Origin of the sequence: Achromobacter sp. NPDC008082 (assembly GCF_042957345.1) — a bacterium.
In the GTDB taxonomy this organism is placed as follows: domain Bacteria; phylum Pseudomonadota; class Gammaproteobacteria; order Burkholderiales; family Burkholderiaceae_B; genus Achromobacter; species Achromobacter kerstersii_A.
Window position 1 is genome coordinate 510,401 of record NZ_JBIBIB010000006.1, and the last position, 55,074, is coordinate 565,474.

The 55,074-nt window shown below is 65.0% G+C and carries 55 protein-coding genes (2 of these 55 only partly in view); 27 read left to right on the forward strand and 28 right to left on the reverse strand.

Annotated features, from left to right (window positions below; genetic code table 11):
- The 7 genes from ACFZAI_RS25905 to ACFZAI_RS25935 form a co-directional block, all read left to right on the forward strand.
- On the forward strand, positions 1-465 hold the final stretch of the coding sequence (locus ACFZAI_RS25905) for a Bug family tripartite tricarboxylate transporter substrate binding protein (RefSeq protein WP_391569626.1). It extends 504 nt beyond the left edge of the window; only the last 465 of its 969 coding nucleotides appear in the window; its start codon lies off the left edge, out of view; it ends in the stop codon at positions 463-465.
- 25 nt (positions 466-490) lie between these two features.
- On the forward strand, positions 491-1,174 hold the full coding sequence (locus ACFZAI_RS25910; RefSeq protein WP_391569627.1) for an RraA family protein: 684 nt from the start codon (positions 491-493) through the stop codon (positions 1,172-1,174).
- The gene (locus ACFZAI_RS25915; protein WP_391569628.1) at positions 1,171-2,118 is read left to right on the forward strand and encodes an NAD(P)-dependent oxidoreductase; all 948 of its coding nucleotides are present in this window, start codon (positions 1,171-1,173) and stop codon (positions 2,116-2,118) included. Before ACFZAI_RS25910 ends, ACFZAI_RS25915 begins: the two co-directional genes overlap by 4 nt.
- Before the next feature lie 10 nt (positions 2,119-2,128).
- Positions 2,129-3,199, forward strand: a complete 1,071-nt coding sequence (locus ACFZAI_RS25920) for a cyclase family protein (RefSeq protein WP_391569629.1) — start codon at positions 2,129-2,131, stop codon at positions 3,197-3,199.
- Positions 3,200-3,319: 120 nt separating this feature from the next.
- Complete coding sequence (locus ACFZAI_RS25925; RefSeq protein WP_391569726.1) at positions 3,320-4,258, forward strand: Bug family tripartite tricarboxylate transporter substrate binding protein; 939 nt, start codon at positions 3,320-3,322, stop codon at positions 4,256-4,258.
- Between the two features lie 33 nt (positions 4,259-4,291).
- On the forward strand, positions 4,292-5,290 hold the full coding sequence (locus tag ACFZAI_RS25930) for a Bug family tripartite tricarboxylate transporter substrate binding protein (protein ID WP_391569631.1): 999 nt from the start codon (positions 4,292-4,294) through the stop codon (positions 5,288-5,290).
- Between the two features lie 33 nt (positions 5,291-5,323).
- Positions 5,324-6,238, forward strand: a complete 915-nt coding sequence (locus tag ACFZAI_RS25935) for an SMP-30/gluconolactonase/LRE family protein (RefSeq protein WP_391569632.1) — start codon at positions 5,324-5,326, stop codon at positions 6,236-6,238.
- Between the two features lie 55 nt (positions 6,239-6,293).
- On the opposite strand, the gene ACFZAI_RS25940 is transcribed toward ACFZAI_RS25935, so the two are convergent.
- Positions 6,294-6,758, reverse strand: a complete 465-nt coding sequence (locus ACFZAI_RS25940) for a hypothetical protein (protein ID WP_391569633.1) — start codon at positions 6,756-6,758, stop codon at positions 6,294-6,296.
- Positions 6,759-6,929: 171 nt separating this feature from the next.
- Here ACFZAI_RS25940 and ACFZAI_RS25945 point away from each other — a divergent pair, with 171 nt between their 5' ends.
- Positions 6,930-7,586: a hypothetical protein gene (locus ACFZAI_RS25945; RefSeq protein WP_391569634.1), complete on the forward strand. Its 657-nt coding sequence runs from the start codon at positions 6,930-6,932 to the stop codon at positions 7,584-7,586.
- A gap of 27 nt (positions 7,587-7,613) precedes the next feature.
- On the opposite strand, the gene ACFZAI_RS25950 is transcribed toward ACFZAI_RS25945, so the two are convergent.
- Together ACFZAI_RS25950 and ACFZAI_RS25955 are read right to left on the reverse strand one after the other, a co-directional pair.
- Positions 7,614-8,333 carry a hypothetical protein gene (locus ACFZAI_RS25950; protein WP_391569635.1) on the reverse strand — a complete coding sequence of 240 codons (720 nt, stop codon included), beginning with the start codon at positions 8,331-8,333 and terminating at the stop codon, positions 7,614-7,616.
- A gap of 20 nt (positions 8,334-8,353) precedes the next feature.
- Positions 8,354-8,653 carry a hypothetical protein gene (locus tag ACFZAI_RS25955; protein ID WP_391569636.1) on the reverse strand — a complete coding sequence of 100 codons (300 nt, stop codon included), beginning with the start codon at positions 8,651-8,653 and terminating at the stop codon, positions 8,354-8,356.
- Between the two features lie 280 nt (positions 8,654-8,933).
- Here ACFZAI_RS25955 and ACFZAI_RS25960 point away from each other — a divergent pair, with 280 nt between their 5' ends.
- Complete coding sequence (locus tag ACFZAI_RS25960; RefSeq protein ID WP_391569637.1) at positions 8,934-9,833, forward strand: AraC family transcriptional regulator; 900 nt, start codon at positions 8,934-8,936, stop codon at positions 9,831-9,833.
- On the opposite strand, the gene ACFZAI_RS25965 is transcribed toward ACFZAI_RS25960, so the two are convergent.
- Complete coding sequence (locus tag ACFZAI_RS25965; protein WP_391569638.1) at positions 9,824-10,456, reverse strand: class I SAM-dependent methyltransferase; 633 nt, start codon at positions 10,454-10,456, stop codon at positions 9,824-9,826. The genes ACFZAI_RS25960 and ACFZAI_RS25965 overlap by 10 nt on opposite strands.
- A gap of 217 nt (positions 10,457-10,673) precedes the next feature.
- Here ACFZAI_RS25965 and ACFZAI_RS25970 point away from each other — a divergent pair, with 217 nt between their 5' ends.
- The 3 genes from ACFZAI_RS25970 (at position 10,674) to ACFZAI_RS25980 (ending at position 13,553) form a co-directional block, all read left to right on the forward strand.
- Positions 10,674-11,552: a LysR substrate-binding domain-containing protein gene (locus tag ACFZAI_RS25970; RefSeq protein ID WP_391569639.1), complete on the forward strand. Its 879-nt coding sequence runs from the start codon at positions 10,674-10,676 to the stop codon at positions 11,550-11,552.
- A gap of 197 nt (positions 11,553-11,749) precedes the next feature.
- A complete protein-coding gene (locus ACFZAI_RS25975) occupies positions 11,750-12,442 on the forward strand; it encodes an RraA family protein (RefSeq protein WP_391569640.1) in 693 nt (230 codons plus the stop codon).
- Positions 12,443-12,554: 112 nt separating this feature from the next.
- The gene (locus ACFZAI_RS25980) at positions 12,555-13,553 is read left to right on the forward strand and encodes a Bug family tripartite tricarboxylate transporter substrate binding protein (RefSeq protein ID WP_391569641.1); all 999 of its coding nucleotides are present in this window, start codon (positions 12,555-12,557) and stop codon (positions 13,551-13,553) included.
- Positions 13,554-13,680: 127 nt separating this feature from the next.
- Here ACFZAI_RS25980 and ACFZAI_RS25985 read toward each other — a convergent pair whose 3' ends face one another.
- From ACFZAI_RS25985 to ACFZAI_RS26005, 5 genes are read right to left on the reverse strand one after another with little or no spacing between them, the layout of a single operon-like run.
- Positions 13,681-14,970, reverse strand: coding sequence for a TRAP transporter large permease (locus ACFZAI_RS25985; protein ID WP_391569642.1), 1,290 nt, complete (start codon positions 14,968-14,970; stop codon positions 13,681-13,683).
- A 9-nt stretch (positions 14,971-14,979) separates the two neighbouring features.
- The gene (locus ACFZAI_RS25990; protein WP_391569643.1) at positions 14,980-15,624 is read right to left on the reverse strand and encodes a TRAP transporter small permease subunit; all 645 of its coding nucleotides are present in this window, start codon (positions 15,622-15,624) and stop codon (positions 14,980-14,982) included.
- Between the two features lie 23 nt (positions 15,625-15,647).
- Positions 15,648-16,712, reverse strand: coding sequence for a TRAP transporter substrate-binding protein (locus tag ACFZAI_RS25995; RefSeq protein ID WP_391569644.1), 1,065 nt, complete (start codon positions 16,710-16,712; stop codon positions 15,648-15,650).
- 37 nt (positions 16,713-16,749) lie between these two features.
- Positions 16,750-18,132: an amidase gene (locus ACFZAI_RS26000; RefSeq protein WP_391569646.1), complete on the reverse strand. Its 1,383-nt coding sequence runs from the start codon at positions 18,130-18,132 to the stop codon at positions 16,750-16,752.
- Positions 18,129-18,836 carry an RraA family protein gene (locus ACFZAI_RS26005; RefSeq protein WP_391569647.1) on the reverse strand — a complete coding sequence of 236 codons (708 nt, stop codon included), beginning with the start codon at positions 18,834-18,836 and terminating at the stop codon, positions 18,129-18,131. Before ACFZAI_RS26005 ends, ACFZAI_RS26000 begins: the two co-directional genes overlap by 4 nt.
- Positions 18,837-18,950: 114 nt before the next feature.
- On the opposite strand from ACFZAI_RS26005, the gene ACFZAI_RS26010 reads away from it, so the two are divergent.
- A complete protein-coding gene (locus tag ACFZAI_RS26010; RefSeq protein ID WP_391569648.1) occupies positions 18,951-19,871 on the forward strand; it encodes a LysR family transcriptional regulator in 921 nt (306 codons plus the stop codon).
- 62 nt (positions 19,872-19,933) lie between these two features.
- Here the strand turns inward: ACFZAI_RS26010 and ACFZAI_RS26015 are convergent, their stop codons facing one another.
- From ACFZAI_RS26015 to ACFZAI_RS26030, 4 genes are all read right to left on the reverse strand, one after another.
- Positions 19,934-20,962 carry a Bug family tripartite tricarboxylate transporter substrate binding protein gene (locus tag ACFZAI_RS26015; RefSeq protein ID WP_391569649.1) on the reverse strand — a complete coding sequence of 343 codons (1,029 nt, stop codon included), beginning with the start codon at positions 20,960-20,962 and terminating at the stop codon, positions 19,934-19,936.
- A 114-nt stretch (positions 20,963-21,076) separates the two neighbouring features.
- Positions 21,077-21,601, reverse strand: coding sequence for a DsbA family protein (locus ACFZAI_RS26020; RefSeq protein ID WP_391569650.1), 525 nt, complete (start codon positions 21,599-21,601; stop codon positions 21,077-21,079).
- Between the two features lie 2 nt (positions 21,602-21,603).
- The gene (locus tag ACFZAI_RS26025) at positions 21,604-22,098 is read right to left on the reverse strand and encodes a redoxin domain-containing protein (protein WP_391569651.1); all 495 of its coding nucleotides are present in this window, start codon (positions 22,096-22,098) and stop codon (positions 21,604-21,606) included.
- 42 nt (positions 22,099-22,140) lie between these two features.
- Positions 22,141-22,659, reverse strand: coding sequence for a Dps family protein (locus ACFZAI_RS26030; protein WP_391569652.1), 519 nt, complete (start codon positions 22,657-22,659; stop codon positions 22,141-22,143).
- A gap of 229 nt (positions 22,660-22,888) precedes the next feature.
- On the opposite strand from ACFZAI_RS26030, the gene ACFZAI_RS26035 reads away from it, so the two are divergent.
- From ACFZAI_RS26035 to ACFZAI_RS26065, 7 genes are all read left to right on the forward strand, one after another.
- Entirely contained in the window at positions 22,889-24,388 is a 1,500-nt protein-coding gene (locus ACFZAI_RS26035; protein ID WP_391569653.1) for a sensor histidine kinase, read from the forward strand.
- Between the two features lie 100 nt (positions 24,389-24,488).
- On the forward strand, positions 24,489-25,130 hold the full coding sequence (locus ACFZAI_RS26040; RefSeq protein ID WP_391569654.1) for a response regulator transcription factor: 642 nt from the start codon (positions 24,489-24,491) through the stop codon (positions 25,128-25,130).
- Between the two features lie 115 nt (positions 25,131-25,245).
- Positions 25,246-25,629, forward strand: coding sequence for a response regulator transcription factor (locus tag ACFZAI_RS26045; RefSeq protein WP_391569655.1), 384 nt, complete (start codon positions 25,246-25,248; stop codon positions 25,627-25,629).
- 186 nt (positions 25,630-25,815) lie between these two features.
- On the forward strand, positions 25,816-26,652 hold the full coding sequence (locus ACFZAI_RS26050) for an alpha/beta fold hydrolase (RefSeq protein ID WP_391569656.1): 837 nt from the start codon (positions 25,816-25,818) through the stop codon (positions 26,650-26,652).
- A 371-nt stretch (positions 26,653-27,023) separates the two neighbouring features.
- Positions 27,024-27,446 carry a GreA/GreB family elongation factor gene (locus ACFZAI_RS26055; RefSeq protein ID WP_391569657.1) on the forward strand — a complete coding sequence of 141 codons (423 nt, stop codon included), beginning with the start codon at positions 27,024-27,026 and terminating at the stop codon, positions 27,444-27,446.
- A gap of 354 nt (positions 27,447-27,800) precedes the next feature.
- Entirely contained in the window at positions 27,801-28,670 is an 870-nt protein-coding gene (locus ACFZAI_RS26060) for an RNA ligase family protein (protein WP_391569658.1), read from the forward strand.
- A gap of 9 nt (positions 28,671-28,679) precedes the next feature.
- Entirely contained in the window at positions 28,680-29,816 is a 1,137-nt protein-coding gene (locus ACFZAI_RS26065) for an AAA family ATPase (RefSeq protein WP_391569659.1), read from the forward strand.
- A gap of 113 nt (positions 29,817-29,929) precedes the next feature.
- Here the strand turns inward: ACFZAI_RS26065 and ACFZAI_RS26070 are convergent, their stop codons facing one another.
- The 10 genes from ACFZAI_RS26070 to ACFZAI_RS26115 all read right to left on the reverse strand — a co-directional run bounded on the left by ACFZAI_RS26070 (position 29,930) and on the right by ACFZAI_RS26115 (position 41,364).
- Positions 29,930-31,348, reverse strand: coding sequence for an MFS transporter (locus ACFZAI_RS26070; protein WP_391569660.1), 1,419 nt, complete (start codon positions 31,346-31,348; stop codon positions 29,930-29,932).
- Between the two features lie 87 nt (positions 31,349-31,435).
- Positions 31,436-32,626: a 4-hydroxybenzoate 3-monooxygenase gene (locus tag ACFZAI_RS26075; RefSeq protein WP_391569661.1), complete on the reverse strand. Its 1,191-nt coding sequence runs from the start codon at positions 32,624-32,626 to the stop codon at positions 31,436-31,438.
- A gap of 151 nt (positions 32,627-32,777) precedes the next feature.
- Positions 32,778-34,475, reverse strand: coding sequence for a long-chain-fatty-acid--CoA ligase (locus ACFZAI_RS26080; RefSeq protein ID WP_391569662.1), 1,698 nt, complete (start codon positions 34,473-34,475; stop codon positions 32,778-32,780).
- 36 nt (positions 34,476-34,511) lie between these two features.
- Positions 34,512-35,666 carry an acyl-CoA dehydrogenase family protein gene (locus ACFZAI_RS26085; protein ID WP_391569727.1) on the reverse strand — a complete coding sequence of 385 codons (1,155 nt, stop codon included), beginning with the start codon at positions 35,664-35,666 and terminating at the stop codon, positions 34,512-34,514.
- Positions 35,667-35,683: 17 nt separating this feature from the next.
- The gene (locus ACFZAI_RS26090) at positions 35,684-36,508 is read right to left on the reverse strand and encodes an SDR family NAD(P)-dependent oxidoreductase (protein ID WP_391569663.1); all 825 of its coding nucleotides are present in this window, start codon (positions 36,506-36,508) and stop codon (positions 35,684-35,686) included.
- A gap of 21 nt (positions 36,509-36,529) precedes the next feature.
- A complete protein-coding gene (locus ACFZAI_RS26095; protein ID WP_391569664.1) occupies positions 36,530-36,934 on the reverse strand; it encodes a MaoC family dehydratase in 405 nt (134 codons plus the stop codon).
- Positions 36,927-37,370, reverse strand: coding sequence for a MaoC family dehydratase N-terminal domain-containing protein (locus ACFZAI_RS26100; RefSeq protein WP_391569665.1), 444 nt, complete (start codon positions 37,368-37,370; stop codon positions 36,927-36,929). The genes ACFZAI_RS26095 and ACFZAI_RS26100 overlap by 8 nt, the downstream gene beginning before the upstream one ends.
- Before the next feature lie 110 nt (positions 37,371-37,480).
- A complete protein-coding gene (locus ACFZAI_RS26105; RefSeq protein WP_391569666.1) occupies positions 37,481-38,665 on the reverse strand; it encodes a lipid-transfer protein in 1,185 nt (394 codons plus the stop codon).
- Positions 38,662-40,194 carry a long-chain fatty acid--CoA ligase gene (locus ACFZAI_RS26110; RefSeq protein ID WP_391569667.1) on the reverse strand — a complete coding sequence of 511 codons (1,533 nt, stop codon included), beginning with the start codon at positions 40,192-40,194 and terminating at the stop codon, positions 38,662-38,664. Before ACFZAI_RS26110 ends, ACFZAI_RS26105 begins: the two co-directional genes overlap by 4 nt.
- Positions 40,195-40,320: 126 nt before the next feature.
- On the reverse strand, positions 40,321-41,364 hold the full coding sequence (locus ACFZAI_RS26115; protein ID WP_391569668.1) for an AraC family transcriptional regulator: 1,044 nt from the start codon (positions 41,362-41,364) through the stop codon (positions 40,321-40,323).
- 191 nt (positions 41,365-41,555) lie between these two features.
- On the opposite strand from ACFZAI_RS26115, the gene ACFZAI_RS26120 reads away from it, so the two are divergent.
- A complete protein-coding gene (locus ACFZAI_RS26120) occupies positions 41,556-42,725 on the forward strand; it encodes a CaiB/BaiF CoA transferase family protein (protein WP_391569669.1) in 1,170 nt (389 codons plus the stop codon).
- 86 nt (positions 42,726-42,811) lie between these two features.
- The gene (locus tag ACFZAI_RS26125; protein WP_391569670.1) at positions 42,812-43,807 is read left to right on the forward strand and encodes a tripartite tricarboxylate transporter substrate binding protein; all 996 of its coding nucleotides are present in this window, start codon (positions 42,812-42,814) and stop codon (positions 43,805-43,807) included.
- A gap of 21 nt (positions 43,808-43,828) precedes the next feature.
- Here the strand turns inward: ACFZAI_RS26125 and ACFZAI_RS26130 are convergent, their stop codons facing one another.
- From ACFZAI_RS26130 to ACFZAI_RS26150, 5 genes are all read right to left on the reverse strand, one after another.
- Complete coding sequence (locus ACFZAI_RS26130; protein ID WP_054427127.1) at positions 43,829-44,203, reverse strand: tautomerase family protein; 375 nt, start codon at positions 44,201-44,203, stop codon at positions 43,829-43,831.
- 205 nt (positions 44,204-44,408) lie between these two features.
- Positions 44,409-45,662 (reverse strand): glycine betaine/L-proline ABC transporter ATP-binding protein, encoded by a 1,254-nt coding sequence (locus tag ACFZAI_RS26135; RefSeq protein WP_391569671.1) that lies wholly within the window; start codon positions 45,660-45,662, stop codon positions 44,409-44,411.
- Positions 45,659-46,516: an ABC transporter permease gene (locus ACFZAI_RS26140; RefSeq protein WP_391569672.1), complete on the reverse strand. Its 858-nt coding sequence runs from the start codon at positions 46,514-46,516 to the stop codon at positions 45,659-45,661. Before ACFZAI_RS26140 ends, ACFZAI_RS26135 begins: the two co-directional genes overlap by 4 nt.
- A gap of 382 nt (positions 46,517-46,898) precedes the next feature.
- Positions 46,899-47,900: an ABC transporter substrate-binding protein gene (locus ACFZAI_RS26145; RefSeq protein WP_391569674.1), complete on the reverse strand. Its 1,002-nt coding sequence runs from the start codon at positions 47,898-47,900 to the stop codon at positions 46,899-46,901.
- A gap of 747 nt (positions 47,901-48,647) precedes the next feature.
- Positions 48,648-49,910, reverse strand: a complete 1,263-nt coding sequence (locus ACFZAI_RS26150; protein WP_391569675.1) for a class I SAM-dependent methyltransferase — start codon at positions 49,908-49,910, stop codon at positions 48,648-48,650.
- Positions 49,911-50,153: 243 nt separating this feature from the next.
- Between ACFZAI_RS26150 and ACFZAI_RS26155 the strand changes: the two genes are divergently transcribed.
- The 5 genes from ACFZAI_RS26155 to ACFZAI_RS26175 all read left to right on the forward strand — a co-directional run.
- A complete protein-coding gene (locus ACFZAI_RS26155; protein ID WP_391569676.1) occupies positions 50,154-51,302 on the forward strand; it encodes a Bcr/CflA family multidrug efflux MFS transporter in 1,149 nt (382 codons plus the stop codon).
- Positions 51,303-51,634: 332 nt separating this feature from the next.
- Positions 51,635-51,871, forward strand: coding sequence for a 50S ribosomal protein L28 (gene rpmB, locus ACFZAI_RS26160; protein WP_054427120.1), 237 nt, complete (start codon positions 51,635-51,637; stop codon positions 51,869-51,871).
- 34 nt (positions 51,872-51,905) lie between these two features.
- Entirely contained in the window at positions 51,906-52,073 is a 168-nt protein-coding gene (gene rpmG, locus ACFZAI_RS26165; protein WP_003810296.1) for a 50S ribosomal protein L33, read from the forward strand.
- A 127-nt stretch (positions 52,074-52,200) separates the two neighbouring features.
- Positions 52,201-53,430 (forward strand): ABC transporter substrate-binding protein, encoded by a 1,230-nt coding sequence (locus tag ACFZAI_RS26170; RefSeq protein ID WP_391569677.1) that lies wholly within the window; start codon positions 52,201-52,203, stop codon positions 53,428-53,430.
- On the forward strand, positions 53,430-55,074 hold the 5' portion of the coding sequence (locus ACFZAI_RS26175) for an ABC transporter permease (RefSeq protein WP_391569678.1). It continues 233 nt past the right edge of the window; the window shows 1,645 of its 1,878 coding nt (coding positions 1-1,645); its start codon is at positions 53,430-53,432; its stop codon lies off the right edge, out of view. The genes ACFZAI_RS26170 and ACFZAI_RS26175 overlap by 1 nt, the downstream gene beginning before the upstream one ends.

Sequence of the window (55,074 nt, forward strand, 5' to 3'; positions counted from 1 at the left end):
CAGTTGCAGAACGCAGCCGGCATCCAGCTCACGCACATCCCCTACAAAGGGGCCGCGCAGGCCTCCAATGACCTGATCGGCGGACAGATCGACATGTACCTGTCGTCCGTTCCCACGCTGATCGGCCACGTGCGCAACGGCAAGATGCGCGCGCTGGCGGTCACGTCCGCCCAACGCGTGCCCGATCTGCCCGACGTGCCCACCATCGCCGAACGCGGCTATCCGGGATTTGAAGCGGTGACCTGGTTCGGTCTGGCCGCCCCCAAGGGCGTGCCGAAAGACATCGTGGACCGCCTGAACGCCGAGTTCAACAAGGCGCTGCAATCCAAAGAGCTAGGCGTGAAGTACCAGGAGCAAGGTGCGCGCGTGCTGACGGGCACCCCTGAAGACTTCGCCAAACTGATCCGCGACGACCGCGCCCGCTGGGGAAAGATCGTCAAGGACTCGGGCGCCCGCGTCGAATGACTTTTGCCTTCTCATAGGAACCTTCATGGCAAACCACGACATCATCAAAGACTTTCCCCGCGTAGACGCCGCCATCGTGCGCCGCGCGGCTGAACTGCAACCCGCGATTCTGGCCGACGTGGCTGGCCGCCGTGGCGCGCTCAGTGGCCGCATCCGGCCCTTGCACCCCGGTATGAAAGTCGCAGGCACGGCGCTCACCGTTGAAGTGCGGCCGGGCGACAACCTGATGATTCACGCCGCCATCTCGCTGGCCAAGCCGGGCGATGTGCTGGTCATCGACGGCAAGGGCGATCTGAGCTCGGCGCTGATGGGCACCATCATGATGAACGCCTGCCGCAAGCTGGGCATCGCGGGCGTGGTGATGGATGGCGCGGCGCGCGACACCGTCGAAATCATCGAGATGGATTACCCCGTCTTCGCCGCAGGCACCAACCCCAACGGCCCGACCAAGAATGTGCCCGGCCGCATCGGCCACCCCGTGTCGGTGGGCGGCGTGACCGTCAACGCGGGCGACTTCATCATCGGCGACGCCGACGGCGTGGTGGTGGTCGAACGCGAAAAAATTGAAGGCCTGCTTCCCGCCGCCGAAAAGAAAGTGCGCGACGAAGCTGCCCGCATCGCCGCCATCCAGGCCGGCGACACCGAAGCCAAGTGGCTGACGGCGGCGCTGCGCGCGGCGGGTGTGTTGAAGGAAGGGGAATCGCTATGAAGGCTTCCCCTTCCGACAAACCCGCCATCCTCGTCACGGCCGCCGACCTGGCGCCCGAAGCGCTGGCGCTGCTGGGCGACTTCAACGTGGTCTACGCGGGCAAGACGCCGTCTGAAGACGACGTCGTGGCGCTGTGCCGCACGCACAACCCCATTGCCATCATTGTGCGCTACAGCAAGGTGGGCGCGGCCGCGATGGATGCGGCGCCGGCGCTGCGCGTGATCTCCAAGCACGGCAGCGGCACCGACACCATCGACAAGGCCGCCGCTGCGCAGCGCGGCATCGACGTCGTGGCAGCCGTGGGCGTGAACGCGGCGGCGGTCGCCGAGCAGGCGCTGGCGCTCTTGATGAGCTGCGCCAAATCCGTGGTGGCGCTGGATGCGCGCATGCGCGGCGGCCACTGGGACAAGTCCACGCACAAGAGCGTGGAACTGGCCGGCAAGACGATCGGCCTGATCGGCCTGGGCGCCATCGGCCAGCGCATGGCGGCGATGGCGCACGGGATGGACATGCGCGTGATCGGCTTTGATCCTTACGCGCAGAACCTGCCCGCGTATGTCGAGCGTGTGCCGTTGGAGCGCATCTGGAAGGACGCCGATGCAATCTCGCTGCATTGCCCGCTGACCGACGACAACCGGGGCATGGTCAATGCCGCCACGCTGGCGCAATGCCGGTCAGGCGTGATTCTCGTCAACACCGCGCGCGGCGGGTTGGTGGACGAAGACGCGCTGCTGGCGGCGGTGCGATCCGGCCAGGTGATGGCGGCGGGCCTGGACAGCTTCGCCACCGAACCGATGGCGGCCGGCCACCCCTTTCAGCAAGAGCCGCGCATCATCCTCAGCCCGCATATTGGCGGGGTCACCAGCGCCGCCTACGTGAACATGGGCATGGCCGCGGCCCGCAACATCCTGACGGTGCTGGCGCGCGCTTCCGCGTCCGCCTGAGGAGCCGCCGATGCCGCAACGTTGGAAACACGCGCCGCCGGGAAGCCACTGGGGCGAATTTGGCCCCGACGATCAGCTCGGCCGAATGAATCTGGTCACGCCCGCCAAAGTGCGAGCGGGCATCGCCGAAGCGCGCGAAGGGCTTACGTTTTGCCTGTCGCTCCCGTTGGACGTGCCTGGCGGCATGGCGCTCAACCCCCGCCGCTTGCCGCCGCAGCGCTATGCCACGCTGCGTGACGGCAAGAGCGCTGGGGCGCAAGGGTATTGCTGGTCCTATGCATCGGAAGACCCGCTACTGACAGACGTCGTGTGCGACGACGTGCTGCTGATGAACACGCAGTACTCGACCCAATGGGACAGCCTGGCGCACATGGGCAGCCTTTTCGATGCCGATGGCGATGGCGAGCCTGAAGCCGTCTTCTACAACGGCTTTCGGGCCGGCCGGGAAATCGTCGCCGCGCACGAAGACGCCGACGCCGCCGCCGAGTGGGCGCGCTTTCCCGGCCCCCGCGCCGGCGCGCTAGGCATCGAACATCTGGCCGAGCACGGCGTGCAAGGCCGGGGAGTGCTGATCGACCTGGAAGCCCATGTAGGCCGCACGCGAACCGCCGTCGGATACGACATGCTCATGCGCATCATGGAGGCCGATGGCGTCACCGTGGAACCCGGCGACATGGTGTGCCTGCACACGGGGTTTGGCGACATGCTCATGGCCATGAACCGGCAACCCGATGTGGCGCATTTGCACGCAACCGGCAGCGGGCTCGACGGCCACGACAGCCGTCTGCTGCAATGGATCGATACGTCGCGGCTGGCCTGCCTGATTGCCGACAACCCCGCCGTCGAACTGGTGCAGACGGTGAACCTGAGCGCGCCTGCCCCCGCCTTGCGGCGCCCGCGCCTGCCCTTGCACGAACATTGCCTGTTCAAGAACGGCATCCATCTGGGCGAGCTTTGGTGGCTGACGCCGCTTGCGCGGTGGCTGCGCGCCCATCGCCGCCATCGCTTCCTGCTGACCGCGCCGCCGCTGCGCCTGCCCGGCGCCGTGGGTTCGCCTGCTACGCCCATCGCTACCGTCTGACCGCGCCCTACCCGGCAACCACGCGTTACACCCGCCACTGACTGGCGCAGCGTCCGAAACAGGCCGCACGCCCACACCCCACAGAGGAGACATCCTGTGAATCTTTTCCGCCCCCTTACGATGGCGGCCCTGGCTCTTTGCGCCAGCGCCGCCCATGCCGCCTACCCCGATCACCCCGTGCGTGTCGTCGTCGGCTTCTCACCGGGCGGCCCGACTGATGTGGTCGCTCGCGCATTCGCGTCTTATGCGTCGCAGGCCACGGGGCAGACATTCGTGGTCGAGAACAAGCCCGGCGCCAATACCATCCTGGCCGCGGAAGCCGTCGCCAAGGCAGCGCCTGACGGCTACACCTTGCTGGTGGGGGCCACCAACCACACCATGATTCCGGCGCTCTACAGCAACCGCGTAAAGTTCGACGCGCTGCAATCGTTCACGCCCGTGTGCGCCGTGGCCGTCAGCCCGACCGTGCTGGTTGTCGGGCCCGCTCTGAAAGTGAACACCCTTGGGGCATTCCTGGCGAAGGTCCGCGCCGAGCCTGGCCGCGTCACCTACGCCACGCCCGGCACGGGCAGCTCGGGGCATTTCGCCACCGCCGAGTTCCTGCGCCTGACCCATACGTCGATGAACCACATTCCCTACAAGGGCGCGGCTCAGGTGATCTCCGACCTGATGGGCGGCCAGATCGACAGCTCGTTTGCGACATTAGGGTCGGTGCTGCCGCAGGTGACATCCGGCAAATTGACCGCGCTGGCGGTCGCCGCGCCCAAGCGCCTGCCGCAATTGCCGCAAGTGCCCACGTTCGATGAGGCCGGCGTGCAGGGTTACACCGCCGATGCCTGGTATGGCGTGCTGGCGCCGGCTGGCCTGCCGCAAGACGTGCGCGCCAAGCTCGAGCAGATCGCGCGGGATTTCGCCCAGGCGCCCGCTACCGCCAAGAGCCTGGATGCGTTGGGCTTGCAACACCGCGAGACCTGCGGCGATGCGTTCCATGCGCAACTCTCCGGAGAAATCGACTCCTATCGCAAGCTGGCCGACGAGCTTGGCCTGAAGGCCGACTAAGCCCCCACCACCCGAACAAAGAGCGAGGAAGACATGGCCCTGCACAACCCCTCCCTGGTCCGCTTGAAGGCCGCCGCCCTGATCACCGCCTGCGCCTTGCCGCTGCTGGCATCTGCCGCGCCCCAAGCCGCGGACGCCTGGCCCAGCCGCCCTGTGCGCATCGTGGTGCCTTATGGCCCAGGCGGCGCGGTGGATGTCGCCACCCGCAAGATGGCGCAAATGCTGTCCACTCAGACGGGGCAGAGCTTCATTGTGGAAAACAAGCCCGGCGCCACAGGCACCATCGGCGTCAGCCAGGTGGCGCGCGCCGCGCCCGATGGCTACACGCTGGTCGCCAACGACACCACCTATTCCCTGTTGCCGCACATCTTCAAGAAACTGCCGTTCGACCCGGCGCAAGATCTGCAACCCGTGTCGGCCTTTGTCTTCGCCCCGATGGCGCTGGCCGTATCTGCCGACAGTCCTTTCCACACGTTGGGCGACCTGACGGCAGCCGCCCGCGCCAAGCCCAACCAGATCACCTATGGTTCGGGAGGCCCCGGCACGACCCCGCACTTCGCGGCCGAAGGGCTGTCGCTGGCCACAGGCGCCGCATTCATGCACGTGCCCTTCAAGGGCGCCGCCGAAGCCACGCAAGCGGTAATGGGCAAGGTCATCGATTTCCAATTCGCGTCAACGACAGGCGTGATGGGGCCGGTGCAAGGCGGCCAGCTGCGGCTGCTGGCCGTCAGCGGTGACAAGCGGCTGGAAGTCTTGCCCAACGTGCCTACGTTCGCGGAGGCCGGCGTGAAGGACTTTGGCGTGGTCAATTGGACGGGGTTGTGGGTGCCCAAAGGCACGCCCCCCGAGGTCTCGGCGCGCCTGCAACGCGAAGTGGCCACCGCAATGGCATCGGAAGAAATGAAGACCTTTGCGCTCAAGATGGGCGCCGAACCGCGCGCGGCCGACGCCAAGGAGTTTGGGCGCATTCTGGCGGACAGCGGGGTAATGTGGGGCAACGTCGCGCGTAACATCGGATTCGACGCCAAATAAATTCGACGCCAAATAAGCGCGCAAGGAAACACCATGTTCATTCTCCAAGCTCCCGAAGTGATCGAGTTCGATGTGTGGACGACGATGCCCGACGCTTACCGCCGTCCGCAACGCAGCGACTGGGCCGATGCGAATCGTGGCGGGGTAGCCGTAGACTCCTTTCTGGAAGGCCCTGTCTTCGACACGCAAGGCAATCTGTACGTGACCGATATCCCGTGGGGCCGCGTGTTCCGCGTGTCGCCTGACCGGCAGTGGTCGCAGGTAGCCGAATACGATGGCGAACCCAACGGCATGAAATTCCTGGATGACGGCCGCCTGCTGATCACGGATTACAAGAACGGGCTGATGATGCTGGATATCGCCAGCGGCCGAGTCACCCCGTTCCTGGCCCGCCGCAACAGCGAGCGCTTCAAAGGCGTCAACGACCTGATCTTCGATGCGCACGGCAACCTGTACTTCACGGACCAGGGTCAAAGCGGCTTGCACGACCCCAGCGGGCGCCTGTATCGGCTGCGCCCTGATGGCCAGCTGGATCAGCTGCTAAACAACGTTCCCAGCCCCAACGGCGTGGCGTTATCGCCTGATGGCCGCGTGCTGTACCTGGCGGTGACACGCGGCAATTGTGTGTGGCGCGTGCCGCTGCTGCCCGATGGCAGCGTCAGCAAGGTCAGCCAGTTTTTCACGTCGTATGGACCAAGCGGCCCGGACGGATTGGCCGTGGACGTCGATGGCAATGTGCTGGTGTGCAACCCCGGCTTGGGTTACGTCTGGCAGCTGAACCATCGCGCTGAGCCGGTAACGGTCTGGCGCAGCCCGCGGGGCGCGTCCACGACGAATCTTGCCTTTGGCGGCTCGGACCGGCGCACCCTGTTCTGCACGGAATCCACCACGGGTTCCATCCTGACCGCCCAGGCGCCAAAGCCTGGGCTGCCGCTTGAGCGGCCTTGACGGCATGACGGCATGACGGTGCGCCTGCGCGGCTAGCCACGCAGGCGGCCTTGCCTTAACGTTGTAGGCAAGCCGACACGTCTGCCTTCAGACGCGCCATTTCCGCGTCGACGCCCAAGTCCGCGCAGTACGCGCCCGCGCCCCGCAAGGTCAGGGCCAGCGACGACGGCGTCTGCTTAGACAGCTCGGCCTTCAGGCGAAAGCCGGATACGTTCGACGCGTTGTACTGGTCCGTCTCGTAGACGCCGGTAGCCAGGTCTCGCACGGCCTGGCCCTTGCCAGCATATTCAGGGCGATCACCCTTGCCGCTGGTCGCCTCGTCCAGGCAGGCAAACACCTTCTGGGCGGAAGCGCCTGGCGGTACGGCCATCGATGCGCGTTGGCTCGGGCCGAAGCTGTCGCACAGCCCTGACGACGTTGAACACCCGCTCAATAGCCCGGCAAGCATCAGCGCCGCGGCAAGTTTGCCCGTCCACGGCCCCCGCGCCAACACCCGATTCCCGTCTACGATCGATCGCATTCGCGCATCCTTTACAGAGGTCATGGAATCGCGAAAATATAGCAGCCCGATACCCCGTTCACCATTTTTGACATGGAGGCGTGCGGCGCTTTGTGGCAGCATGCCGGAGCATCCCGCCCCGCTGACCCCACGCGCGGCGCACGACCCCACACACGACGGAGTGTTTTCTCTATGAAATTCAAGGCCTTGACTCTGGGTATCCCCCTGGGCATCCTCCTCGCCGCCGCGGGCGCGACGCAGGCCGCAACGGTGAAGGAAGTCTTCCACGGCAGCATGCTGGGCACGACGCAGCGCTACTTCGAATCGATTGCCGGGGTGCCGCGCGAATCCTTCAAGAATGACTACGTTTTCGTGGTGCAGGAATGCCGCATCACGGCCACGATCACCCACGACAAGGTCTCGGCCCTGCGCATGGACCTGGCCGACAACTGCAAGCCCGACCTGTCGAGCTTCATCGGCGAAGACGCCCCCAAGGCCGGTCAGCCCCTCACCCCCGGCGCGTTCGGCCGTGGCCAACGCTACACGGCAAGCTGCCTGACGGACTGCGGCAACGCCGTGGACCCCTCGGCCTATGCCCTGTGGGTGGCCCCGCGTTCGTCGGGCGGCATGGAAGTCTTGATGGAAATGGTGCTGGCGGGCGGCAAGGCGCTGGATGCGGCCGACCAATGGGAAGCCGACATCAAAAAGGCCGCCGGCCAGGACTACGTGCTGAACCGGAAATTCAATTGCGAGACCCGCTTTGACACCGCCGCCGAAGCCGCCTTCAAGGACGTGCCGGTCAACGCCATCACGGTCGGCTACGGGTTGCCGACGGAACGCTGCAACTGAAACTGAAGTCGCGGTCGGGCGGAACGGCTACAGCGCGCCGTCGCGCGCCTTCTCCCGCGACGCCATCAGCGCGGCTTCGGCGGCCTTTATCTTGCCGCCGAAGTCCCGCACATAGTTCCGCCATATCTGCTTCATCTCCGCCTGCCGGTCGTTCCCACCGCCCATCTTGCGTAACTCACCCTGGATATTGGCGCCCACTTGCCAAAAATCCTCAAAAGTATCCCTAGCGTCTGGCAGCAGGTCCAATAGGCGTGAATGCGCCTGCCGCATCGACATTTCAGCCGCCTGAGCATCACGCTCGTCGTAGGCACCGTACTCCAAGGTGGCGAACGCATAGTAGTAGTTCGACAGTGCAGCACTAACCACTTCGCTCGCCCTGGCGACTTGCCCCATAGAGAAATCGACCAGCTTCAAACCTTTGCTTATCTCGCCCTTAAGCAATTCAAGTTCACGGTTCACGCTCCTACTGATCTCGCCCTTCAACACTTCAAGTTCACTGTTCACGCTCTTACTGATGTCGCCCTTCAACTTTTCAAGCTCGCGATTCGCATCTCTTTGACCGGACAACACAATGAACGACACCGCCGCGCCGAGCCCTGACGTCAGCGCCGCGACCCATACCGCAAATAGCTCGGCGAATCCCTTCTCAGGCCCCGTGAATTTCCACGACCAAACGGCCGCCACCAATAGCAGCACGCCATACACCGCGAACAGTCCGAGACTCACACTTCGGTTCTTGTCCATCATGCCCCCAAGGCAAACCGCTTTCAGCCGCAGGTATTCGTATCGGGATCACACAGGCAACCCCGTCGAATGCAGCGGTCCACGCACGCAACCGGCACACAGCTTGTATTCTCCAAATCCGGATAGCTCATGATCTGCTCGGGTACCCATCGGCAAGCGATCACTGCGGGGTCATTCGCATATTCTTCGTAGTCCACATACGATCTCACGCGAATCAACATCTTGCGCTTGCTGCCGTCAGGTTCTCGCCGCAAATAAACGCCAGTTCCCCTGTCTTCCACGCCGGTAATCGCGGCGCTGTCTTGATCAGTTTGATCTTTCATCGCAGTATCCCGTCCTTGGCTTCGCCGTTAGACAACGCGACTATCATGCGCCGCGCACATAGCCGCGGCAACGAGGCCACGCCGGATTCAATCGTCCGCGTGCGGCGCTCGTGCTTTCGTGCTGCCTAAAGTGATGAGGGCGATAAGAACGTGGCGTTCCGCATGAAAATCGCCAGTGCGAAACTACCGGTATCCGTGCATGACGCGGCAGCCGCCAGCCGTCAGCCTCCACCGGCTAAAATTCCCGCTTCACTGTTCTGAACGATGCAAGCGGCTTTCCATGGATCAAAGCGCGACGACGTGGGAATACTCCGCACACATGCATGCCGAGGTGACGCAGACCATCGTCAGCAATGCGTTGCAAGCCTCTCCCATCGGCATTTCCCGCGTTCAAAGCGCGCGGCGCGACAACGGGCTGACCGAACCCTATCAGCTGGAAGCCGCCTACCTGGTGGTGTTGCAGCTGAAGCCGTTTTCCGACCAGGATTTATGGGTGGACGGCAAGCCCGCACCGCATCGCCCTTCCAGCGCAGGCACGTTGATCATCTACGACCTGGACCGCCACTGGGTGTCGAACTTGCGCGGCAGCTACGACTGCCTGCAATTCTATGTGCCGCAATCCGCGCTGGATGAAACCGCTGAAGACATCGGCGGCCGCCGGGCCGGGCGGCTGTTTCACCCGCCGCATCTGGCAACCATCGACCCCACGGTTCATCAACTTGGGCTAGCGCTGCTGCCTGCCCTGGCGCATCCCGAATGCGCCTCGCGCCTGTTCGTGGACCATATGGCGCTGGCGTTGCACGCGCATTTGTCCAAGACCTATGGCAGCTTGGCTGCGCCCCGCCTGCGCGGCGGGCTGGCGCCCTGGCAGGAGCGCCGCGCCAAAGAGATGATGCTGGCGCACATGGATGGGGATCTGCCGCTGGCAGACCTTGCGCAGGCTTGCGGGCTGTCGCGCAGCCATTTTGCGCGCGCGTTTCGTGAAACCACCGGCCTGCCGCCGCACCGCTGGCTGATGCAGGCGCGGCTGGACCGCGCCAAAGACTATCTGCGCACATCCCAGCTGCTGCTGGGCCAGATTGCGCATTTGTGCGGGTATGCCGACCAGAGCCATTTCACCCGCACCTTTTCTCGCGCCATGGGATGCAGCCCCGTGGCGTGGCGCAGGCTTCAGGCGTAGCGCGACAGGCTGTAGACGGACGCGGGCGGCAGATTCAGCGGCACAAAGCGGGACCGCCGGGCCTTCAAACCAAAGTCGTCCAGCACGCTGGCGGATATCGGGCAGCGCACGCCATAGGTGAACAAGTGCATGGCCCCGCCCGGACACATCGCCTCGAACACCGCCGCCAACAAACGGCTATGCAGCGCCGAACTCATGTTGCGCAAAGGCAGCCCGCAGATGGTGGCGCCGATGCCGTCCAGCGCTGGATGCGTATCGCGCGACAAGTCTTCGGCCGACGCCTGAAGCACGGTCGCATTCGGAAACTGTTGGCGCAGCCGGGAGCTCATTGCCCAGTCCTGTTCGACCAGCACCAGGTTTGACGGGTCCACGCCCTTGCGCACCATCTCGCGGGTGAAGACGCCCGTGCCGCAGCCCAGCTCCAGCACTTTGCCCTCAGCGGCGTGCACGGGCGCGGTAATCGCCGCCGCCAGCGCTGCGCTGGACGGCGCGATGGCGCCAATGGCGGCGGGGTTCGCCAGCATCGCCTTGATGAACTGGCTGCGCTCTTGCACCCAGTGCATCGAACGATGCGACAAGGGGTTAAGCCGCGCAGCGGTCTTGAGTGACTGCCTGAAATGCATAGTGCGTCTGACTCCAAACGAGACACGCCAGCGTGTCTGCCATCGCAGACCTTAACCGAGGCGTACCGCCCGAGTCGTCAACCGGATGTAAGCACTCCTGCCAAGTTGACACGAGGGCGATGCGGCGATGGCGCGCTGCGCAGCAGACACGGCTGGGGCGCCGCGCGAATAGAATCAGCGAAAAAACTGTCATCCATGCCAGCCAGGGGAGGCTTACTTGAACATCAGACACATCCGCTTTTTCACCGTGCTGGCCGAGGAGCTTAATTTCACTCGCGCGGCGGCGCGGCTGCATGTGGCGCAACCTGCGCTGAGCCAGCAGATCAAGATCCTTGAAGCAAACATGGGCACGCTGCTCTTTGAGCGGTCGGCAAGGCCGCTGCGTCTGACAGACGCCGGCGCGTACTTCTTCGTACAAGCCCGGGAAATTCTGGCGCAATACGAACAGGCCACGCTGGGCGTGCGCGAGATTGGGCGCGGCCGCGCGGGCTGGCTGGGAATTGGATTTACCCGGTCAGCCATTTACAGCGTGTTGCCGCCCGCGCTCAAGGCGTACAACCGGCAACATCCCGACGTCGAGCTCAAGCTTTTCGAGATGGTGACCGAAGAACACGAACGCGCGCTACAGGAGCATCGCATCCACGTTGCGATTGGCCGGCAGGCCCTGCCGCTGCCCGGCTTTGAGACGCGCGAGCTGCTGCGCGAGCGATTGATGGCGGTGCTGCCGCCGGATCACCGCCTGGCCAGGCGCAAGCGGATTCGCATGGCGGACCTGGAAGGCGATGCATTCGTGCTGTATCCGCGCCACCCGGGCGCGCAATATCCCCGGCTGATCCAGAACCTGTGCCAGGACGCGGGCTTCAAACCCCGGGTGGCGCATCAGGCTTACGAAATCCAGACGGCGATTGCGCTGGTGGCAGCGGGCTTGGGCGTGACGCTGGTGGGGGAATCGGTGGCGGGCAATGGGCGCCGCGACGTGCTGTATCTGCCGCTGGAAGGCGGTGGCGCGGCGTCCATGACGACGCTTACCTGCACGTACCGCGCCGGCGACGTGTCGCCCGCGCTGCATGATTTCGTCGCCATCCTGGCGCCTTAGATGCTCGTCATCCTGGCGCTTGGATGCTCGCCATCCTGGCGCTTCGATGCTCGCCACCCAGGCGTTTTAGGGGCTCCCCATCCGGCCCGTTTTTGCACCATAAGCGTTGCTTATAAAAGCATCAGTTCCCTGTCTTGGACGCGTGCGACCGGCAACCGTAGCATCCGCCGGACGATTCCCTACAAGAGCCCGAGACAATGAGCACTGCTTCCCCCTCGCCCGCGCCGTTGGCGGCCATCGCCAAACCTGTGCCCGCCCAGTATGCCGAGCTGTCCACGGCGGAAGTGTCCGACGCGTTGGACCGATTGAATCTGCCGGGCAGCGCGCACGGCATCGGCCCGGTCAGCACCGCGCACGGCCTGCTGGGCCGCGCCTTCACGCTGCGCTTCGCCCCGGTGGATGTGACCCCTGGCACCGTCGGTGACTTCATCGACTCCGTTCCCGCCGGCGCCGTAGTGGTGCTGGACAACGGTGGCCGCACCGACTGCACGGTATGGGGCGGCATCCTGACCGAAGTCGCCACGCTGCGCGCGCTGGCCGGCACCGTCATCAACGGCGTATGCCGCGACACCGCCGCCGCGCACGCCTTCCAGTATCCGCTGCACAGCCGCGGCCGCTTCATGCGCACCGGCAAAGACCGTGTGCAGGTGGACGAGGTGAATGGCCCCGTCAGCCTGGGCGATGTCCGCGTGCGGCCGGGCGACATCGTGATGGGCGATAGCGATGGCGTGGTCGTTGTACCCGCCGAACACGAAGACGAGGTGCTGGCGCTGGCGCTGCGCACCCGCGATGCAGAACTCGCCATCATCGAAAGCGTGCGGGCCGGCAAAACGCTGTCTCAAGCGCGCATCGACCACGACTACCACAGGTTGCAACGGCGCCAGCGCTAAGCGCGGGTATCCGATAACAAGCGCGCGTCCGAAAACAACAAATAGCGCAGGCGGCGCATCCATTGCGCCGCACCGCCGCCCGGACACCGCATCAAAAATGACAGGAGACAACATGAACACCCAGACATTGCCTCGCGTGCGCGCGGCGCTGGCGCTAAGCGCCGCGGCCTTGATCAGCCACAGCGCGGCGGCCGCCGCGCAGACGGTAGCTGAACCCTACCCTTGCCGCGTCATCACGCTGGTGTCGCCCTACCCCGCAGGCGGCACCACGGATATTCTTGCGCGGCTGCTGGCCCCAAAATTACAGGCGTCGTTAGGCGCCACCGTCATCGTCGACAACCGGGGCGGCGCCAGCAGCAATATCGGCACCGAGTACGTGGCCAAGGCGGCCCCCGACGGCTGCACGGCGCTGCTGGGCAACAACACCGGCATCGTCATCAACCGCAACCTCTATTCACTGCGGCTGGACCCGGTCACGGCATTGCAGCCTGTCGCCAAGGTGGCCGCAATGCCGCTGGTGCTGTACGTGAACCCGAAGGTGCCGGCCGCTACCGTCGCAGAATTGGTCTCGGTGTTGAAGGCCAAACCGGGCGGGTATAACTTTGCCTCCGGCGGCAGCGGCAGCCCGCAGCATCTGGCGGGCGAACTCTTCAAGCTGGCGGCGGGCGTGGATATGCAGCACATCCCTTACAAGGGCCAAGGCCCCGCCATGATGGACGTGATTGCCGGACAAGTGCAGGTGGCGTTCGAAACCACGGCGGCGCTCTACCCGCAAGCCCAGGCGGGCCGTGTGGTGCCGCTGGCGACAACGGGCGCCGCCCGCTCCGACGCATTCCCCGCCGTGCCTACGATGCGCGAGGCGGGCTATCCCGATCTGGCTTTGACCAACTGGTACGGCGTCTTCGTACCCACTGGCGTCGCGCAAGACCGCGTGCAACGGCTGAGCGCGGCGTTGACGGCCGCACTGGAATCGCCAGACGTGCGCGCCAAGCTGACGGAGCTTGGCTCTGAACCGGTCAGTGGAACGTCTGCGGATTTCCAACGCTTCATAAAGGAAGAGGTTCCCTTGTGGGAGACGACGGTAAAACGTTCGGGAGCGAAGGTGGATTGATGATGCTGCGGTACAGCGGCCAGGCCGCTGTACCGCACCCGCTTCAATGCACCCGTTTCAATGCACCCGCTTCAATGCACCCGCTGCAATGCGCCTGATTCCACGCGCCTGATTCCACGCCCCGACATCACCGCCCCGACATCGCCGCCGGCAGCCACGTCGCCAGTTGCGGCACGGCCAGCAGCAGCGCGATCATCACCAGCAGCACCGCCAGAAACGGCAATACACCGATGACGACGTCCATGAACTTGCCTTCGCCGCGCACGCTATGCACCACGAACAGGTTCATGCCGAACGGCGGCGTCAGCTGGCCCATTTCGCACAACACGATCAGCATGATGCCGAACCACACCGGGTCGTAACCCAGGGCGACGACGATTGGCACCGTCAACGGTGCGGTAGTCACCAGCATCGCCAGCGTGTCCATGAAGCAGCCCAGCAGGATGTAGAACGCGATGATGGCCAGCATCATGCCCAGCGGCGGCAGGTCCAGCCCTTTCACCGTATCCACCAGCATGGTCGTCAGCCCCACGGATGACAGCACGAAGTTCAGGAAGAACGCCGCCAGCGTGATCAGGATGATCATGCCCGTCGTGCGCAGCGTGGCTTCGAAGGCGCGGCTCAGCATGTTCCAACTGAGCGCGCCCTTGGCCGCGCACAGCAGCGTTGCCGCCACCACGCCCAGCGCGGCGGATTCGCTGGCGGTGGCGATGCCGCCATAGATCACCCCGATCACCAGCGCAAAGATGGCCAGCGGCGGCACCAGGTGCGGCAAAGCGGCAATCCGTTCCGCCCAGCTGACCGACGGCCGGCTGCCCGCCAGCCCCGGCCGCCACAGGCACAGCCCCACGATCAGCAGAATGAACAGGCAGACCAGCAACAGGCCGGGCAGCGTGGCCGCCAGATACAGCTTGGGTACGGAGACGTTGGCGATCAGCGCGTAGACGATCATGTTGATCGATGGCGGAATCAGGATGCCAAGCGTGCCGCCCGCCGCGATCGACCCCAGGAACAGCGGCGCGTTGTAGCCTGCCTTGCGCTGCTCGGGCAACGCCAGCGTCGAGATGGTTGCGGCCGTGGCCACGCTGGAACCGCTGGTGGCCGAGAACAGCGCAGACGCGCCGATGTTCGCGTTCATCAGCCCGCCCGGCAGCCACGACACCCATTTGGACACCGCGCCATACATCTGCCCGGCCACGCCGGAGCTGACCAGCAATTCGCCCATCAGCACATACAAGGGAATGGCCACCAGCAAGAATTCGGAGCTGGTGCCCCAGGCCAGTTCGCCCATGGCGTTCACGAGCGATAGCGGGGAATAGGCGCCCGCCAGCGTCACGCCCAGCAGGCCCACGGTGGCGGCCGCCGTCACGCTCAGCGCCAGCAGGCCAAGCAGCATGGAAATTGTCATCGTCAACATGCGGTGCTCCTAGCGTTGGATGGGGTTGGCGGAGGCGACGGCGCGCGCAGGTGCGGGCGACGTCGCGAGCGTGGGCGCCGCCGATTGCGTTTCCGCCTGAATTTCTTCATCCAACGAATGGATGCCGATCAAACCATTAACGTCCTGCCAGCGGCCCGCCATCAGCCGCGCCACCGCGCAGGCGGCCAGCACCACAATCGTCAGCAGGAAGAACGCATAGCCTGCGAACCACAGCGACTGCGGAATCCATTGCGGAATCTGCAAGGGCGTGTTCGACACCGAACGAAAGCGGATGGAGTCGGCCAGCACGCCCCAGGCGTGAAACGTCAGCAGGCCGACGAAGACGCTCAGGCAAGCGATTGCAAAAAAGTCGAGCGCCACGCGGGTCTTTGCGGAAAGATGCGTGTAGAGCACGTCGACGCGGATGTGCGAGCGGCGCAGCAGCGTGATGGGAAACGCCCAGGCGCTGGCCACCGCCAGCACGTAACCGGCGATCTCATCCGCGCCGCCCAGCGACACGCCCGCCAGTTTGCGCGCAGCAAGGTCGATGACGATAAGCCACGAGGCGGCCAGCAGGCCTAGCCCGCCAATCCAGACGCCGCCGCGCGCAATGCGTTCCAGCACGCGCACCGGAACATGAGTAGTCGATGACATGGAATCTCCTTGTTTGAGTGGCGTCAGCGCAGGGTCACGCCCAACGCCTGGCCGACCGATCCGCTCCACGCGCGGGCGCACGCCTGGCCGCAGCGCTTGCCCCATTCGCCTGCAATCTGCGAAGCAATGGCGTGCAGACGTTCCCGTTCGGCGGGCGATGGTGCAGCCGCCTGCATGTCGGCCTTGGTGTGGATGCGGCATTCGCCCTGCCCCGTGTTGCAGGCCAGCGCGTAGTCGTTTTCGCGGCCGGTCTCTTGCCAGAGGCGGTCTTCCAGCACGCGGGCTTGCGCTTGCAGGAACCGTTGCGCGGCCGGGTCCAGCCGTTGCCAGCGCTGTTCGCCCATGGCGTAAAAGCCGATGGACCAATCGGTGGGCAGGTTGTACAGGTGCTTGGCCACGTCGTACCACTTGGCCGCGTTGCCCGAGCCAATGCCCGACACCGCGCAATCCACCACGCCGGTCTGTAGCGCAGGGATCACTTCGGCAAACGGAATGGTGACCGGCGAGCCGCCCAGCGCGCTGATGAAGTCCGCCATGTTGCGGCCGCGCGTACGGATCTTGCGGCCCTTCAGGTCTTCAAGCCGCTGCACGGGTTCGCGGCAAAAGAACACTTGCGCGGTGTAGGGCACCGTGGCCAGCAGATGCACGCCGTGGCGCTCGCGCAGGCGGGCTTCGAGCACCGGCCGGTACGCCTGCACCATCTTTCTGGCGGTGGCGATGTCGGGCGCCATGCCCGGCAGGTCCACGCCTTCCAGCATGGCGTCGTCACCGCTGACGAAGGCGAACACGCCCATGCCGACGTCCAGCGCGTTGCCGCGCATCAAGCGCAGAATCTCGGGGCCTTTCAGGCCGCGTTCGTTCAGCCCCGCCAGTTCGGCCGTGACGTGGCCGCCCGATGCGGCCGGCAAGGTCTTTTCCCAAAAGGGCTTTTCAACCGCCGAGTACGTGTAGTTGTGGCTGCCGCCCCCGACCACCTGGAAGTGGACATTGGGCAAGGCGTCAGCGTCCGCCGCCATCGAGACGGCCGGCGCCAAGGCGGCAACCATCGGGACGGCCGCCAGCAGCGCCGCCAGGGTCCTACGCTTCATGGATTTCCCCTTATCGGTTTTTGATCTTCTTGCGGCGTCAGCCCGGAACGTGTTCCGCCTGCGGCTCCGCGCGCGCCAGATGCCAATCGGTGTGGTGTTGATAGACCTCGGCCAGGAACAGCGCCAGGCGGTCTTCGCCGCCCGGGCAAAGAATCTGCAAGCCCGTCGGCAAGTCGTCGGCGTCGCGGCCATTCGGCACCGACAGGCCGCACATCTGCAACAGGTTGCCGATGCGCGTGTAGTGCACCGGCGCATTGCCGTGGTCAACCTGCTCAAGCGGCAACGCGGTGGTCAGCGTGGTGGGCGTCAACAGCCCCGCCACGCCTTGCAAGCGTTGCAGCAGTTCCGCCTGCAAGCGATCGCGTTCACGCAGCGCGGCCAGGTAGCGCGTGGCCGGCACGTCCAGGCCCACCCGCAAGCGCGGGCGCACGGAGTCATCAACAGGCAGGCTCAAGTCCGTGATCTCGCGCTCGAAAGAGAACGCCCCCTCGGTCATCATGATGTCGCCCGTGACCGCCTTGAAGTGCGCCAGGCTGGCGGGCAGCGCCACGGTGACGATGCGCGCGCCCAGCGACTGGTACACGGCCACCGCGTCTTCATAGGCTGCGCGCACGCCGGGCTGCACGTCTGGCAGGAAGTCGTCGGGCAAGCGGGCCAGCGTCATGCCGCGCACATCGAAGCGCGGCGCGTCGAAGGCTTCGGCCCACTCGCCGGGCTGCGCGGGGACCAGTGCGTCGAACACGGTGCGCGCATCGGCGGCGCTATGTGCGAAGACGCCCACGCTGTCCAGCGTGTGGCTCAGCGTTGCGACGCCTTCGGTGCTTATCCGCCCTGCCGTCGGCTTGAAGCCTGTGATGCCGCAATAGCTGGCCGGCACACGCACCGATCCGCCCGTGTCCGTGCCGATGGCCAAGGGCGCCAGGCGGCCGGCCACCGCCACGGCCGAACCGCTGCTGGAGCCGCCGGGAATGCGATGCACCGCGTCATCCCACGGGTTGCGCGGCGTGCCCATGTGTTCATTGGTGCCCCAGGCGCCCATGGCGAACTGCACCATGTGCGTCTTGCCAAGCACGATGGCGCCCGCGCGTTGCAGCTGCCGCACCAGTGCCGCGGTATGCGCCCCGATGCGCTGCGCGTGTATGGGCGAGCCGATCGTCGTGGGGCGGCCGGCAATGTCGATGATGTCTTTCAGCGCAATGGGAATGCCATGCAAGGGGCCCAGGTCCACGCCCGCGCGCAGTTGCAAGTCGGCGGCGCGGGCGGCGGCCATGGCCTCGTCGGCATAGACCTCCACATAGGCGTGATACCAGTCATTCAATGCGCCGATGCGCGCCAGGTAGGCGCCCACGAGTTCTTCCGAACTGGTCTCGCGGCGGCGGATCAAATTGGCCAGTGCGGCCACGTCCAGATTGATGCTCATGCGGGTTCCCCTTGTATCTGTGCCGCGGCGTAGGCGCGGCCAGCGGCGATGGCGCGGTCGATCAGTGCGCGCGAGCCCACGATGTCCGGAAATTTTTCACCCGCGCGCAAGCGGGCCAGCGTCGCCTGTTCGTTCGTTTGGAATTCGATGGCGCGTTGGGCTTCGGCGCGCACGTCTTCTGGCGCCAGGATCAGCACGCCGTTTTCGTCGGCCAGCACCGCCGCGCCCGGCTGCACGGCCACGCCGCCGCAGCTGATGGCGCAGCAGAAGCCGCCGTCATGGCCCAGCAGGCGCGTGGTGACCGCAGACGGCCCCTTCGACCACACGGGCACGCCATGTTGGCGCAGCTCGCCCAAATCCGTGACGAGGCCGTCGACGATGATGGCCGCCACGCCGGCCTGTCTGGCGGCAAAGGCCATGGCCCCGCCCAGCGCCGCCGTCACCGCTTCGCCGCAACGGTCAATCACCAACACATCGCCGGGGCGCACGCAGCCCATCGCGTAATGCAAAATGCCGCCGTCGATGCCCGGCATGCGCACCGTCACAGCCGTACCCGCCACGCGCACATCCTGCTGATGGGCGCGGATGTCGGCACGCAGAAATCCGTCTGAACGGAAGTGGCCGATGGTGGCGGGCTCGGCCTTCAACAGCAGCGCCAGATCATCGGGCGGCACCTGCGCGGGCAAAGAATTGATCAGATACATCGTCTGGTTTCACTACAATCAAAAGGGCCGAAACCCGGTGAAGAAAAAGGTAGCACGGGGCAATTCGGCCCAAATAATCAAAATTTCGGCGCACTTTGAAAAGTAATTCTTATCATGCGGATAACCCTTAGCCAGCTTGAAGCCTTCTACTGGGCGGCCAAGCTGGGCAGCATTCATGCCGCGGCGCGCCACCTTCATGTCACCCAACCCGCGGTGTCATCCCGCATCCGCGAACTTGAAAGCACGTTGGACGTGCAGCTCTTTGATCGCTCGCGTCAACGCATCACGCTGACCGACACCGGGCAATCCGCGCTGCGCCATGCCGAGACCGCGCTGCACAGCAGCCGGCAGCTGGAACACTTCGGTAAAGACCGCACGCTGGGCGGCAAGCTGCGCCTGGGCGCGGACGAATGCTCGGCCAACGTGGGGCTGACGGCTGTGATCGCGCAGCTGAAAGAGCACTATCCGTCGCTGGCGCTGGAGATGACGGTGGACGTGGGTTCGGTGTTGAACCGCAAGCTCAACACGGGCGAGCTCGACATGGCCTTGCTGACCAACCCCGCCACCAGCGAAGAGGTCAGCGACGTGTTCATCGGCTGGATGCCGTTTCATTGGGTGGCCTCGCCTTCGCTGCGCATCGCCGCCGACCCGTTCAAGCCCGAGCATGCGCGCGGCCATCACATCGCCACGCACTCGCCGCCCTCCACGCTGTACACGGTGGTAGAGAACTGGCTGGGGTCGGGGGGCGTGGACATGGCGGGGCTGAGCACCACGAATTCACTGGCGCTGATCTCGCGCCTGATCGGAGCCGGACACGCCATCGGCATCCTGCCGGTGCCGCTGCTGCACGACATGCTGTCGATGGGCGTGCTGCAAGCGCTGCCCAGCGACCCGCCCATTCCGCCCGCGCGTTTTTATATTTCGTACCTGACTGCGGCGCACGGCGCGCACATTGATTCCATCGTGGACATCACGCGCGACACACTGACCCGGCTGAATTTCCTGATGCCCACGCAGGGCGTGGAACCGCAATGACAATAAGATCGGGCCGCTTGCGCGGCCCGGTGCTTGGTTGATGCCGTTTTCGTTAGGCGGAATCAGTCGATCCGGGCGCCCGATGCGCGCACCACTTCGCCCCACTTCGAGACTTCACGGTTCACGAGTTCGGCGTACTGCGTCTTGTCGGTCAAGGTGGGAATCACCAGCCCAACCGCAGTGAGCTTTTCGCGAATCTGCGGGGACTGCATCGCGGTGCGCGTCGCTTCAAACAGCTTTCGCGAGACATCGTCCGGCAGCCCGGCCGGCGCGCTCAAGCCAAACCAGTATTCCGATGAAAAGCCCGTCACCCCGCTTTCCGCCAGCGTGGGCGTATCGGGAAACACCGGGTTGCGTTCGGCGCTGCCAATCGCCAGCGCGCGCAGCTTGCCTGCCCGCACATGCGGCAGCACCGTGTCCTGATTCACGAACAGCGTGTCAACGCGGCCCGCCAGCACATCATTGATGGCCGCCGAACCGCCGTTGTACGGCACGTGCATCATGTCCAGCTGGGCGCGCATCTTCAGCATCTCCATGCCCAGGTGGCCCGACGTGCCATTACCCGACGACGCATACGACACCTTGCCCGGTTCCTTGCGCACGCGTTCCACGAACTCCGCATAAGTCTTGGCCGGAAACGTGGGCGCCGTCACCAGCACGTCTACGCCGTAGGCCAGAATGGCGATCTGCTCCAGCTGATCCAGGCGGTAAGGCAAGCGGCTGTATAGCGATTGATTGGTCGCCATGCCCACGCCCGACAGCAGCAAGGTATAGCCGTCCGGCTTGGCTTGCGTGACATAGGCCGTGCCGATGTTGCTGTTGGCGCCGCCCTTGTTTTCGACCACGACGGTGGTTTGCAGAATCTTGCCCAGCTCGGCCGCGAGCAGCCGGCCAATGAAGTCCGTCCCGCCGCCTGCCGGGAACGGCACCACCAGGTTGATCGGCTTGCCCGCCGGGTAGTCGGCGGCGGCCGCGGCGGGGCTGCCCAGCAACGCCCCGGCGCACAGCGCGGCGGCGGCGATCGTCAGAAAGCCTCTGCGCGATGCAGAAACCGGCGACGCCGCCAGGCGCATTTTTTGCACAGCAGTCATGATTCTTGATTCCCTTGCTTTATGGATTAGTCTTTGAAAAGCAAGGAAAAAGTAGCATGTGGGCCGACGCGTTCAGTAATCAAAAATACCTGGGGAATTGAAAGATTCCGCTTATCAACTGGCCGCCACGCGCGTCAGCACATCGATCAAACTGGCCGCATCGCGCCTGCCGTCATAGCGCAGTCCGTTGATGAAAAGCGTGGGCGTGCCGTTCACGCCGCTGCGCACGCCGCCCGAGAAGTCTTGCTCGATTTTTTTATCGAAGCTGCCTTCGAAGGCCTGCCGCAAGGTGGCGACGCCCACGCCCAGGCGTGCGCCGTACGCCAGCAGATCCTGCTCGGACAACGCGTTCTGGTTTTCGTACAGCAGGTCGTGCGCCTGCCAGAACAGGCCGACCTGCGCCGCGGCTTCGGCGAACTCGGCCGCGCGCATTGCGTCGGGGTGCAATTCCGAAATGGGAAAGTTGCGGAACACGAAGCGCAGGCGTTCGCCCATGGCCTGCTGCACCGCCTTCAGCACGGGATAGGCTTCGCCGCAATACGGGCATTCGTAATCGCCGTACTCGACCAGCGTGACGGGGGCGTCGGCGGGTCCGGCGGCATGGTCCTGCGCGGAAACCGGCAAGTAAAGGTGGCTCATGATCAGGCTCCTTTGTGCAGGGCAGGCGCGGCAAGTTTGTCCAGCGCATCAAGAATGCCGTCGGCGCCCGGGTTGATGCCCAGCGGCGAGACCTCGCTCCAGCGGATGATGCCGTCGGCGTCCAGCACGAACAGCGCGCGTTCGGTAATGCCGTCGGCCTCGCGGTAGACGCCATACCGGCGCGCCACCGCGCCCTTGGGTTCAAAGTCCGCCAACAGCGGGAAGTGCAGCTTGCGCGCCTGGGCGAAGGCGGCGTGGCACCAGACGCCGTCCACCGAAATGCCCACCAGCTGCGCGCCCGCGCGGTGGAATTCGGGCAGGATTTCGTTGTATAGCGCCATCTGGTCGCCACAGACCGGGCTCCAGTCGGCGGGGTAGAAGGCCAGAATCGCGGGGCGGCCGCGCAGGTCCAGCAACGACACTTTCTGGTCGGGCGTCGCGGGCAGAATGAAGTCGGGCGCCGGCGTGCCGGCAGGCAGGGGCAGGAGGGAAGACATGGGGTTTCTCCGTAGCAGTCAGGGCAAGCAATGCCGGCCGGCCTAGCGGGCCGCGCGGGTGGACTCGAACAGGAACCAGCTGCGGCGCTCGGCTTCGTCGATCCAGTTCTCGATCAGGCTTGTCGATGCCACGTCGTTGTAGTTGTCGCAGACGACATGAGTGGCGCGCAGGAAGCTCAGCAGTTGCCGGTTGTCGTCGGCCAGCTCCGCCAGCATGTCTTCGGGCGTGACGTAGTCGGCGTCGTTGTCCAGCAGGCGTTGGGTGCGGTGGATGTGGCCAATCGACCGCAGCGTCGTGCCGCCGACTTTGCGGGCGCGTTCGGCAATGGCGTCGGTGGTGGCGAAGATTTCATCGCCCTGCTCGTCCAGCATCAGGTGGTAGTCGCGAAAGTGCGGCCCCGACACATGCCAGTGGAAGTTCTTCGTCTTCAGGTACAGCGCAAACATGTCGGCCAGCAGCGCCGTCAGCGCGCCCGAAATGTCGACACGGGCCTGGGCGCCCAAATCGGTGGGAGTACGCAGCGGGGCGCTCAGACGGGACGAGATAGCAAGATCGTTCATGGAAATCTCCAGGTTCAGGGGACACACCGTCGGGCTTCACCGCCCGATGGAAAGCAGAATAGGCGCGCCCCGCCAGCGGCGAATTCGGCAGATCGTTTCCCCACCCCATACCTTTGTTTAGTCGCCAGAACAGGATGATTTCGTTCAAAGTTGATTGATAACGTGCAAGCCGCCGCGTGATGCAACCGCTACCGTGACGATTTGGCCGCTTTCATCCCGGAGACTTCTCTTGCTCTTGACGCCTCGCGCGCGCGCGCCCCGGCTCCCATTCCTGCCGCCCGATCATGATGGGCTGCACGCGTCCGCGTCCCCGGGTTCCCTCCTGGCCTGCCGCCTGGCCGCCGCCAGCCTGGCGCTGGCGATTTTCCTGTTCGACTCGCTCAGCACCTTCGAAGGGGCGGTAGCCGTGTTGTATGTGGTGGTGGTGATGCTGGCGGCGCGCTCAGCGCGTGCGCGCGACATCATCATTGCCGCCGTGGCGGGCATCACGCTGACCCTGGCGGCGTATATCGACTCGCACGGTTTCAACCATGTGGGGTCGCAGACGGTGCGCGCCTTTGTCAGCCTGGCCGCCATCGGCATTACAGCCGTACTGGCGCTACAGAACCAGACCGCCACCAAACGGCTGGCGGCCCAGGCCCGGCTGCTGAACCTGTCGCACGACATGATCTTCGTGCGAGACCGCACCGGCGCCATCACCTTCTGGAACCGCACGGCTGAAGAGGTCTATGGGTGGCCCGCGCAGGTGGCGGTCGGCCAGCAGGCCGACGCGCTGCTGCAAACGTGCTACCCGGAACCTCGCGCCGCCATCGAGGCCCGGCTGCTGGAGGCGGGCAGTTGGGAAGGGACGCTCGCGCAAACGACCCAGGCCGGCAAGACGCTGACCCTGGCCAGCCGGTGGGTGGTGCAGCGTGACCACAACGGCCGCTTGGTGGGCGTGATGGAAACGCATACCGACATCACTGAACGCAGGCAGGCGCAAGACGCCTTGCTGGAGGCGCGGGCCGAACTGGCGCACGCGGCACGCGTGGCCACGCTGGGCGAGCTGACGGCGTCCATCGCGCACGAGGTCAACCAGCCGCTGATGGCGGTGGTCACCAGCGGGGAAGCCGGCATGCGCTGGCTGCGGCGCGATCCGCCGGACTTGCACGAGGTGGGCATTTCCATTGAACGCATCGTGTCCGAAGGCCGCCGCGCCAGCGAGATCGTCAAGCGCATTCGCGCTTTTTTGAGCAAGGCGCCCACACAGTGCAATACGTTGGACGCGGGCGCGCTCATCGACGAAGCCGCGCGGCTCATCGAACACGAACTGAATCGCGAGCGCGTCTTCCTGCACACCGCCATCGCACCCGACCTGCCAGCGCTGGCGGGCGATCGCATCCAGCTTCAGCAAGTGCTCGTCAACCTGATGGTGAACGCCGCACAGGCCATGGCTGGGCTGCCCGAGCCGCGCATCTTGTCCATCAGCGCCAACCACGCCGATGCCGACGCAAGCGCCGTAGAAATCATCGTGGCCGATACCGGGCCGGGTATCGACATGAACGCCATCGACCGCCTGTTCGACCCGTTCTACACCACCAAGCCGCAAGGCATGGGCATGGGGCTGGCCATCTGCCGCACCACGGTCCAGGCGCACGGCGGCCAATTGACGGCCAGCAACCAGCCCGGCGCTGGCGCGCGCTTCGTACTGACGCTGCCCCCTGCCTCAACGCTGAACGCCAGGCCGTAACCGCAGCCCGCAACCCGGAGCCCACAGTTCGCAACCCGCAACCAACAGCCCACAGCCACAGCAACAGCCCTCAACCCTGAACCTTGAACCCTCCGCCCCCATGACCGCGACCTCCAAGACCGCTGCCCCGCCGCCCGCCCAGGTGCTTATCGTGGACGACGACGCCGGCGTGCGCGACGCGCTGGACAGCCTGCTGCGCTCGGTCGGATTGCGCACGCTGGTGTTCGCCTCGCCCGCCGAGCTGCTGCAAGCGACGCTGCCCGATGCGCCCGGCTGCATCATCCTGGACGTGCGCCTGCCCGGCGCCAGCGGGCTGGACGTTCAGGACCATCTGGCCAAGCTCGGCATACCCCTGCCCATCATCTTCATCACCGGCCACGGCGACATTCCGATGACCGTGCGCGCGATGAAAGCCGGCGCGATCGACTTCTTATCCAAGCCGTTCCGGGAACAGGACATGCTGGACGCGGTAGCCGCCGCCATCGACCGCGACCGTGCACGCCGCGAGCAGGCGGCTGCGCTGGGGGATGTGCGCGCCCGCTACGACACCTTGACGCCGCGTGAACGCGAGGTGCTGGCGCATGTGGTGTCGGGGCTGATGAACAAACAGGTGGCCGGCCTGATCGGCCTGAGTGAAATCACGGTGAAGATCCATCGCGGCAACGTCATGCGCAAAATGGGCGTGCGGTCGCTGGCCGATCTGGTGCGCAGCGCCGAGGCGCTGGGCGTTTCACGGCCGTGACGCCGCCCGCCCCAAACCTGCGTATGATTTTCCAGACGGCGGCGAAGGTTCATAAAGGAGGCATGCCGCGCATCGGACGCTCTTTCATGCATCACGCGGCAGGAAGGATTTGTCTATGAATCACGCCTCAACGATCGCGATCGTCGACGACGACGACGGGGTCAGGGTCTCGTTGTCCAGCCTGGTGCGCTCGCTGGGCTACGCCGTACGCACTTATGGTTCCGCGCACGAATTTCTGCATGACCCGGACGTCGGCACGCCCGTCTGCCTGATCGCCGATATCCAGATGCCCCTCATGACGGGAGACCAGCTACAGGCCGCCTTGCTGGCGGCCGGCAGACGGCTCCCGATGATTTTCATGACGGCGTTTCCCACGGAAGCCATGCGCCGGCGCGTCATGGACGCCGGGGCCTGCGCCTATCTTGAAAAGCCGGTTGACGCCGACGCCATCGCCCGCTGCCTGGCGGCGGCGATGGCGCGCCGCGCCGCGTTGGACTAAGCAACGTGGCGTGCGCGACACAACCGGATCACGCGCAGCACGCGGCGTTCAAACCGCCGCCTATACGTTCGTATGAGGGTGCAAAGCCTGCGTAGGATTTTCCTGCGCGACGCTTGGCCCTAGTCTTGCTTCTCGTCTTTCCCTGCGGTTCACCCCCCCTCGCTTCATCATCAGGAGTTACCGACCATGAGCACCATCACCACCACCGACGGCGTGCAGATCTTCTTCAAGGACTGGGGTCCGAAGTCGGCCCAGCCCATCATGTTCCATCATGGCTGGCCCTTGTCGAGCGACGACTGGGACGCCCAGATGCTGTACTTCGTCAGCAAGGGCTTTCGCGTCATTGCGCACGACCGCCGCGGCCACGGCCGTTCCAGCCAGGTCAGCGAGGGCCATGACATGGACCACTACGCGGCCGACGCCGCCGCCGTGGCCGAACATCTGGACTTGCGCAACGCCGTGCATATCGGCCATTCCACGGGCGGCGGCGAAGTGGCGCGCTATGTGGCGAAATTCGGCCAGCCGCAAGGCCGCGTCGCCAAAGCCGTGCTGGTCAGCGCCGTGCCGCCCTTGATGGTCAAGACGGACAGCAACCCGGGCGGCACGCCGATCGAGGTCTTCGACGGTTTCCGCGCCGCGCTGGCCGCCAACCGCGCGCAGTTCTTCCTGGATGTGGCCGCCGGCCCCTTCTACGGCTTTAACCGCGCCGACGCAAAGGTGTCCCAAGGCGTCATCAACAACTGGTGGCGCCAGGGCATGATCGGCAGCGCCAAGGCGCATTACGAGGGCATCAAAGCCTTCTCGGAAACCGATCAGACCGAAGACCTGAAGGCGATCACCGTGCCCACGCTGGTCATGCATGGTGACGACGATCAGATCGTGCCGATCGACGATTCTTCGCGCCTGTCGGTCAAATTGCTGAAAAACGGCACGCTGAAGGTGTACGCGGGCTTTCCGCACGGCATGCTGACGACCCACGCCGAGGTCATCAACCCTGACCTGCTGGCGTTCATCAAGAGCTGATTTTTCTCAATATCTTGTAAAAGGGGGCGGGTTAACCCTGCCTTCTTTCGGACTTTTCCGATACTTCGGCCCGCCGATGGCCTATATACTCCCCACTTGCCGACAGCAGATTGGGCGCCAAACGCGCAAAACCTGCACCGCTTCGATGCAAGAATCAGCCCCGTGGGGCTCTCCCCGGGGACACGGAACGCTTCACGATCCGTCTGCCGCCACGGCGGCGAACTCTCCCGCGCCAGATTCACACGCTACGCATCGTCGCGGCACTGCTTGAACATTCTCTTCCCAAAGCGCTGTCATCTCCTCCATCGCCTTGCCCCGTGCATGCCCACCGGCATACGCAGGCCGAGGCATTTCGTCTAAGAAGAACCGACATGAACGCCGTGCCGCAAGACAAACTGATTACCGCCCTGGACCACGCCCGCCTGCTGGGCATGATCACCCGTCCGGCCACCGCCGCCGCATTGCCGCGCGATGCCGTCGACGCCGCCCAGGACATCCTGGATTCCGCGCCCATCATCGCCATCGAAGAAGTCACGCCCGACATCGTGACGATGCGCTCGCGCCTTCGCCTGCTCAATGACAACGGCACGGAACTGCTCGTCACGCTGTGCTACCCCGCCGACGCAAACCTGGCGCAAGGCCAGGTGTCGGTGCTGTCGCCGCTGGGCTTGAGCCTGCTCGGGTCGCGCCAGGGCCAGCGCATTACGTGGACGGCGCCCAACCAGACCGAACACGCAGGCACCATCGAAGAAATCGTCTACCAGCCCGAAGCGGCGGGCGACACCACGGCATAGCGCGTCGTGGCCAGCGCGCCACGCCTTGCGTTGACAAGACGCGGCGCGCTGTTTTAGGATTCGGCCCTCTTTGCTTGACCTGCTCGTTTTCTGGTCTACCCCCCTTTCTTGTCTTCACCCCTTTTTCTCTTGAGTGCAACCGTGTCTGCCATTCGTCAATTCGCCTAAACGCCGACGACTACCTTCCTGGTAATCGCGGTCTGCTTGCTCGCCCTTGCGGCCAGACGTTTCCGTATCCGTCTTCGCCCCAACATCCGAGTCCAAGCGCGGTTCCAGAAAGCACACACACACTCCCGCTTTCCCCCCCGTTCAGACTGCGTCGTCGGCTTCCCCCATTTGCTTTGGAGAAGACCCATGACGCTGGATTTCTGCGCCTACGCGCAATCGCTGGACCTGTTCCGTTACCCCCGCACGCCGCACCTTGAAGGCTCGCGCCTGCAAGACGGCGACGAAAGCCATGACCACGTGCCCTACCGCGCGCTTGCCGGCCTGCATCTGGTCGTTGAAGAAAAGCTGGATGGCGCCAACACCGGCATCAGCTTCAGCTCGTCGGGCGAGCTGCTGCTGCAATCGCGCGGCCACTATCTGGTGGGCGGCGGCCGCGAACGGCAGTTCAGCTTCGTCAAGGCCTGGGCAGCCGCGCATGCCGATTGGCTGCTGCAACGCCTGGAAGACCGCTACGTGATGTACGGCGAAACGCTGTCGAAAAAGCACTCCGTTTTCTACGATGCGTTGCCGCATCACTTCTTCGAATTCGATGTGCTGGACCGCCACACGGGCGAGTTCCTGTCCACCGATGCGCGGCGTGTGCTGTTGGCGGGGGGGCCGGTGCTATCGGTACCCGTGCTGTACGAAGGCGTGGCGCCCGCCAAACTGAACACGCTGAAGGCCCTGCTGAAGCCGTCGCTTGCCAAGACACGCGGCTGGCGCGCCGCCTTTGAAGCCACGGTGCTGCGCGAAGGGCACGACCTGGCACGTGCGTGGAAGCAGTGCGACAAGTCGGACTTATCAGAAGGCCTGTACATCAAGGTCGAAGCCGAGGGAAAAACGCTGGCCCGCTACAAATGGGTGCGCGCCGACTTCGTGCAGGCCATTCTGGATTCCGACAAGCATCACTCGGAACAGCCCTACGTGCCGAACCTGCTGGCCGCGGGCGTGGACCTTTATGCCCCGCGCCTGACGGTCGACTGGGACACGTTGCGCGCTAGCGGCGCCCAAGAATAAGGAACGATCATGCAATTTGATAATCTGCGGGCGCTAGCGCCCGCGCCCGGCCAATCACCGGATTACGCCGCGTGCCTGGCGGCATTCCCCGCCTTGGAGCTGGCCAAGACCACCCCGCAAGACCCGCGCTATCACGGCGAAGGCGATGTCTGGACGCACACGATGATGGTGGTCGACGCCCTGCTTGCCCTGCCCCAATACCAGGCGGCGTCGCGTGCGGATCAGGAGGTGGTGTTTCTGGCCGCACTGTTGCACGACGTGGCCAAGCACAGCACGACGGTCATCGACCCGGTGACGGGCGCCATCGGCCAGCCGGGCCATTCGCGCAAGGGCGCCATCGACGCCCGCATCGCGCTGTGGGACGCGGGCGCGCCGTTCCACGTGCGCGAGGCCGTGTGCCGCTTGATCAGCGTGCATCAGGTGCCGTTCTTCGCGCTGGAAGGCTCGCGCCGGGGCAAACCGCCCGAGTTCATCGCGCGTGAATTGTCGTGGCACGTCAGCCTGCCGTTACTCGCGATGCTGGCCGAAGCCGACATGCGCGGGCGCATCTGCGCTGACGCGCAGCGGGTGCTGGACAACATCGCGCTGTTCTGCGAACTGGCGCGCGATGATGGCTGCTTTGAACACCCCCGAGCTTTCGCGGATGCGCATACCGCGGTCAGCTACTTTCGCGGCGCGGACGTGCACCCCGACTACCCGCTGTTCCAAGAGCCGGGCTCGCGCGTCATCGTGATGTCGGGCTTGCCGGCATCGGGCAAGAACACGTGGGTGAACGCGCATTACCCCGACCTGCCGGTGATTTCATTTGACGATGCCCGCGAAGAACTCGGCCTGCGCCACGGCAAGAACGAAGGCAAGGTGGCGCACCTGGCCATCGAACGCGCGCGCGAACTGCTGCGCCGCAAAGCGCCCTTCGTGTGGAACGCGACGAACCTGAGCGAACTGATGCGCAAGAAAACGCTGGACCTGCTGTATGCCTACCACGCCGAGGTCGAGCTGGTGTACCTGGAAAAGCCGCGCGCCGAACTGCTGCGCCGTAATAGCCGGCGCGACACGTCGCTGTCGAACAAGACGTTGACGGGCATGCTGCACCGCTGGGATCTGCCGCTGCCCACCGAAGCGCATCGGGTGGTGTATGCGGTGTAGCGCGACGGGCCAGCAAGGTGTGGCGGCGTGACGCGGGTAGCCGTCATACCGATACGCAGGGTGGCTGTCCCAATCACGCGGAGACAAACCCGCGCCAGCAGAAGGATTGCGGTTCATCGTGACACTCCGGAATGCGCAACAGGGCGCGTCAGGTCAGGGGAAACTTGCGCCGGGATGTGGCGGCGCAGAAGCAACAGCGCTATCAACGCAAACACCATCACCGCGCCCAACATCGTCAGATAGCCGTGCGCACCGCCCAGCGTGATCACCGAGGCGCCCACGAAGGCGCTGAGAATGGCGCCGAGCCGGCCGAACGCAAGCGCCGACGCCGTACCCGTTGCCCGCACCCCCGTGGGGTATACAAAGGCGCACAGCGCGTACATCGTGGATTGCACGGCGTTGACAAAGAGCCCATGCACGCCAAAGCCAAAAACCAGCAGCGACGTGTCTTGCTGCACGTTCAACGTCAGCATCAGGAACGCGCTGCCAAATGCGCCCGCGCAGCAGATGGCCAGCGGCCAGCGCGAGCCCCAACGCGTCATGGCGACGGCGCACCCCAGCGCGCCGATCACGCCGCCCAGGTTGTAGGCGGTCAGCCCAGAGCCCGCCACGGCCAACGGCAAGCCCTCGGCCGACAGCATTGTCGGCAACCAGCTGAATGCGCTGTACACCGCCGTCAAGCACATGAAGAACGCCACCCAGATGGCAAGGGTGTCGGTGCGATACCCCGGCGCAAACAGCGCGCGCACCCCGCCCTGCGTGGCCGATGCACGGCGCTCGATGGCCTGTTCCGCGGCATCGGTATAGACGGCCCCTTGCGCCATGGGCCGGCCCATACGGGCGAGCAACGCGTTCAATTGCCGCCACCGTTCTGGCCGTCGCGCCAGAAAGCGCGGCGATTCGGGTAAGGCGGCCATCAGCACAACGGCCAATACCAGCGGCAAGGCGCCTCCCACAAAAAACAGCGTGCGCCAGCCATACAGCGGCAACACGTGCGCCGAGAAGAATCCCGCCAGCATGCCGCCCAGCGGCACGCAGACGATGGTGGCGGTGACCGCCAGCGTGCGCCGGCGCGACGGCGTGAATTCGGCAGTCATGGTCGTGGCGCTGGGCATCGCGCCGCCAATGCCCAAACCGGCAATGAAGCGCAGTACGGCAACGGTTAGCGGGTCGGGCGCCAGGCCGATTGCGCAGGTGGCCGAGCCGAACACCAACACGCTGACAATCACCGCCATGCGCCGCCCGTAGCGGTCGGCAAACAGCCCGGCGCAGGCGCTGCCGACAGCCATGCCGATCAGCCCCGCCGCCACGGCGGGCGCAAACGCCTCACGCGTGATGCCCCATTCCTTGATCATCAACGGAATGGCGAAGCCGATCAGCTGGCCGTCAAAGCCATCCATGACGATGGCCAGCGCGGCCAGCATCACCACGAACTTCTGCATGCCGCTGAAACGTCCTTCGTCCAGCAAGGCGCCGACGTCGGCGGCCGCGGGTGCGGTTGCGGGTACCCCTCCTGAAACATTGCCTGCCATGTGTGGTCTCCTTGGTGTTGCGCTTGGGCCTGGCTCTGATGGTACGGCTTCATGTGGCGCGTGGGGTTCAAACGGACGCTGCGGCGTTCAATCCCAGGGCGCCTCCATTGGCAAGCCCACATAGTTTTCCGCAAGCGCCGTGGATGCGGCCCGCGATCGGGTCAGATAGTCCAGGTTGGCGTCTTGCACCTTGCGATCAAACGCATCCGCGCCGGGCGCGCGATGCAGCATCGACGTCATCCACCATGAGAAACGTTGCGCCCGCCAAATACGGCGCAGCGCCGAAGCGCTGTACTGGTCCAGCAGATCTTCGCTGCGATGCTGGTAATAACGCGCGAGCGCACGCGACAGCAGCCGCACATCGGACATGGCCAGGTTCAACCCCTTGGCGCCTGTAGGCGGCACCACGTGCGCGGCGTCGCCCGCCAGGAACAGCTGGCCATGGCGCATGGGTTCGGTCACCATGCTGCGCATACCCACCACCGTCTTGCTAAAGATTTCGCCTTCTTTCGGTTCCCAGCCATCCCGGGTGGCCAGGCGCGCACGCAAGCCAGACCAGATGCGGTCGTCGGACCAGTCGGCCGGCGTGTCGTTGGGGTCGCATTGCAGGTACATGCGTTGCACCTGCGGCGAACGGGTGCTGACAAGCGCAAAGCCGTCTTCGCCCAGCGCGTAGATCAGTTCATCGGAAGACGGCGGGGCCTTGCACAGCATGCCTAGCCAGCCGAAAGGGTAGCGGCGTTCGGCGGTTTGCCGCGCGTGCGCGGGAATGGCGGCGCGGCTGACGCCGTGCGCGCCGTCGCACCCGGCGATGAAGTCTGCTTCCAGCATATGCGCGCCGCCCTGCGGCCCGGTGAAGCGCACGCTGGGGCGCGTGGATTCCAGCGCATGCAAAGACACGCCGCTGACGTCGAAGCGAATGTCGCCGCCTGCGGCCAAGCGTGCGTCAACCAAGTCCTTGATGACCTCGTGTTGCGCGTAGACCATCACGGCCCGGCCCTGGGTGAGTTCAACGAAATTGATACGCCGGTCAACGCCGTTAAAGCGCAACACCGTGCCTTCGTGGCGAAACCCTTCGCGCCGCAGCCTGCCGCCCAGACCGGTTTCGGTCATCAGGTCTACTGTGCCTTGCTCCAGCACGCCGGCGCGTATGGTTGCGCAGATGTCTTCCCGGCTGCGCGCCTCCAGCACCACCGATTCGATACCCTGCAAATGCAACAGGTGCGACAGCATCAAGCCAGCCGGCCCTGCACCGATGATTGCCACCTGCGTCCGCATACCGATTCCCCTAGTCGTCACGCGCCGCGACAGCCGCCGGAACGGGCAGGCATGTGCATGGGCGAAGACCCTCGAGTGTCACCTCCTCTGTCGTTCTTGAAAATGGGTATCACGCAACGAATTCATTACGCTTTGGTAGGAGTTTCGACGTTCAACCCGTGGCGGCGTCCAACGCCGTCGCGCGCCCCGCCTCCTGCAATTGCCGCCACAGAATCTTGCCCGTGCTGGACTTGGGCAGCGCGTCCACAAACTCCACGATGCGGGGGGCTTTGTAGGCCGCCATGCGCGCACGCGCCCAGGCAATGACCTCGTCTTCCCTTGCGCTGTCGCGCGCCTCGGGGCGCAACACCAGCAAGGCCTTTACCGTTTCGCCGCGGCACGCGTCCGGCACGCCGATGACGCAAGCCTCGTGCACGGCGGGGTGGTCGTAAAGCGCGTTTTCCACTTCCGCCGGCCAGACCTTGTAGCCCGACGCGTTGATCATGCGCTTGAGCCGGTCGGTAACGAAGAAATAGCCGTCTTCGTCGACGCGGCCCAGATCCCCCGTGCGGAAGTAGCGTTTGCCATCCAGCATGAAGAAGGCGTCGGCGTCGGCCGCCGGGTTGTTCCAATAGCCTTGCATGATCTGCGCGCCACGCGTGACGAGTTCGCCGACTTCACCGGGCGGCAGTTCCTGCAACGTGGACGGGTCCACCACCCGCGTGTCAACGCCAAAGGTCGGCACGCCGATGCATTGGCGCTTGTTACGGTTCATGGGGTTGCAGTGCAGGAAGGACGCGGTTTCGGTCAGGCCGTAGGCTTCGTTGAAGATGATGCCGTAGCGCTCGGCCAGCATCGCCGAGACCGCTTCGGGCATGGGTGCGCCGCCGCCGCACAGCAAGGCCAGGCGCGACAGGTCGTAGGATTCGATGCCGGGTTGCGCAAAGAAGTCCACGATCATTGCGGGCGGCGCGGCCCAGACGCTGACGCGATGCCGCGCCATCAGTTGCGCGGCCACGTGCCGGTCCCAGCGCGGCAGCAGCACCACGGTGGCGCCCAGCAAGATCGGCAGGTTCATGCAGTTCTGCATGCCCAGCAAATGAAACAGGGGCGCCACGCCCATGATGACCGCTTCCGACGTTAGCCCGCGCCACAGCTGCGACCCCGTCACCGCCGCGCCCAGCGTGCCGTGCGTGTGTCGGCATCCCTTGGGCCGGCCCGTCGTGCCGGATGTGTAAGGCAGCAGGCACAGATCGCCCGCCTTCGCCTTGTGCGGCAGCGGCGGCGAATTGACCGCTAAAGCGCCGTACCACGGTACGCCGCCGGCAACGTCCGGCGCGCGGCGGGGCGCGGCAATGAGTTCGGGCGGGGCCAGGCTGCTTGCGTCAGCCAACGCGCTTCCCCCCAGATAATCCGAATACGTATGCACGATCACGCGGTCCAGCCGCCCGTCTTCCACAAAGCCCGCCAAGCGCGCGGCAAGCTCCTGCGCGGCGAACGCCACGCGGGCGCCACTGTCATCCAGATAGTGCGCAAGCTCGTCCGGTGTGCTCATCGCGTTCACCGGCACCACCACCGCTTCGGCGCGCAGCACCGCGTAGTAGGCAATGATGAATTGCGGACAGTTCTGGCTGAACAGCAACACGCGGTCGCCCGCCTTCACGCCCGCGCCGTGTTGCAGATAACCGGCCATGGCGTCGACCTCGCGCTTGAGCCGCGCGTAGTCCAGCACCGTGTCATAGAACACGATGGCGGGCTTGGCGGGGTAGCGCGTGGCCGCAGCCTCCAGGTTGAAGTACAGACTGGATTGGGGCGGGCTGATCTCCGCCGGCAGCCCCTTGGGCCAGTACCGATAGTGCGCTTGCTGCATCCGTGTCTCCGGTTCCCGCTCGTCGGGTGGGCCGCGTCAGGCGGTCATGCCGCGGGCGATGATTTCTTTCATGATCTCGTTTGAGCCGCCGTAGATCTTGCCCACGCGCGCATCGGCATACATGCGGGCGATGGGGTATTCCAGCATGTACCCGTAGCCGCCATGCAGTTGCAGGCATTCATCGATCACCTGGCAGTTCATCTGGGTCGTCCACCATTTGGCCATCGCAGCGGTGGACAGGTCCAGCGTGCCCGCCAGCTGCCGCGCGATGCAGTCGTCGACAAAGCGTGCGGCGATGGTGGCGACGGTCTCGCATTCGGCGAGCTTGAAGCGCGTGTTCTGCATGTCGATCAGCGGCTGGCCAAAGACTTGCCGCGTGGACGTATAGGCCACGGTGTCGTCGATGGCGCGGCGCATGGTCGCCACCGCGCCCACCGCAATCAGCAGGCGTTCACGCGGCAGCTGCTGCATCAGCTGGGAAAAGCCCCGGCCCTCGGTTTCACCCAGCAGGTGGGCGGCGGGCACACGCACGCCATCAAAGAACAGCTCGGCGGTGTCCAGGCTTTTCTGCCCCAGCTTTTCCAGCAGCCGCCCGCGTCTGAAGCCTGGCAAGTCCTGCGTTTCAACCATGACGAGCGACACGCCGCGCGACCCGGCTTGCGGGTCGGTCTTGGCCACGACGCAAATCAAATCCGCATGCAGGCCATTGGTGATGAAGGTCTTGGAGCCGTTGATCACATACGCATCGCCGTCGCGCACCGCGGTTGTGCGCACGCTTTTCAGGTCAGACCCCGCGCCCGGCTCGCTCATGGCGATGGCGCCCACGAGTTCGCCCGTGGCCATCTTCGGCAGCCAGCGCTGCTTTTGCGCCTCGGTGCCGTAGTTCAGGATGTAGTGCGCCAGTATGGCGCTATGCACGTTGTTGCTGAAGCCGTAGACCATGGCGCGCGCCTGCTCCGCCGCCACGATGGCTTCGTGCGCAAAGCTGCCCCCGCCGCCGCCATACGCTTCGGGCATGCTGACGCACAACAGGCCCATGCGCCCGGCCTTGCGCCAGACCTCGCGGTCAGCGTGCTGCTGCTTGCGCCACTTTTCTTCGTCGGGCACAAATTCGTTTTCAAAGAGGCGGCGCGTGGAATCCTGAAACAGCGTCAGGTCGGCATCCATCCAGCCTTGCCGTGGCGTGTCCATCATGGTCTCCTGGCCGTTCACGGACGGCCGCCGCCCACGACCAGCACCTGGCCGCTGACGTAGTTGGATTCAGGCAGGCAGAACAAATACACCGCCCCCGCCGCCTCGGCCGGCGTGCCGGCGCGTCCGATCGGGATCAGGCTTTCGGCGTTCTTCAGCACCTGCGGGTTCACGCCCACCTTGATCTGCCGGCCCTGGATATCCAGCGTGGCGTCACCATCGGCGGCGGCTTCGGTCAGGCGCGTCTTGATCAAGCCGAACGCCACGCTGTTCACGTTGACCTTGTAGCGCCCCCATTCCTTGGCCAGCGCGCGCGTCAGGCCATTGATGCCCGCCTTGGCCGCCGCGTAATTGGCCTGGCCGGCGTTGCCCATCACGCCCGATGTGGAAGAAATGTTCACGACCTTGCGGAACACTTCGCGGCCATCGGCGGCTTCGGCCTTGGCGGCTTCGCGGATGAAGCCCGAGGCTGCGCGCAGGATGCGAAACGGGGCCGACAGATGCACCGCCAGAATCTCGTCCCACTGCTCATCCGTCATTTTCTGGATGACGTTGTCCCAGGTGTAGCCGGCGTTGTTCACGATGATGTCCAGGCCGCCGAACGTATCGATGGCCGCACCCACGAAGCGCTCGGCAAAGCCGCGTTCCGTGACGCTGCCGGCGCATGCCTGCGCCTGCCCGCCCGCCTGCCGGATCAGCGCCACGGTGTGCTCGGCAGGCCCGGCGTCCAGGTCATTGACCACCACCTTCGCCCCTTCACGCGCGAGCTTCAATGCAATTTCCTGGCCGATGCCGCGTCCCGATCCGGACACCAGCGCAACCTTGCCTTCAAGCGTTCCCATTGTCTTGCTCCTGTTTGGTTTTCAAGGCGCGGCCAATACCGCCACGCCGCTTAATCGGAGTTCACCGGATTGGCTGCGCGCTTGCAGTTCCACCCGCAAGCGCGTTTCGCCTTGCGCGTTGAAGCGTTCGACGACTTGGCCGGTGCAACGCACTTCATCGCCCACCTGCGTGATCGCCACGAAGCGCACCGCAAATTCGCGCAAGGCCGATTGCGGCGCCCAGTTCGTCAGCAAGCGCGCCAGATACGCGGCAGACAACATGCCGTGCGCGAACACATCGTCCATGCCGGCTGCGCGTGCGAAATCGATGTCGACGTGGATGGGGTTGTGGTCGCCCGAAGCGCCGCAGTACAGCGCCAGCGCATGCCGGCTGATGGGGCCGGCCGTGAAGCCGGGCAGCGCATCGCCCTCTGCCCCCTTAGCCATTGCGCACCACCGTCACGGCGCGCATCTCGGCCACCAGATTTCCTGCGGCATCGCTCACGCGCGTTTCACGCACGACGAATTCCAGCGCCCCGCCCTTCTTGGCATAGATGTCGGTAATGCGCGGTTCAAAGCGCAACACGTCGCCCGCGCAGGCCATGGCGTGATACGTGAAGCCCTGCTCGCCGTGCAGCACGCGGCCGATGTCGATGCCCAGCAGTTCGCGCATGGCGGCCGGGCGCGGGCTGTCCATTTCCAGGCAGAAGAAGAACGTGGGCGGCACGGGCAGGCCACGATGGCCGGCCGCGCGCGCCGCGTCATCGTCGGTGTAGACGGGGTCGTCCTGGCCCGTCGCCTTGGCGAAGAAGCGCAAGCGGCCAGCGTCCACCGTGGTGGTGAAGGCGGGAAGCGTGGCGCCGATATGGCGGGTGTCCAACATGGGAATCTTTCCTTGTTGTTGACTGAGGGGGGGGCTGGGAGCAGGCCTGATGCATCTGGCCGCTGGCATCTGGCGGCTGCGATCAGGCCGCTGCGATCAGGCCGCTGCGATCAGGCCGCTTGATACAGCGTCACGACACATGCGCCGCCCAGCCCCAGGTTGTGCTGCAACGCCAGCCTTGCGCCTTCCACCTGTCGCAGGTCGGCCTGCCCGCGCAACTGCCACACGAGCTCCGTGCATTGCGCCAAGCCCGTTGCGCCCAGCGGATGGCCCTTGGACAAGAGGCCGCCGGACGGATTGGTGACGACGCGGCCGCCGTAGGTGTTGTCGCCATCGACAATGAATTTTTCGGCGGTGCCTTCGGGCGTCAGGCGCAGGCCTTCGTAGGTGATCAGCTCGTTTGCGGTGAAGCAGTCATGCAGTTCCACCACGTCGATGTCGGCCGGGTCCACGCCTGCCGCCTCGTAGACCTGATCCGCCGCGGCGCGCGTCATGTCGGCGCCGACGAGTTTGCGCATGTCTTGCTCGCCAAAGGTGGAGGGGGTGTCGGTCGTCATGGCTTGCGCGGCGATGCTGACGGCGGGACTCAAGCCGTGGCGGCGTGCGAAATCTTCCGAACACAGAATGGCGGCCGCCGCGCCGCACGTAGGCGGGCAGCATTGCAGGCGCGTCAACGGATCAAAGATCATGGGCGCGGCAAGCACTTCGTCCAACGTGACGGTCTGGCGGAACACGGCGTACGGATTGCGCGCGGCGTGCTGGCGCGCCTTGACCGAGATGCGCGCGAACGTGTCGGCGCGGATGCCGTGTTCTTTCATATAGTCGCGCCCGGCGCCGCCAAAGAATTGCGCGGCGCGCGGCTTGCCGGTGTCATAGCCTTGCAGGCCCTCCATTGACGACACGAATTCGGTGAGCGGCGACGGCCGGTCTTCGTACACGCCCTTCAGCGCGCCCGGCACCATCTGCTCAAAGCCTACCGCCAGTGCGCATTCCACCGCGCCGCTCTCCACGGCCTGACGTGCCAGGAACAAGGCCGACGACCCGCTGGCGCAATTGTTGTTCACATTGAAGACTGGAATACCGGTCAGGCCCACGCCATACACCACCGCCTGGCCGGAGGTGGAGTCGCCATACACGTAGCCCGCGTAAGCCTGTTGCACGGCGTCGTAAGGCACGCCGGCATCGGTCAAGGCTTCGCGCACCGCGCGCATGCCCATCACGGAATAGGGATCGCTTGCGCCGGGTTTGCTGAACGGGATCATGCCGACGCCGGCTACCCATACTTTTCGATTCATGCCTGCTTCTCCTGTGGGGTCGTGGCGGCCAATGCCGCACGCGGGGGTTCATGGCCTTGCCGTAGCACGGACTTCAAGACTTTTCCGGCGGCCGACATCGGCAGTTCGTTGCGGAATTCATAGCTCTTGGGGCATTTGTAGGTGGCCAGCAACGGGCGGCAATGCGCGCGCAACGCGTCCGCATCCAGGGCATGGCCCGCACGCGGCACGATCACGGCGTGTACGGCTTCACCCCAGCGTTCGTGCGGCACGCCGATCACGGCGCAGCGCGCCACCGACGCGTGCTGCGCCAGCGCGGCCTCGACTTCAGCGGCGTAGACGTTTTCGCCGCCGCTGACGATCATGTCTTTCAGGCGGTCTACCACATGCAGGTAGCCGTCTTCGTCCAGGCGCGCGGCGTCTCCCGTCAACAGCCACCCCTGTAAGAACGCGCTGGCGGTGGCGTCGGGCAGGTTCCAGTAGCCCGAGATCACCATGGGGCCGCGCACGGCAAGTTCGCCTACGTGGTTAACGGCAGCCTCTTTTCCATCGGGCGTCAGGATGCGCACTTCGACGCCCACGGCGGGCCGGCCCACGGAGTGCATGCGCGCACCGCCCTGGCGCACGTGGCGGTGAATGGCGACCAGCGCCGAAGTTTCGGTCATGCCGTACGCGTGTACGAATTCCGCTTGTGGAAATGCGGCCAGGGCGCGGTCGAGCAAGGCGGGGGCAATCGGTGATGCGCCCCAGATCACGCGCTGGACGCCGTCCAGGCGATAGCGTGAGAAATCAGGGTCATCCAGCAGCATCTGGATCATGCTGGGCACGAGCAGCACTTCGGACACGCCGTCATCTTGCAAGGATTGCAGCACCGCCTTGGGGTTGAAGCCGCGCTGCATCACCACCGAGCCGCCCGCCAGCAACTGACCCATCAAGCGCCCCAGCCCCGCCACATGAAACAGCGGCGCCACCAGCAGCACGCAGCTGTCTGCGTCGGTGGGCACCGTGGCCAGTCTGGCGACGGCGGCGCTCCATAGGTTGGCGTGCGTCAGCATCGCGCCTTTGGGAAAGCCGGTGGTGCCGCCGGTGTACAAGATGGCGGCCAGCGTGTCGCCGCCCGCGCGCAGATCCTCAAGCGGCGCGGCGGATTCGGCTTGCGTTTGCACCGCCGCGAACGACAGGGTCTGCGTGGAAGACGGCGGGGTGATTTCTTCCAGGCGCGACGCCAGCGCGTCGTCCACCAACAGCAGGCGCGGTGCGCCGTCTGCCAGCCCTTGCTTAAGCTCCGCGCAGCTCCAGCGCGTATTCAAGGGTTGAATCGCCGCGCCCAGCCACCAGCACGCCAGCATCGACGACACATAGGCGGCGCTGTTCACGCCCAACAACGCGACGCGGTCACCCGGCTGCACCCCGCTGGCGCGCAACACGGCGGCCTTGCGCGCGGCCCAGTCCAGCAGTTCGGGATACGTCCATCGCTGCGCGCCTTCGCGCAACGCGGTCTTGCCCGGATGCAGCCTGCAGGCGCGGTGCAGGCTTTGCGTCAGATACATCACCGTTGTCTCCTGCGGCGCGGGTCTCAGTGGCCCGCTGTGCTGTCTGGCCAGCAGTCTTCTGCCCAGCCCTTGACGAGCCCCTAGCTTCCCGCCGGGCGCGCATGGCGGCAATGGCCGCAGGCGTCAAATCGATTGGCGGAAAGTGTCAGCGGACGCGCGGGGGCCGCACACCAGTTGATTGCGCCGGTATTCGCCCGGCGACACGCCTGTCCATTTCTTGAACGCACGATGGAACGTGCTGGATTCCGAAAAGCCCAGGCGCTCGGCGATGTCCATCAAAGACAAATCATGCCGCCCCAGATACTCCACCGCCGCATCGCGCCGCAAGTCATCCTTCAGCACCTGGAAGCCTTGGCCCTCTTCGCGCAGATGCCGCCTGAGCGTTTGCGGCGTCATCGACAGCTGCGCGCTGATTTGCGCGAGCGACGGCAGATCGGCCGACAGGTCATTGCGCAACAGCCGCCGGATGCGGTCGGTGAGCGTGGCGCGGTCTTGGTACTTCACCAGCAGGTCGAACGGCGCATTGGCCAGAAAGGCCTTCAGTGATTGCGCGTCCTGCACCACCGGCAGCGCAAGCCACCGCGACGCCAGCCACAGGCCCGTTACCGGCTGGCCATAGCGCACCGGCGCGTGGAACACCTTGTGCGCATCGGCGCTGCGGGTGCCGCCGTTGTAGTCCACGCCCAGAATCGGAATGCGGCGCGCGGCCAGCCAGTTGGCCACGCCCAGCGTGAAGAACAGAAAGGTGCGCTCGCCGTACCACTGCGTGCAGCGGCGCGCGCCGCGAGCGTCCAGCACGATGTGGGCGGCGTCGCCTGTTACGCGCAGGCGGGCGGTGAAGTCGCGCAGCACGCCGTGGTAGTACCGGAACGCCACGCGCAGCGCATCACCGATGGTGGCTTCCTGCAAGGCCAGCCGGCACGCATGCGCGAACACGCCCAGCGGCACCGGGTGTTGTCCCATACCCAGAAAATCGTCACGGGTGGCGCGCCGCAGCATCCGCAATATCTGCGCGAACTGCGCTTGCGACACGCGCGCCATCGGCGCCTGCAACAGCGCAGGCGGCACGTCGGCGCGCAACAGGACGCGATCAACATCCACGCCCCGGCTGCGCGCGCCTTGCAGGATCTGGGCGATATGCCCGACGGCAATGGTGTGATGCGTCATGGCGGATTCCTACGGCTTGGCGAGCACCGGTAGCGCCGATGGTAGCCAAAGCCATGGCGGCAAGGAATGCCCGGCATGAGCATTCCCGCCAAGTGGAATCAGCGATTTCGCCATTGGTTCGCCGCAAAGCCGCGCCTAGACTGGATCGCGCCCCTGACTGGCCGCCTCTTCGTATTTACCGGAGTCCCTCTTTGGATACGCCGAACACCGCCCCGCTTGCGGGCATCAAGATCCTGGACCTGTCGCGTTTATTGCCCGGCCCGCTGGGCGCGCAATACCTGGCCGACCTGGGCGCGGACGTGATCAAGATCGAAGACACGCAGGCAGGCGATTACGCGCCGCCCGCCTTGCGCGCCGTGTGCAACCGCAACAAGCGGGGCTTGCGGCTGGACTTGAAACACCCCGACGGGCAAGCGGCGCTGGCCGCATTGGTGCGCAGCGCCGACGTACTGATCGAGAGTTTCCGGCCCGGTGTGACGGCGCGATTGAAAGCGGATTACGACACCTTGTCCCGGCACAATCCGCGCTTGGTGTATTGCAGCATCACGGGCTACGGCCAGGATGGCCCCCAGCGGAATGCGGCCGGACACGACTTGAACTATTCGGCCTACGCCGGCGTGGCGGATCAAATGGGGTGCGGGCCGGATCAGCCCGCGCTGTCAAACCTGCCGGTCGCCGACATTCTGGGGGGATCATTGACAGCGGTGATGGGCATTCTGGCCGCGCTGGTGGATGCGCAGCGCACGGGCCGGGGCCGTTACATCGACATCGCCATTGCCGATGGCCTGCTGGCCGCTGCGGTAGTGCCCTTGGCCACGTTGAACGCGCATGGCCATACGCGCCCGTGCGGCGGCGATACGCTGTCGGGCGCGCTGGCGTGTTACGGCCAGTACCGCACGCAAGACGGGCGTTATCTGGCGGTGGCGGCGCTGGAGCCAAAATTCTGGGACACCTTGTGCCGCCGGCTGGACCGGCCCGACCTGATTGCGCTGCACCGCGACGACCGCGCCGCGCAACAGGCGTACGTGAAAGGCGAGTTGCAACGCCTGTTCGGTTCGCGGCCGCTGGCGCATTGGGTGGCATGGTTTGAGGGCGCCGACTGCTGCGTGTCGCCCGTACTGACCCTGTCTGACAGCCTGGCGCATCCGCACTTCAATGCGCGCGGCATGGTGCATCACACGCGCCACGAGGTCTATGGCCCCGGCGCGCACATCGCCAGCCCCGTGAAGATGTCGGGCTTTCAATTTGCGATTCATCGCCAGGCCCCGCTGCCCGGCGAACACACCGATCAGATTCTGCGCGAAGCCGGCTACGACGATGCCGGCATCGCCAGCCTGACCGAGCGCGGCATTGCGCGCTAACGCGCACCGCCGCGCCGGGATGCCGCCGTGACAAGTGGCGCTGCCAAAGACCCGCTGTACCCATAACAATCAGGACGGAGACAACCATGACTGATCATCCTCGCAGCACCGCCTCGCCCGGACGCCGCAGCCTGCTGAAGTTGGGGCTGGCGCTGCCCGCCGCGCTGACGCTGGCCAAGCCCGCGCGCGCGGCCCCCTTCCCCACGCGCCCCATCACGCTGATCGTGCCGTTTCCCGCGGGCGGCGCCACCGACACGCAGATGCGCGCACTGGCCGTCGCGGCCTCGCGTGAATTGGGGCAGACGGTCATCATCGCCAACCGCCCCGGCGCCGGCGGCACGCTAGGCCCGGCGGCGATGGCGCACACCACCGCCCCCGATGGCTACACGGTATCCGTCGTGGTCGGCACGCTGTTCCGCTATCCGTTCCTGCAACAGGTGAACTACGACCCGCTCACGGACTTCACCTACGTGGCGTGCATGACGGCGTATTCCTACGGCATCGTCGTGCGCCAGGATGCGCCGTGGAAAACGCTGGACGAGCTGATCGCGCACGCGCGCGCGAATCCGGATCAGGTCAGTTATGGCGGCACCGGTGCGGGCGGCTCGGGCCGCATCGCCATCGAACGCCTGTCGCGGTTGACGGGCGTGCGCTTCAACTTCATTCCGTACAAGGGCGCGGCGGAAGAAACGACTGCACTGTTAGGCGGCCACATCCAGATGGTGTCGGACGCCGGATGGGGGCCGATGATCGACACCGGCAAGGCGCGCCTGTTGGCGGTGATGGGCGAGGCGCGCGCCAAACGCGTGCCTGAGGTGCCCACGCTGACCGAACTGGGCTACCCCATCATTGCGTCGAACCCCGTGGGCATCGCGGGGCCGAAGGGGATGGACCCGAAGGTGGTGGCGGTGCTGCAAAAAGCGTTCCACCGCGCGTCCCGAGATCCGGAATACAACCGCGCGCTGGAAAATGCGGATCAGCCGCACATGCTGATGGACAGTGCGGCCTACACCGAATACGCCGTCCGTCAGGTGGCGGAAGAAAAACACTTCGTGGCCGAACTGGGCCTGAAGATGCAGTAAGCGGACGGCGGGTGCGTGGGCTTAACGGCCGGCGGCTTTGGCGCTGATGCCGTTGGCCACGCCCATGTCGACCTTGGGCACGTCGCGGATCAGGACGCGCACGTCTTCGCCCGAGATGTCGATGCTGGTGCACACGGCCTGGTTCAACGCCGCGATCAGCGCCGCCTTCTTGGCTTCGTCGCGGCCTTCGATCAGCGCCACGTCCACACGCACCATGCGCTTGCCGATTTCACCGGCCACGATCACGTTCTCGGCAGGCACTTCCTGCAACACGATCCGCACGCTGGGCAGCGGCGCGGCGATGCTCTCGACGACCGCATTCGAGGCGGCCGTCAACAGCGCGGCTTTCTGAGCGGCCGAGTGGCCTTGCAGGATCTGGACATTCAAAATGGGCATGACGGCTTCCGATAATCCGAATGGGAGAAACCGGCCGAACTGACCGGCCAGCCATCATAAAACGACTTTGCCCGCATGCAGGGGTTTGCATGCGGGCAACAGGGTCAAGCTTGGCGGGGACGATGCGCGATTCCGGGACGCATCGTTCAACGGTGGCGGTGGGATGCGTCATTCCAGCGCGCACCGCTTCACCCCACCGTCAGCGTCAGGCCGCTTCGCCGCGGTGTTCGGGCACGGGCTGGCCTTCGAGCTCGCTGGCGGCGGCTTCCGCAGGCGCGGACTCGGTCAGCGCAGGCGTCACCAGTTCCACGACCTTCTTGCGCGACAACATGCCCAGGAACTCGTCGTCTTCGCCCGTAACGGCAACCGGCTGGTCGCTGTGCACCAATTGGGCCAGCACTTCGCCCAGGCCGGCGGTGGCGGGCACCGAGGCCAGGTCCTCGACAAAGCGCGACACATCGCGGGCGCCTTGCTCGATGGCCTGCTCGGCCGCCAACGCCGTCAGCACACCGGCCAGACGCTTGCCGTCCAGCACCGGCGCGTACTGGTAGTCCATGGCGCGCATGCGGTCCAGCGCGTGCGCGGGGCGCGAACGCATGGTCAAGGTCAGGCGCGCCGGGTTCACGGCGTGCGTGGCGTTGAGCACCTTGGTGCGGTTCACGTCCTGCAAGAACGATTGCACATAGTCGTTAGCCGGATTCAGCAGAATGTCTTCCGGCGTGCCTTCCTGCACCAGTTCGCCGTCCTTCAGGATGGCGATGCGGTTGCCCAGGCGCAGCGCTTCGTCCAGATCATGCGTGATGAACACGATGGTCTTGTTCAGCTTGGCTTGCAGTTGCAGCAGCTGATCCTGCATTTCGCGGCGGATCAGCGGGTCCAGTGCGGAGAACGCTTCGTCCATCAGCAGAATTTCGGCGTCGGTCGCCAGCGCACGCGCCAGGCCCACACGTTGTTGCATGCCGCCCGACAACTGATGCGGGTACTGGTTTTCAAAACCGGCCAGGCCCACTTGCTCAAGCCAGTCACGGGCGCGCTTTTCGCGTTCCGCCTTGCCCACGCCCTGCACGGTCAGGCCATACGCGGCGTTGTCCAGCACGGTGCGGTGCGGGAACAGGCCAAAGCGCTGGAACACCATGCTCATCTTCTTTTGACGGAAGACTTCCAGGTCGCGCTTGTTCAGGCTGACAACGTCCACACCGTCGACCTGGATGTGGCCGGCGCTGGGTTCGATCAGGCGGTTGAAGTGACGGATCAGCGTCGACTTGCCGGAACCCGACAAGCCCATGATGACGTAGATGCTGCCTTCTTCAATCGACAGGCTGATGTCGCGCAGGCCCAGCGTGTGGCCGCTTTCGGCCAACAGCTGTTCCTTGCTCATGCCGCCCTGGGCCGCTTCCAGCCACTTCTTCGGATGCGATCCAAAGACCTTGTAGATGTTCTTGACTTCGATCTTGCTCATCGCTGGCCTCCCATGCGCATGCGCTGTCCATACGATTGCGTGATCCGGTCGAACAGCACGGCCAGCACCACGATACCCAAGCCTGCCAACAGGCCACGGCCCACTTCCAGACGGTTGATCCCCAGCAGCACTTCATAGCCCAGGCCGCGTGCGCCGATCATCGACGCAATCACCACCATCGACAGCGCCATCATCGTGGTCTGGTTGATACCGGCCATGATGTTGGGCAGCGCCAGCGGCAACTGCACGCCAAAGAGTTGCTGGCGCGGATTGGCGCCGAACGCGCGCGACGCTTCCAGCACTTCGCGGTCGACCAGGCGGATGCCCAGGTCGGTCAGGCGGATCAGCGGCGGCACGGCGTAGATCACGGTGGCGATGATGGCGGGAATCTTGCCCAGGCCAAACAGCATCACAACCGGAATCAGGTACACGAAGCTGGGCATGGTCTGCATCACGTCCAGCACGGGCAGCATGATGGAACGCAGCCAGTTCACACGCGCCATCAGCACACCCAACGGAATGCCGATCACAACCGACAGGCCGGCGGCCATGATCATCAGCGCCAGCGTCTGCATGCCGGCGTCCCACAAGCCCAGCACGCCGATGACGCACAGCAGCGCACCCATCGCCAGGCTCAGGCCGATACGGCGGCTGACGCCATAGGCGATGGCGATCGTCACGCCCACCACGGCCCACCAGGGCGAGCTGCGCAACACTTGTTCAAGCCACACCAAGGCGTGCAGCACCGGCTGAGACAGGGTCTCGAGCGTGTCCGCGTAATTGGTGACCAGGTGATCGACGAACCCGTCGATCGCCGCCCTGACCTGACGGGCGGGAATAATTTCAGGAAACATATCTTTGACTCCATTCTGGGGCGCTTGGTGGCAGCCGCCGCCACGCATTCCGAGTAATCGGATGTCCATGCAGCCGGGACACTTCCGGTTGGAAACCGGCTGCTGGAAGGGGCGGCGCCATGTGCTTGCTTCCGAACGCATGCGTCCGGCAAACGGCCGTCCCAGGGGAAAAAACCCAGGGCGAGATGCCCGCCACGGGGCTTTTTCCCTTAGGGGCTCTTCCCTTAGGGGCTCTTCCCTCAGGGGCTTGCCTACTCAGGGCTTCCCTTTTCAGGGCGCTTCCTAAAGGGCTTTCCCTTCGGGGATGCCCGGCTGGCGGGAACTCGTCCCGCTGGCCGGGCCGGCACGCGCCACCAGGGCGCGAAACCAGCACCACGTTACGTTACAGCGCGCTTTGGACGCGCCCGGCGACGTCTGCGGGGACCCACTTGGTCCAGACATCGGGCTTGTTCTTCAGGAACCACTTGGCCACCGTGTTGGAATCGTCACCAGACTCTTCCATGTGGGCCAGGGTTTCGTTGATCACCGGCAGCGGCACCGAGACCTTCGACAGGAACGCGGTCAGCGTCGGGGCTTCTTCGGAGAACTTGGTGTTCACCGCGGTGAAGACAGGGTTGTCAGGATAGGCGCTGGCCTCGGGCTTGGCGCACTTGGGCGACGTCAGGCACTTGTGCTTTTCGGCGTCGTAGGGCGGCATGTCGAGCTTGACCAGATCCATCGCGCCAACCAGCGGCGTGGGCGACCAGTAGTAGAAGACGACGTTCTGCTTGCGCTTGTAGGCCGACATCAGCGCCGCCTTTTGCGCCGCGCCCGTGCCGGGCGAGTACAGCGTGTAGGAATCGTCCAGCTTCAAGGCGTGGAAGAGATTATTGCTGGTGACTTCGCAGCCCCAGCCCGCCGGGCAGCCGTAGAAGCGGCCCTTGCCGGGTTCTTCCGGGTCCTTGAACTTGTCCTTGAACTTCGGCAGGTCGGCCGCGGACTTGAGTTCAGGCAGGCGTTCAGCCGTGTAGCGCGGGATGTACCAGCCTTCGGCGCCCATGTAGAGGTCGCCGATGCGCTTGACCTTGCCGGTCTTTTCAGCGCGTTCCCAAGGTTCGGCCACGCTGTTCAGCCAAATCTCGGTATTGATATCCAGATCGCCGCGCTCAAGCGCCGCCAGGGCAGGCAGCGTTTCCGTCGGCAGAGTTTCGGTTTTGCAACCGTAGCCCTTTTCCATGATGAAACGTTCGACATCCACGAGGACCAGGTTGGATTCCCAGTTCATGGCGCCGAAATTGACCGGACGCTTGATTTCACATTGCGGCGCGTCGGCAGCTTGGGCTGCACCGGCAAACGCAAACAGAACGGCCGCGGCGGCCAGGGTCTTGACAGGGGTAAAACGCATTGGCTTTTGCCTCCATAGGTTCAGGGACACACGCCGGGTCTGGCCCGGAAGTGCCATGGAGCTAAGGGGGTTGTGCGGAAGACGGGCAGAACCGCCAATACAAACCGACACTAGCGACAAGAGGAACCGCAAAGGTGCGGAGTCTTGCAAGACAGAGGTTTCAAAAACGCGGTTTTTGAAAACCCACAGAAAGTGAACAAACTGAACGAAGAAGGCAGCATCTTAAACGAAATTGCTGCGCCGCCCAAGCCCCAGGGTGAATGAAACAGATACATTCCCAAGAAAATATGTACGGGATTACCCGGAGTCAACCGAGGCAAATTGCGAATTTCCCCTGGAGAATATTGGGTCAAAAACGACGATACATTCAGTAAATATTATGTTCTTATTCGTACATTCAGGGCGTTTCAAACGGCCAGAAAATTGCCGTTTTAAGCTCTTTCTGAGCATAAATTCAGGTGGAATTCAGCCAGGAGCGGCGGGGAATGGACGCGGGGATCGGCTTCTAAACGGGTAGCACGGCGACCGGTTTGCAGAAATAATGCAGTGCAGCATCGGACGAGGCAGACAGCCCACGCCGCGACCGCGGGGCTCTGCCACTTCCCCCGTTCAATTCACCCCAGCCTTGCCACTTCCGCGTTGATTCTGGCCGGGTTGCAGGATCAAGCCAATCTTGTGGCCGTTATCCGTGTCCGTAATCCGTGTCCGTTATCCGTGTCCGATATCTACCCTGATTCCGTCCGACTTTCAGCGTTCGCCGCTATACATATAGTCGCGCCGCCAGGGGTAGGAGAGGTCGGCGGGGTTGTCGAGTTCGTCCGGGCGGCCAGTGGCGGGCGGTTGGCCCAAGATCTGGTGCAGCGCAATCCAGCCGTGCTCGAACGCCATGGCGCAGCCGGCCAGATACAGGCGGTACGCCCGCAACGACCGCGCGCCCTGCTCGCCGCCTAATACCTGCGCGGCTTCGGGCAAGCGGGCTTCCAGCGCGTCGCTCCAGGCCCACAGCGTGCGCGCGTAATGCGGCCGCAGGTTTTCGATGTCCACTTCCTCCAGGCCGCCATTGGTCATGGCTTCCATGACGACGCTGATGTGGGTGAGCTCGCCGCCGGGGAAGATGTATTTTTCGATAAATTCGCCCATGCCGTTGCCCAGCTCGGCGTTGTAGACGCCGGCCGCGGTGATGCCATGGTTCATGATCAGGCCGCCCGGTTTGAGCAGGCGGCGCAATTTGGCGAAATAGCCTTCCAGCTGCGCGCGGCCCACGTGCTCGAACATGCCCACCGAGGCAATCTTGTCATAGGGCTGGGACTCATCCAGCTTGCGGTAGTCCAGCAGTTCCATGCGGACGCGGCCCGCCAGGCCTTTTTCCTGAATCAGTTTGGTCACGTGCGCGTGCTGGTTGCGCGACAGCGTGATGCCGGTGGCGTCCACGCCGTAATGCTCGGCCGCCCACAGCAGCAAGCCGCCCCACCCCGCCCCCACGTCAAGAAACCGCTCGCCGGCATGCAGGCGCAATTTGCGGCAGATGTGGTCGAGCTTGGCTTCCTGCGCCTGCGCCAGCGTCATGTCCGGCGTGCGGTAGTACGCGCAGGAATAGACCCGGCGCGGGTCCAGCCACAAGGCGTAGAAATCGTCTGACAGGTCGTAATGGAATTCGATCTGCTTGGCGTCCCGCTCAATCGAGTGGCGCCACACCGACATCACTTTGCGCACCAGTTCCGTCAGCCAGCCGCCGCGCGCCGCGTCAACCGGAGACCCCGGCATCAGCGCCGACGCCGCGGCCATCACATCGCGCATATTGCCTTCGATATCGATACGGCCTTCGACGTAGTCCTGCCCCAGCACGCCCACCGCGCCTTCGGCCAGATGGGCCAGCGCCGTCTTGTCGTGCGTGACGAAACGCACGCGCGGGTCGGGCGGACCCAGCACCACGCCATCAGGCAGAACGAGTTGGACGGTGACGGGCAACGCGGCGAGTTTGCGTTCCACAACAGACAACAAAGGATTCACGGCCTCTCCTCTGAACACGGTCGGACGCCAACGACTTTATCGGAAAACAGCTTAAATTTGCGTGTCAGGTTGCCCGTGATAAAGTCGCTGGCTTGGCGCAAACCCTGCAACAAACGCATCCGCGCCCTGTCTCTGCGGACGGATTTTGCGCACGGTTTTTGCGCGACACCTCTGCGCTTTACCGCGATCACAATGCCCCCATCACCCGCTTCCCGCTCCGGTCTGCCCGGCTGGCTCATTCTTATGGGCGCGCTGACGGCGATCGGCCCGTTCGCCATCGACATGTACCTGCCCGCGTTCCCGACCATTGCGGCGAACCTGGGCGTGCCGCGCGGCGATGTCGAACGCACGCTGGCGGCCTACCTGATCGGCCTGGCGCTGGCGCAAGTGTTCTACGGCCCGATGGCCGACCGCTACGGCCGCAAGCCGCCGCTGATGGTGGGGCTGGCGCTGTTCATGGTGGCCTCGCTGGGGTGTGCGCTGTCGGGTTCCGTCGAAGCGCTGACCGGCTGGCGCGTCGTGCAGGCCATGGGCGGCGCGGCGGGCATCGTGATTCCGCGTGCGGTGATCCGCGACCATTACGAAACCCATGAAGCGGCGCGCGCGATGTCGCTGCTGATGCTGATCATGGGCCTGGCCCCGATTCTTGCGCCGCTTGCTGGCGGGCAGTTGCTGGCCATCGCGTCGTGGCGCAGCCTGTTCTGGATCATGCTTGCCGGCGGCGCGATGCTGATGTTCGCCGTGGCGAAAATCATGAAGGAATCGCTTGCGCCCGAGCGCGTGGTGCCGCTGCGCTGGAGCACCATCCTGCGCAACTACCGCGACCTGTTCCGGCATCGGGGCTTCATGGCGCACAGCCTGGCGGGCGGCTTTGGGCAGGCGGGCATGTTCGCCTACATCATTGGATCGCCGCGCGTTTTCATCGAACTGTATGGCGTGCCGCCGCAGTATTACGGCCTGCTGTTTGGCACCAACGCGCTGTCGCTGATCATCTGTTCGCAGATCAGCGCCCGCCTGCTGCGCACGTACAAACCCCGCCAGCTGCAACGCAAGGCGCTGACGTCGCTGGCGCTGGCCAGCCTGGTGGCGGTCGCGCTGACGCTCGCCGGCTGGATGACCTTACCCCTTTTGATGCTGTGCTTGATCAGCTATATGGGTAGTCAGGGTTTCGTGAACCCCAATTCGGCGGCGCTGGCGCTGTCGGAGCAAGGCAAGCGGCTGGGTGCGGCGTCTGCCTTATTGGGGACGCTGCAATTGTCCTGCGGCGCGCTGGCCGGTTTTGCCGTCAGCGCCTGGCAAACGGACAGCGCCCTGCCCCTGACCACCACGCTGGCGACCTGCGCCTGCCTGTCCTGGCTGTCGGGCCGTGTGGCGCAAAGCCACACCGCTTGAGCACTGCCGCTTGATTTCCTTGCGTTTTTCGTATTAGAATCGAAGTCTTCACATGAAGTTTCCCGTGCTGATCTACTATGCTTTGTAGTTCAGCACTCTGACCCCAACCGCGCATAGCAAGATTCCAACCGAATCTGCAGCGATAGATGCAGCGGGTGCAGGCAGCGGGTATAAGCACGGGCGGATTCCGATCCCCCTCATCCACTAAGACTGGGTGGCCGGCAAAGGCAGCGCAACAGGCAACACATTGCGCTTACTTCACAGCCCGGCGGCTAAAACCCTGTCTACCCCCCTAGCGATGCGCGACAAGAACGACATAAAGAGGTGCATCCATGGCACGCGTATGCCAAGTGACCGGCAAAGGCCCGATGGTGGGCAACAATGTTTCGCACGCGAACAACAAGACCAAGCGTCGCTTCCTGCCCAACCTGCAATCGCGCCGGTTCTGGGTTGAATCCGAAAACCGCTGGGTCCGCCTGCGCGTTTCGGCCAAGGCCATCCGCACGATCGACAAGAACGGCATCGACGCCGTCCTGGCCGACATGCGTGCCCGTGGCGAAGCCGCCTAATCGGCGCCCCCAATCACCATACTAGGAGCACGACATGGCCAAAGGTATCCGCGAAAAGATCAAACTCGAGTCGACCGCCGGCACGGGTCATTTCTACACGACCACCAAGAACAAGCGCAACATGCCCGAGAAGATGCTGATCAAGAAATTTGATCCGGTCGCTCGCAAGCACGTTGACTACAAGGAAACCAAGCTGAAGTAATTCAGCCGGTTTTCTGCTTGGCGAAAAGCCCTGCACGGTAACGTGCGGGGCTTTTTTATTGCCGCAAGGCAAAGGCGCGTGCTTCAATCCGGTCAAGCCCGATTCCTCTTGCTTCCCGATACCCGCCATGCTCCGTCCCTGCCTTACCTTGCTGCGCCGCGCGCTCGCGCCCGCGCTATTGGCCCTGGCGCTGACGCCGGCCGCCGTTGCCGTCGCCAAAGACCGTGAACCGCCGATCCGCATTGGCGAGATCAACAGCTACAAGGCCATTCCCGCTTTCCTGGGCCCCTACAAAAAGGGCTGGCAGTTGGCGCTGGAGCAGGTCAATGCCGAAGGCGGCGTGCTAGGCAGGAAACTGGAAGTCATCTCGCGCGATGACAACGGCAACCCTGGCGATTCCGTGCGCGCCGCGCAGGAATTGCTGGCCCGCGAAAAAGTAGAGCTGCTGTTTGGCGGCTTCTTGTCCAACACGGGCCTGGCGCTGACCGATTTCGCCAAGCAGCAGCAGGTGTTCTTTCTGGCCGCCGAGCCGCTGACGGACAAGATCACCTGGCAGGAAGGCAACCGCTATACGTACCGCTTGCGCCCGTCCACCTGGATGCACGTGGCGGCGCTGGCGCCCAAGGCGCTGGCCTTGCGCAAGAAGCGCTGGGCCATCGTCTACCCCAACTATGAGTACGGGCAGTCCGCCGTGGCCACGTTCAAGGCCATGATGAGGTCGTTCCAATCCGACGTGGAGTTCGTTGCCGAGCAGGCCGTGCCGCTGGGCAAGGTCGATGCCGGCGCGGTGGTGCAGGCGTTGGCCGACGCCAAGCCGGACGCCATCTTCAACGTGCTGTTCGCGGCCGACCTGACGCGCTTTGTCCGCGAAGGCAACACGCGCGGCCTGTTCGAAAACCGCGCCGTAGTGTCTGTGCTGTCCGGCGAACCGGAATACCTGGAACCGCTGGGCGCCGACACGCCGTCGGGCTGGATCGTGACGGGCTACCCCTGGTACGCCATCGACACCCCCGCCAACAACGCCTTCGTCGACGCCTACAAGAAGCGCTACAACGAGACGCCCAAGGTGGGCTCGGTGGTGGGCTACGCGTCGCTGATGTCTATCGCCCAGGGCCTGAAAGCCGCGGGCGCCGTGGATACCGAAAAGCTCGTCGACGCGTTCGCCGGCCTGAAGGTGGATACGCCTTATGGCCAGATCCAATACCGCAAGCTCGACCATCAATCGACGATGGGCGTCTATGTGGGCGTGACGGCGGTGGAAGACGGCAAGGGCATCATGAAAGACTTCGCCTACATCGACGGCGCGCGCCTGCAACCGCCTGACGAACAGGTGCGCAAGATGCGTCCCGCAAACTGATGAGCCTATCGGGGCTGCTGTCGCAGTTGCTGAACGGGCTGGCAGACGCCAGCGCCTTGTTCCTGGTTGCCGCGGGCTTGTCGCTGATCTTCGGCGTCACCCGTGTCGTGAACTTTGCGCATGGCTCGTTCTACATGCTGGGCGTGTATCTGGCGTGGACCTTCACCACGGCATTTGGCGACGGCGCGGGCTATTGGGCCGGCCTGCTGTTGGCCGCGCTGGCCACCGGCTTGATCGGGGCGGCCGCCGAATGGCTGGTGCTGAAACGGCTGTACCAGGCGCCGGAGCTCTTCCAGCTGCTGGCGACCTTTGCGCTGGTGCTCATCATCGGCGACGCTGCGCTGGCCATCTGGGGGCCTGAAGACCTGTTCGCCGCGCGCGCCCCCGGGCTGTCTGGCGCGGTGCAGATCCTGGGCCGCCGCTTTCCCGAATACGACTTGCTGCTGATCGCCGCCGGCCCCATCGTGCTGGGGCTGCTGTGGCTGCTGCTGATGCGCACGCGCTGGGGCCGGCTGCTGCGCGCGGCCGCTGAAAACCGCAGCATGCTGGCTGCCCTGGGCGTAAACCAGGCCTGGCTGTTCACGTCCGCATTCACGTTGGGCGCGTTCCTGGCCGGATTGGGCGGCGCGTTGGCCGCGCCCCGCGTCCCCGCCACGCTGGGGCTGGACCTGGAGATCATCGCCAGCGCATTTGTCGTGGTGGTTGTGGGCGGGCTGGGCTCGATTCCCGGCGCGTTTCTGGCGGCGTTGCTCATTTGTTCAGTGAAGGCGGTGTTCGTCTTCCTGGGCCAGGTGGCCATCGGCCCCTGGGTGTTCAATCTGTCCAAGCTCACGCTGTTGGCGGAATTCGCGGTCATGGCGGTCGTGCTGGTGGTGCGGCCCTGGGGCCTGCTTGGCAAGCCCCCTGCCCCGGCCTCGCATACCGGCGCGCCAGAACGCCCCATCGCCCCTGCGGGCCGGCGTTTGCGGGCGGCGTATGGCCTGCTGCTGTTGCTCTTGGCGCTGGTCCCGATTGCCGCCCTTCAGTGGCCATATCTCAGCATTCTGATGACCGAAATCCTGATCGCGGCGCTGTTCGCGGCCAGTTTGCACTTTCTGACCGGGCTGGCCGGCATGACGTCGTTCGGCCATGCCGCGTGGTTTGGCCTGGGCGCGTATGGGGCGGCCTTGCTGCTCAAACTGGCGGCCGTGCCGATGGAAGCCGCCTTGCTGCTCGGCCCCTTCGCCGCCGCCTTGGGCGCGTTGCTGTTCGGCTGGTTCTGCGTGCGGCTGTCAGGCGTGTACCTGGCAATGCTGACACTCGCCGTCGCGCAGATTCTGTGGGCGCTGGCGTTTCAATGGGACGACGTCACGGGCGGCAGCAACGGCCTCATCGGGCTGTGGCCGTCGGCGTGGCTGGCGCAAGGCCCGTGGTTTTATTACGTGACGCTGGCCCTGTGCGCGGCGGGCATCGCGTGGTTGCGGCGCCTGGCGTTTTCGCCGTTGGGCTACGCATTGCGCGGCGTGCGCGATTCGTCGCTGCGCGCCGAAGCGCTGGGCATGGAAACGCGGCGCGTGCAGTGGGCGGGCTTTGTGGCCGCGTCCTTTGCGGCGGGCATGGCGGGTTCGCTGTATGCGTTTTCCAAGGGCAGCATCGCGCCCGACG

What these genes read in the sequence shown, in the direction of transcription:
- ACFZAI_RS25910 (WP_391569627.1), top strand. Translation starts at nt 491, where the DNA reads ATGGCAAACCACGACATCATCAAAGACTTTCCCCGCGTAGACGCCGCC.
- ACFZAI_RS25915 (WP_391569628.1), top strand. Translation starts at nt 1,171, where the DNA reads ATGAAGGCTTCCCCTTCCGACAAACCCGCCATCCTCGTCACGGCCGCC.
- ACFZAI_RS25920 (WP_391569629.1), top strand. Translation starts at nt 2,129, where the DNA reads ATGCCGCAACGTTGGAAACACGCGCCGCCGGGAAGCCACTGGGGCGAA.
- ACFZAI_RS25925 (WP_391569726.1), top strand. Translation starts at nt 3,320, where the DNA reads ATGGCGGCCCTGGCTCTTTGCGCCAGCGCCGCCCATGCCGCCTACCCC.
- ACFZAI_RS25930 (WP_391569631.1), top strand. Translation starts at nt 4,292, where the DNA reads ATGGCCCTGCACAACCCCTCCCTGGTCCGCTTGAAGGCCGCCGCCCTG.
- ACFZAI_RS25935 (WP_391569632.1), top strand. Translation starts at nt 5,324, where the DNA reads ATGTTCATTCTCCAAGCTCCCGAAGTGATCGAGTTCGATGTGTGGACG.
- ACFZAI_RS25940 (WP_391569633.1), bottom strand. Translation starts at nt 6,758, where the DNA reads ATGCGATCGATCGTAGACGGGAATCGGGTGTTGGCGCGGGGGCCGTGG.
- ACFZAI_RS25945 (WP_391569634.1), top strand. Translation starts at nt 6,930, where the DNA reads ATGAAATTCAAGGCCTTGACTCTGGGTATCCCCCTGGGCATCCTCCTC.
- ACFZAI_RS25950 (WP_391569635.1), bottom strand. Translation starts at nt 8,333, where the DNA reads ATGATGGACAAGAACCGAAGTGTGAGTCTCGGACTGTTCGCGGTGTAT.
- ACFZAI_RS25955 (WP_391569636.1), bottom strand. Translation starts at nt 8,653, where the DNA reads ATGAAAGATCAAACTGATCAAGACAGCGCCGCGATTACCGGCGTGGAA.
- ACFZAI_RS25960 (WP_391569637.1), top strand. Translation starts at nt 8,934, where the DNA reads ATGGATCAAAGCGCGACGACGTGGGAATACTCCGCACACATGCATGCC.
- ACFZAI_RS25965 (WP_391569638.1), bottom strand. Translation starts at nt 10,456, where the DNA reads ATGCATTTCAGGCAGTCACTCAAGACCGCTGCGCGGCTTAACCCCTTG.
- ACFZAI_RS25975 (WP_391569640.1), top strand. Translation starts at nt 11,750, where the DNA reads ATGAGCACTGCTTCCCCCTCGCCCGCGCCGTTGGCGGCCATCGCCAAA.
- ACFZAI_RS25980 (WP_391569641.1), top strand. Translation starts at nt 12,555, where the DNA reads ATGAACACCCAGACATTGCCTCGCGTGCGCGCGGCGCTGGCGCTAAGC.
- ACFZAI_RS25985 (WP_391569642.1), bottom strand. Translation starts at nt 14,970, where the DNA reads ATGTTGACGATGACAATTTCCATGCTGCTTGGCCTGCTGGCGCTGAGC.
- ACFZAI_RS25990 (WP_391569643.1), bottom strand. Translation starts at nt 15,624, where the DNA reads ATGTCATCGACTACTCATGTTCCGGTGCGCGTGCTGGAACGCATTGCG.
- ACFZAI_RS25995 (WP_391569644.1), bottom strand. Translation starts at nt 16,712, where the DNA reads ATGAAGCGTAGGACCCTGGCGGCGCTGCTGGCGGCCGTCCCGATGGTT.
- ACFZAI_RS26000 (WP_391569646.1), bottom strand. Translation starts at nt 18,132, where the DNA reads ATGAGCATCAATCTGGACGTGGCCGCACTGGCCAATTTGATCCGCCGC.
- ACFZAI_RS26005 (WP_391569647.1), bottom strand. Translation starts at nt 18,836, where the DNA reads ATGTATCTGATCAATTCTTTGCCCGCGCAGGTGCCGCCCGATGATCTG.
- ACFZAI_RS26010 (WP_391569648.1), top strand. Translation starts at nt 18,951, where the DNA reads ATGCGGATAACCCTTAGCCAGCTTGAAGCCTTCTACTGGGCGGCCAAG.
- ACFZAI_RS26015 (WP_391569649.1), bottom strand. Translation starts at nt 20,962, where the DNA reads ATGACTGCTGTGCAAAAAATGCGCCTGGCGGCGTCGCCGGTTTCTGCA.
- ACFZAI_RS26020 (WP_391569650.1), bottom strand. Translation starts at nt 21,601, where the DNA reads ATGAGCCACCTTTACTTGCCGGTTTCCGCGCAGGACCATGCCGCCGGA.
- ACFZAI_RS26025 (WP_391569651.1), bottom strand. Translation starts at nt 22,098, where the DNA reads ATGTCTTCCCTCCTGCCCCTGCCTGCCGGCACGCCGGCGCCCGACTTC.
- ACFZAI_RS26030 (WP_391569652.1), bottom strand. Translation starts at nt 22,659, where the DNA reads ATGAACGATCTTGCTATCTCGTCCCGTCTGAGCGCCCCGCTGCGTACT.
- ACFZAI_RS26040 (WP_391569654.1), top strand. Translation starts at nt 24,489, where the DNA reads ATGACCGCGACCTCCAAGACCGCTGCCCCGCCGCCCGCCCAGGTGCTT.
- ACFZAI_RS26045 (WP_391569655.1), top strand. Translation starts at nt 25,246, where the DNA reads ATGAATCACGCCTCAACGATCGCGATCGTCGACGACGACGACGGGGTC.
- ACFZAI_RS26050 (WP_391569656.1), top strand. Translation starts at nt 25,816, where the DNA reads ATGAGCACCATCACCACCACCGACGGCGTGCAGATCTTCTTCAAGGAC.
- ACFZAI_RS26055 (WP_391569657.1), top strand. Translation starts at nt 27,024, where the DNA reads ATGAACGCCGTGCCGCAAGACAAACTGATTACCGCCCTGGACCACGCC.
- ACFZAI_RS26060 (WP_391569658.1), top strand. Translation starts at nt 27,801, where the DNA reads ATGACGCTGGATTTCTGCGCCTACGCGCAATCGCTGGACCTGTTCCGT.
- ACFZAI_RS26065 (WP_391569659.1), top strand. Translation starts at nt 28,680, where the DNA reads ATGCAATTTGATAATCTGCGGGCGCTAGCGCCCGCGCCCGGCCAATCA.
- ACFZAI_RS26070 (WP_391569660.1), bottom strand. Translation starts at nt 31,348, where the DNA reads ATGGCAGGCAATGTTTCAGGAGGGGTACCCGCAACCGCACCCGCGGCC.
- ACFZAI_RS26075 (WP_391569661.1), bottom strand. Translation starts at nt 32,626, where the DNA reads ATGCGGACGCAGGTGGCAATCATCGGTGCAGGGCCGGCTGGCTTGATG.
- ACFZAI_RS26080 (WP_391569662.1), bottom strand. Translation starts at nt 34,475, where the DNA reads ATGCAGCAAGCGCACTATCGGTACTGGCCCAAGGGGCTGCCGGCGGAG.
- ACFZAI_RS26085 (WP_391569727.1), bottom strand. Translation starts at nt 35,666, where the DNA reads ATGGACACGCCACGGCAAGGCTGGATGGATGCCGACCTGACGCTGTTT.
- ACFZAI_RS26090 (WP_391569663.1), bottom strand. Translation starts at nt 36,508, where the DNA reads ATGGGAACGCTTGAAGGCAAGGTTGCGCTGGTGTCCGGATCGGGACGC.
- ACFZAI_RS26095 (WP_391569664.1), bottom strand. Translation starts at nt 36,934, where the DNA reads ATGGCTAAGGGGGCAGAGGGCGATGCGCTGCCCGGCTTCACGGCCGGC.
- ACFZAI_RS26100 (WP_391569665.1), bottom strand. Translation starts at nt 37,370, where the DNA reads ATGTTGGACACCCGCCATATCGGCGCCACGCTTCCCGCCTTCACCACC.
- ACFZAI_RS26105 (WP_391569666.1), bottom strand. Translation starts at nt 38,665, where the DNA reads ATGAATCGAAAAGTATGGGTAGCCGGCGTCGGCATGATCCCGTTCAGC.
- ACFZAI_RS26110 (WP_391569667.1), bottom strand. Translation starts at nt 40,194, where the DNA reads ATGTATCTGACGCAAAGCCTGCACCGCGCCTGCAGGCTGCATCCGGGC.
- ACFZAI_RS26115 (WP_391569668.1), bottom strand. Translation starts at nt 41,364, where the DNA reads ATGACGCATCACACCATTGCCGTCGGGCATATCGCCCAGATCCTGCAA.
- ACFZAI_RS26125 (WP_391569670.1), top strand. Translation starts at nt 42,812, where the DNA reads ATGACTGATCATCCTCGCAGCACCGCCTCGCCCGGACGCCGCAGCCTG.
- ACFZAI_RS26130 (WP_054427127.1), bottom strand. Translation starts at nt 44,203, where the DNA reads ATGCCCATTTTGAATGTCCAGATCCTGCAAGGCCACTCGGCCGCTCAG.
- ACFZAI_RS26135 (WP_391569671.1), bottom strand. Translation starts at nt 45,662, where the DNA reads ATGAGCAAGATCGAAGTCAAGAACATCTACAAGGTCTTTGGATCGCAT.
- ACFZAI_RS26140 (WP_391569672.1), bottom strand. Translation starts at nt 46,516, where the DNA reads ATGTTTCCTGAAATTATTCCCGCCCGTCAGGTCAGGGCGGCGATCGAC.
- ACFZAI_RS26145 (WP_391569674.1), bottom strand. Translation starts at nt 47,900, where the DNA reads ATGCGTTTTACCCCTGTCAAGACCCTGGCCGCCGCGGCCGTTCTGTTT.
- ACFZAI_RS26155 (WP_391569676.1), top strand. Translation starts at nt 50,154, where the DNA reads ATGGGCGCGCTGACGGCGATCGGCCCGTTCGCCATCGACATGTACCTG.
- rpmB (WP_054427120.1), top strand. Translation starts at nt 51,635, where the DNA reads ATGGCACGCGTATGCCAAGTGACCGGCAAAGGCCCGATGGTGGGCAAC.
- rpmG (WP_003810296.1), top strand. Translation starts at nt 51,906, where the DNA reads ATGGCCAAAGGTATCCGCGAAAAGATCAAACTCGAGTCGACCGCCGGC.
- ACFZAI_RS26170 (WP_391569677.1), top strand. Translation starts at nt 52,201, where the DNA reads ATGCTCCGTCCCTGCCTTACCTTGCTGCGCCGCGCGCTCGCGCCCGCG.